The sequence below is a fragment of the Pelomonas aquatica genome, from assembly GCF_026712205.1.
In the GTDB taxonomy this organism is placed as follows: Bacteria; Pseudomonadota; Gammaproteobacteria; order Burkholderiales; family Burkholderiaceae_C; genus Pelomonas; species Pelomonas aquatica.
This window is the reverse complement of the sequence record NZ_JAPPUW010000004.1, coordinates 111809-166465: the sequence shown is the minus strand read 5'-3', so window position 1 is coordinate 166465 and position 54657 is coordinate 111809. Positions and strand designations below refer to the sequence as shown.

The 54657-nt window shown below is 70.9% G+C and carries 54 protein-coding genes and 1 tRNA gene (2 of these 55 only partly in view); 35 read left to right on the top strand and 20 right to left on the bottom strand.

From position 1 onward, the window contains the following. Positions 1–532: the beginning of a transcription-repair coupling factor gene (mfd, locus tag NYP07_RS05810; RefSeq protein ID WP_268148375.1), read on the bottom strand. The gene continues 2930 nt to the left of window position 1, outside the view; 532 of the gene's 3462 nt are visible here — the first part of the coding sequence; the start codon lies at positions 530–532; its stop codon lies off the left edge, out of view. A 124-nt stretch (positions 533–656) separates the two neighbouring features. Between mfd and NYP07_RS05805 the strand changes: the two genes are divergently transcribed. The 4 genes from NYP07_RS05805 (at position 657) to NYP07_RS05790 (ending at position 7325) form a co-directional block, all read left to right on the top strand. Further along, positions 657–2435: a DUF885 domain-containing protein gene (locus tag NYP07_RS05805; protein ID WP_268148373.1), complete on the top strand. Its 1779-nt coding sequence runs from the start codon at positions 657–659 to the stop codon at positions 2433–2435. 157 nt (positions 2436–2592) lie between these two features. Beyond that, on the top strand, positions 2593–3924 hold the full coding sequence (locus NYP07_RS05800) for an MFS transporter (RefSeq protein WP_268148371.1): 1332 nt from the start codon (positions 2593–2595) through the stop codon (positions 3922–3924). A gap of 220 nt (positions 3925–4144) precedes the next feature. Next, on the top strand, positions 4145–5953 hold the full coding sequence (locus NYP07_RS05795) for an ATP-binding protein (RefSeq protein WP_268148369.1): 1809 nt from the start codon (positions 4145–4147) through the stop codon (positions 5951–5953). Positions 5954–5963: 10 nt separating this feature from the next. Beyond that, positions 5964–7325 (top strand): sigma-54-dependent transcriptional regulator, encoded by a 1362-nt coding sequence (locus NYP07_RS05790; protein ID WP_268148367.1) that lies wholly within the window; start codon positions 5964–5966, stop codon positions 7323–7325. On the opposite strand, the gene NYP07_RS05785 is transcribed toward NYP07_RS05790, so the two are convergent. After that, complete coding sequence (locus NYP07_RS05785; RefSeq protein ID WP_268148365.1) at positions 7310–8359, bottom strand: RNA methyltransferase; 1050 nt, start codon at positions 8357–8359, stop codon at positions 7310–7312. The two genes, NYP07_RS05790 and NYP07_RS05785, sit on opposite strands and share 16 nt — an antisense overlap. A gap of 82 nt (positions 8360–8441) precedes the next feature. Between NYP07_RS05785 and NYP07_RS05780 the strand changes: the two genes are divergently transcribed. The 4 genes from NYP07_RS05780 to ispD are packed head-to-tail and all read left to right on the top strand — an operon-like array spanning position 8442 to position 11722. Then, positions 8442–9191, top strand: coding sequence for a class II aldolase/adducin family protein (locus NYP07_RS05780; protein ID WP_268148363.1), 750 nt, complete (start codon positions 8442–8444; stop codon positions 9189–9191). Next, a complete protein-coding gene (locus NYP07_RS05775; RefSeq protein ID WP_268148361.1) occupies positions 9188–10063 on the top strand; it encodes an alpha/beta fold hydrolase in 876 nt (291 codons plus the stop codon). The genes NYP07_RS05780 and NYP07_RS05775 overlap by 4 nt, the downstream gene beginning before the upstream one ends. Beyond that, a complete protein-coding gene (locus NYP07_RS05770) occupies positions 10060–11007 on the top strand; it encodes a bestrophin family protein (protein WP_268148359.1) in 948 nt (315 codons plus the stop codon). The genes NYP07_RS05775 and NYP07_RS05770 overlap by 4 nt, the downstream gene beginning before the upstream one ends. A gap of 7 nt (positions 11008–11014) precedes the next feature. Beyond that, the gene (gene ispD / locus NYP07_RS05765; protein ID WP_268148357.1) at positions 11015–11722 is read left to right on the top strand and encodes a 2-C-methyl-D-erythritol 4-phosphate cytidylyltransferase; all 708 of its coding nucleotides are present in this window, start codon (positions 11015–11017) and stop codon (positions 11720–11722) included. Between the two features lie 9 nt (positions 11723–11731). On the opposite strand, the gene NYP07_RS05760 is transcribed toward ispD, so the two are convergent. Continuing rightward, on the bottom strand, positions 11732–13936 hold the full coding sequence (locus NYP07_RS05760; protein ID WP_268148355.1) for a patatin-like phospholipase family protein: 2205 nt from the start codon (positions 13934–13936) through the stop codon (positions 11732–11734). A 185-nt stretch (positions 13937–14121) separates the two neighbouring features. On the opposite strand from NYP07_RS05760, the gene ispF reads away from it, so the two are divergent. After that, positions 14122–14607 (top strand): 2-C-methyl-D-erythritol 2,4-cyclodiphosphate synthase, encoded by a 486-nt coding sequence (gene ispF, locus NYP07_RS05755; protein ID WP_268148353.1) that lies wholly within the window; start codon positions 14122–14124, stop codon positions 14605–14607. Positions 14608–14641: 34 nt separating this feature from the next. Beyond that, a complete protein-coding gene (locus NYP07_RS05750) occupies positions 14642–15328 on the top strand; it encodes a hypothetical protein (protein ID WP_268148351.1) in 687 nt (228 codons plus the stop codon). Positions 15329–15338: 10 nt separating this feature from the next. Here NYP07_RS05750 and NYP07_RS05745 read toward each other — a convergent pair whose 3' ends face one another. Both NYP07_RS05745 and ompR read right to left on the bottom strand, forming a co-directional pair. After that, a complete protein-coding gene (locus NYP07_RS05745; protein WP_268148349.1) occupies positions 15339–16658 on the bottom strand; it encodes an ATP-binding protein in 1320 nt (439 codons plus the stop codon). A 15-nt stretch (positions 16659–16673) separates the two neighbouring features. After that, on the bottom strand, positions 16674–17408 hold the full coding sequence (gene ompR / locus NYP07_RS05740) for an osmolarity response regulator transcription factor OmpR (RefSeq protein WP_268148347.1): 735 nt from the start codon (positions 17406–17408) through the stop codon (positions 16674–16676). Between the two features lie 134 nt (positions 17409–17542). Here ompR and NYP07_RS05735 point away from each other — a divergent pair, with 134 nt between their 5' ends. Next, a complete protein-coding gene (locus tag NYP07_RS05735) occupies positions 17543–18250 on the top strand; it encodes an SIMPL domain-containing protein (protein WP_268148345.1) in 708 nt (235 codons plus the stop codon). A gap of 113 nt (positions 18251–18363) precedes the next feature. Here NYP07_RS05735 and NYP07_RS05730 read toward each other — a convergent pair whose 3' ends face one another. After that, positions 18364–19134: a 3-hydroxybutyrate dehydrogenase gene (locus NYP07_RS05730; protein ID WP_268148343.1), complete on the bottom strand. Its 771-nt coding sequence runs from the start codon at positions 19132–19134 to the stop codon at positions 18364–18366. 106 nt (positions 19135–19240) lie between these two features. Between NYP07_RS05730 and NYP07_RS05725 the strand changes: the two genes are divergently transcribed. From NYP07_RS05725 to NYP07_RS05680, 10 genes are all read left to right on the top strand, one after another. Beyond that, a complete protein-coding gene (locus tag NYP07_RS05725) occupies positions 19241–19402 on the top strand; it encodes a hypothetical protein (RefSeq protein WP_268148341.1) in 162 nt (53 codons plus the stop codon). Positions 19403–19419: 17 nt separating this feature from the next. Beyond that, a complete protein-coding gene (locus NYP07_RS05720) occupies positions 19420–20301 on the top strand; it encodes an alpha/beta fold hydrolase (RefSeq protein ID WP_268148339.1) in 882 nt (293 codons plus the stop codon). Then, entirely contained in the window at positions 20298–22580 is a 2283-nt protein-coding gene (locus NYP07_RS05715) for a RelA/SpoT family protein (protein WP_268148337.1), read from the top strand. Before NYP07_RS05720 ends, NYP07_RS05715 begins: the two co-directional genes overlap by 4 nt. A gap of 45 nt (positions 22581–22625) precedes the next feature. Further along, positions 22626–22702, top strand: a tRNA-Val gene (locus NYP07_RS05710). Between the two features lie 246 nt (positions 22703–22948). After that, positions 22949–23578, top strand: a complete 630-nt coding sequence (locus NYP07_RS05705) for an RNA polymerase sigma factor (protein ID WP_268148335.1) — start codon at positions 22949–22951, stop codon at positions 23576–23578. Continuing rightward, on the top strand, positions 23575–24186 hold the full coding sequence (locus tag NYP07_RS05700) for a zf-HC2 domain-containing protein (RefSeq protein WP_268148333.1): 612 nt from the start codon (positions 23575–23577) through the stop codon (positions 24184–24186). Before NYP07_RS05705 ends, NYP07_RS05700 begins: the two co-directional genes overlap by 4 nt. Next, entirely contained in the window at positions 24183–25388 is a 1206-nt protein-coding gene (locus tag NYP07_RS05695) for a S8 family peptidase (protein WP_268148331.1), read from the top strand. Before NYP07_RS05700 ends, NYP07_RS05695 begins: the two co-directional genes overlap by 4 nt. Next, entirely contained in the window at positions 25388–26092 is a 705-nt protein-coding gene (locus tag NYP07_RS05690; protein ID WP_268148329.1) for a TorF family putative porin, read from the top strand. The genes NYP07_RS05695 and NYP07_RS05690 overlap by 1 nt, the downstream gene beginning before the upstream one ends. A 68-nt stretch (positions 26093–26160) precedes the next feature. Further along, a complete protein-coding gene (locus NYP07_RS05685) occupies positions 26161–26598 on the top strand; it encodes a hypothetical protein (protein ID WP_268148327.1) in 438 nt (145 codons plus the stop codon). A 32-nt stretch (positions 26599–26630) separates the two neighbouring features. Then, positions 26631–27686 carry a hypothetical protein gene (locus tag NYP07_RS05680; protein ID WP_268148325.1) on the top strand — a complete coding sequence of 352 codons (1056 nt, stop codon included), beginning with the start codon at positions 26631–26633 and terminating at the stop codon, positions 27684–27686. A 495-nt stretch (positions 27687–28181) separates the two neighbouring features. Here the strand turns inward: NYP07_RS05680 and NYP07_RS05675 are convergent, their stop codons facing one another. The 4 genes from NYP07_RS05675 to NYP07_RS05660 are packed head-to-tail and all read right to left on the bottom strand — an operon-like array spanning position 28182 to position 31146. Further along, complete coding sequence (locus NYP07_RS05675; protein ID WP_338091299.1) at positions 28182–28952, bottom strand: GGDEF domain-containing protein; 771 nt, start codon at positions 28950–28952, stop codon at positions 28182–28184. Next, on the bottom strand, positions 28936–29325 hold the full coding sequence (locus NYP07_RS05670) for a DUF1987 domain-containing protein (protein WP_268148323.1): 390 nt from the start codon (positions 29323–29325) through the stop codon (positions 28936–28938). The genes NYP07_RS05675 and NYP07_RS05670 overlap by 17 nt, the downstream gene beginning before the upstream one ends. A 23-nt stretch (positions 29326–29348) precedes the next feature. Beyond that, positions 29349–29918 (bottom strand): SiaB family protein kinase, encoded by a 570-nt coding sequence (locus NYP07_RS05665; protein ID WP_268148321.1) that lies wholly within the window; start codon positions 29916–29918, stop codon positions 29349–29351. A 19-nt stretch (positions 29919–29937) separates the two neighbouring features. After that, complete coding sequence (locus NYP07_RS05660) at positions 29938–31146, bottom strand: SpoIIE family protein phosphatase (protein ID WP_268148319.1); 1209 nt, start codon at positions 31144–31146, stop codon at positions 29938–29940. A 251-nt stretch (positions 31147–31397) separates the two neighbouring features. Here NYP07_RS05660 and phaR point away from each other — a divergent pair, with 251 nt between their 5' ends. From phaR to NYP07_RS05645, 3 genes are read left to right on the top strand one after another with little or no spacing between them, the layout of a single operon-like run. Continuing rightward, positions 31398–31940, top strand: coding sequence for a polyhydroxyalkanoate synthesis repressor PhaR (gene phaR, locus NYP07_RS05655; protein ID WP_268148317.1), 543 nt, complete (start codon positions 31398–31400; stop codon positions 31938–31940). Positions 31941–31967: 27 nt separating this feature from the next. Further along, complete coding sequence (gene rimO, locus NYP07_RS05650; RefSeq protein WP_268148315.1) at positions 31968–33353, top strand: 30S ribosomal protein S12 methylthiotransferase RimO; 1386 nt, start codon at positions 31968–31970, stop codon at positions 33351–33353. Next, positions 33353–34540, top strand: coding sequence for a PLP-dependent transferase (locus NYP07_RS05645; RefSeq protein ID WP_268148313.1), 1188 nt, complete (start codon positions 33353–33355; stop codon positions 34538–34540). Before rimO ends, NYP07_RS05645 begins: the two co-directional genes overlap by 1 nt. Here the strand turns inward: NYP07_RS05645 and smpB are convergent. Further along, positions 34526–34984, bottom strand: a complete 459-nt coding sequence (gene smpB / locus NYP07_RS05640) for an SsrA-binding protein SmpB (RefSeq protein ID WP_268148311.1) — start codon at positions 34982–34984, stop codon at positions 34526–34528. The two genes, NYP07_RS05645 and smpB, sit on opposite strands and share 15 nt — an antisense overlap. 47 nt (positions 34985–35031) lie before the next feature. Here smpB and NYP07_RS05635 point away from each other — a divergent pair, with 47 nt between their 5' ends. Together NYP07_RS05635 and NYP07_RS05630 are read left to right on the top strand one after the other, a co-directional pair. Next, entirely contained in the window at positions 35032–35490 is a 459-nt protein-coding gene (locus tag NYP07_RS05635; RefSeq protein WP_268148309.1) for a type II toxin-antitoxin system RatA family toxin, read from the top strand. Continuing rightward, positions 35480–35785 carry an RnfH family protein gene (locus NYP07_RS05630; protein WP_268148307.1) on the top strand — a complete coding sequence of 102 codons (306 nt, stop codon included), beginning with the start codon at positions 35480–35482 and terminating at the stop codon, positions 35783–35785. The genes NYP07_RS05635 and NYP07_RS05630 overlap by 11 nt, the downstream gene beginning before the upstream one ends. Here NYP07_RS05630 and NYP07_RS05625 read toward each other — a convergent pair whose 3' ends face one another. Further along, entirely contained in the window at positions 35786–36289 is a 504-nt protein-coding gene (locus NYP07_RS05625; RefSeq protein WP_268148305.1) for a DUF4124 domain-containing protein, read from the bottom strand. 59 nt (positions 36290–36348) lie between these two features. Here NYP07_RS05625 and guaB point away from each other — a divergent pair, with 59 nt between their 5' ends. The 4 genes from guaB to NYP07_RS05605 all read left to right on the top strand — a co-directional run bounded on the left by guaB (position 36349) and on the right by NYP07_RS05605 (position 43686). Beyond that, positions 36349–37818: an IMP dehydrogenase gene (guaB, locus tag NYP07_RS05620; RefSeq protein WP_268148303.1), complete on the top strand. Its 1470-nt coding sequence runs from the start codon at positions 36349–36351 to the stop codon at positions 37816–37818. Positions 37819–37876: 58 nt separating this feature from the next. Next, on the top strand, positions 37877–39124 hold the full coding sequence (locus tag NYP07_RS05615) for an MFS transporter (protein ID WP_268148301.1): 1248 nt from the start codon (positions 37877–37879) through the stop codon (positions 39122–39124). Positions 39125–39144: 20 nt separating this feature from the next. Beyond that, on the top strand, positions 39145–40731 hold the full coding sequence (gene guaA / locus NYP07_RS05610; protein WP_268148299.1) for a glutamine-hydrolyzing GMP synthase: 1587 nt from the start codon (positions 39145–39147) through the stop codon (positions 40729–40731). A gap of 540 nt (positions 40732–41271) precedes the next feature. Continuing rightward, complete coding sequence (locus NYP07_RS05605; RefSeq protein ID WP_268148297.1) at positions 41272–43686, top strand: protease pro-enzyme activation domain-containing protein; 2415 nt, start codon at positions 41272–41274, stop codon at positions 43684–43686. A gap of 273 nt (positions 43687–43959) precedes the next feature. Here NYP07_RS05605 and NYP07_RS05600 read toward each other — a convergent pair whose 3' ends face one another. Beyond that, positions 43960–45858, bottom strand: a complete 1899-nt coding sequence (locus NYP07_RS05600) for a S53 family peptidase (protein ID WP_268148295.1) — start codon at positions 45856–45858, stop codon at positions 43960–43962. 282 nt (positions 45859–46140) lie between these two features. On the opposite strand from NYP07_RS05600, the gene NYP07_RS05595 reads away from it, so the two are divergent. Together NYP07_RS05595 and NYP07_RS05590 are read left to right on the top strand one after the other, a co-directional pair. Beyond that, positions 46141–46359, top strand: coding sequence for a hypothetical protein (locus NYP07_RS05595; RefSeq protein ID WP_268148293.1), 219 nt, complete (start codon positions 46141–46143; stop codon positions 46357–46359). 4 nt (positions 46360–46363) lie between these two features. Further along, positions 46364–46909, top strand: coding sequence for a 2'-5' RNA ligase family protein (locus NYP07_RS05590; protein ID WP_268148291.1), 546 nt, complete (start codon positions 46364–46366; stop codon positions 46907–46909). Here NYP07_RS05590 and NYP07_RS05585 read toward each other — a convergent pair whose 3' ends face one another. From NYP07_RS05585 to pxpB, 7 genes are all read right to left on the bottom strand, one after another. Next, the gene (locus tag NYP07_RS05585) at positions 46910–47893 is read right to left on the bottom strand and encodes a DUF72 domain-containing protein (protein WP_268148289.1); all 984 of its coding nucleotides are present in this window, start codon (positions 47891–47893) and stop codon (positions 46910–46912) included. After that, positions 47893–48546 (bottom strand): pyroglutamyl-peptidase I, encoded by a 654-nt coding sequence (gene pcp / locus NYP07_RS05580; protein ID WP_268148287.1) that lies wholly within the window; start codon positions 48544–48546, stop codon positions 47893–47895. The genes NYP07_RS05585 and pcp overlap by 1 nt, the downstream gene beginning before the upstream one ends. Next, positions 48546–49508, bottom strand: a complete 963-nt coding sequence (locus NYP07_RS05575) for a DUF979 domain-containing protein (RefSeq protein WP_268148285.1) — start codon at positions 49506–49508, stop codon at positions 48546–48548. The genes pcp and NYP07_RS05575 overlap by 1 nt, the downstream gene beginning before the upstream one ends. Further along, entirely contained in the window at positions 49505–50209 is a 705-nt protein-coding gene (locus NYP07_RS05570; RefSeq protein ID WP_268148283.1) for a DUF969 domain-containing protein, read from the bottom strand. Before NYP07_RS05570 ends, NYP07_RS05575 begins: the two co-directional genes overlap by 4 nt. Positions 50210–50218: 9 nt before the next feature. Next, a complete protein-coding gene (gene pxpA, locus NYP07_RS05565; RefSeq protein ID WP_268148548.1) occupies positions 50219–50953 on the bottom strand; it encodes a 5-oxoprolinase subunit PxpA in 735 nt (244 codons plus the stop codon). A 7-nt stretch (positions 50954–50960) separates the two neighbouring features. After that, positions 50961–51899: a 5-oxoprolinase subunit C family protein gene (locus NYP07_RS05560; RefSeq protein WP_268148281.1), complete on the bottom strand. Its 939-nt coding sequence runs from the start codon at positions 51897–51899 to the stop codon at positions 50961–50963. A gap of 80 nt (positions 51900–51979) precedes the next feature. After that, positions 51980–52630 carry a 5-oxoprolinase subunit PxpB gene (gene pxpB, locus NYP07_RS05555; RefSeq protein ID WP_268148279.1) on the bottom strand — a complete coding sequence of 217 codons (651 nt, stop codon included), beginning with the start codon at positions 52628–52630 and terminating at the stop codon, positions 51980–51982. A gap of 57 nt (positions 52631–52687) precedes the next feature. On the opposite strand from pxpB, the gene NYP07_RS05550 reads away from it, so the two are divergent. The 3 genes in view from NYP07_RS05550 to NYP07_RS05540 are tightly spaced (at most 12 nt apart) and all read left to right on the top strand, a layout consistent with a single transcriptional unit that may run on beyond the window. After that, a complete protein-coding gene (locus NYP07_RS05550) occupies positions 52688–53191 on the top strand; it encodes a winged helix DNA-binding protein (protein ID WP_268148277.1) in 504 nt (167 codons plus the stop codon). 12 nt (positions 53192–53203) lie between these two features. Beyond that, the gene (gene tadA / locus NYP07_RS05545) at positions 53204–53749 is read left to right on the top strand and encodes a tRNA adenosine(34) deaminase TadA (RefSeq protein ID WP_268148275.1); all 546 of its coding nucleotides are present in this window, start codon (positions 53204–53206) and stop codon (positions 53747–53749) included. Beyond that, positions 53749–54657, top strand: the 5' portion of a protein-coding gene (locus NYP07_RS05540) for an LD-carboxypeptidase (RefSeq protein WP_268148273.1). Its footprint extends 66 nt past the window's final position; only the first 909 of its 975 coding nucleotides appear in the window; it begins with the start codon at positions 53749–53751; its stop codon lies off the right edge, out of view. Before tadA ends, NYP07_RS05540 begins: the two co-directional genes overlap by 1 nt.

The following is a 54657-nucleotide window of genomic DNA, read 5'->3' as shown; positions in this document are numbered from 1 at the left end:
TCGGGAACAGGTCGATCAGGCCGCCGCGCACCGCGTACTCGCCGGGCTGCACGACCTGGCTGACGTGGGTGTAGCCGGCCAGCGTCAGCTGGGCGCGCAGCGAGGCCTCGTCGAGTCGCTGCTTCTGCTTGAAGTTGAAGGTGGTGGCCGCCAGGAAGCTGGGCGGCGCCAGCCGGGCCAGCGCCGTCGACGCGGGCATCAGCACGACGTCGATGCTCTTGGTCTTGCGCGACTGCAGCAGCTCCCACAGCGTGGCCAGGCGCTCGGAGATCAGGTCCTGGTGCGGGCTGAAGCTGTCGTAGGGCAGGGTCTCCCAGTCGGGGAAGACGGCGACCTTCAGCTCCGGCGCGAAGAACTTCAGCTCGTCCTCCAGGCGCTGCGTGTCGCCGGGCTCGGCCGTGAAGATGGCGGCCAGGCGCCCGGCGTCGCGCTGCTGCTGCACGAAGCGGGCGAGCAGCAGGGCGTCGGCCGAGCCGAGGGGGCGGGGGTGAGTGAACTTCTTGCCCGGTTGGACGAGCGGCAGCAGCGACATCGGAAACCTACAAACGACAACAGCCCCGCAAAGGCGGGGCTCGGCCAAATTGTAGGGAGGGCATGGCCTTTGGCTGCGGGGCAAGGGCATGGCTAGCATGCGCGCCTTCCCAACCGGAGACCCCATGCGCCGTCGTCACGCCCTCAGCCTGCTCGCCACCTCGATCACCCTGAGCCTGCCCGCCTGGTCCGCCCCCACCGAGAGCCAGCGCTTCCACCAATGGCTGGACGCCCAGTGGGAGCTGACGCTGAAGCGCCAGCCCATGCTGGCCACCACGCTGGGCGACCCGCGCTACAACGGCCGCTTCGTCGACACGACCACCGCGGCCTGGCGCACCCAGTCCAGGCGCGACACCCAGCAGCAGCTGAAGGGCCTGGCCGGCTTCAACAAGGCCAGGCTCGACGCCAAGGACCGCGTCTCCTACGGCATCCTCAAGCTCGACCTGGAGCAGGAGCTGGCCGGCGAGCGCTTCCCGGACTGGATGCAGCCGATCAGCCAGATCGGCGGCCTGCCCAGCTTCCTCGCGCAGCTGGGCACGGGCGAGTCCATCCAGCCCTTCAAGACGACCCGGGACTACGACGACTGGCTCAAGCGCCTGGCCCTGGCCGTGCCCAGCTTCGACGGCAGCATCGCCAATATGCGCGCTGGCCTGAAGGCCGGCGTGACCCAGCCCAAGGCCGTCATGGAGAAGGTGCTGCCCCAGCTGCAGGCCCTGGCCGTGACCGACCCCGAGAAGAGCCTGTTCTGGGGCCCGATCAAGAACTTCCCCGACGCCGTGCCCGCCGCGGACCGCGAGCGCATCGCGGCCGCGATGCGCAAGCTGCTCGCCGACAAGGTGCTGCCCGCCTACGGCCGCATGCTGGCCTTCGTGCGCGACGAGTACACGCCCAAGGCGCGTGCCGGCACGGCCTGGTCGGACCTGCCCGACGGCAAGGCCTGGTACGCCTTGCGCGTGCGCCAGTCCACGACGCTGGACCTGACGCCCGACCAGATCCACGAGATCGGCCTGAAGGAGGTCGCGCGCATCCTCGGCGAGATGGAGGCCGTGCGGAAGCAGGTCGGCTTCCAGGGCGACCTGAAGGCCTTCTTCAAATACCTGCAGGACGACCCGAAGTTCTATTTCACGAAGCCCGAAGACCTGCTGGCCGGCTACCGCGAGCTGCAGAAGAAGATCAACGGCCTGACGCCCAAGCTTTTCGACATCGCGCCCAAGGCCGACTACCAGGTCAAGGAGGTCGAGGCCTTCCGCGCCGAGAGCGCGCCCGGCGCGTCCTACGAGGAAGGCTCCGTCGATGGCACCCGCCCCGGCGTGTTCTATGTGAACACCTTCAACCTGAAGGCCCAGCCCAGCTACGGCATGGAGACCCTGTCCCTGCACGAGGCCTCGCCCGGCCACCACTTCCAGATCTCCATCGCGCAGGAGGACAGCTCGCTGCCGGCCTTCCGCCGCTTCGGCAGCCACTACACGGCCTATGTCGAAGGCTGGGCGCTGTACTCGGAAAGCCTCGGCAAGGAGCTCGGCATGTTCACCGACTCCTACCAGTGGTATGGCCGCCTGTCCGACGAGCAGTTGCGCGCGATGCGCCTGGTCGTCGACACAGGCCTGCACGCCAAGGGCTGGACGCGCGAGCAGGCCATCAAGTACATGCTGGACAACTCGTCCATGGTCGAGAGCGACGTGGTCTCCGAGGTCGAGCGCTACATCGTCTGGCCCGGCCAGGCCCTGGGCTACAAGATCGGCCAGCTGGAGATCACGAAGCTGCGCCGCGAGGCCGAGGCCGAGCTTGGTGCGAAGTTCGACGTGAAGGGCTTCCATCGCGTCGTGCTGACGGCCGGCCAGGTGCCGCTGCCGGTGCTGCGCGAGCTGGTGATGGACTGGGTGGCGCAGCGCAAGGCGGGTTGAGCCGGCTGTCGCCTTCTGACGGCGGAATCTCGCCGTCCGCTGCGGCGGGCTCTCGCCGATTCGCCGATGTTGCCCGCCGCGCCCGCCTGGGGTGCCGCCGCGCACCGGCTTGGCACGCAAGCTGCTCATGCTGGGGCACACAACCCCAGGAGACAGCATGTCCGCCATCTTCCCGCCGACCTCCGCGCGCCCCGCGCCGGCGTCGGACGCCATCGAGTTCAAGCGCGTCAAGGCCATCTTCGTCGGCTCCGTCGGCAACCTCGTCGAGTGGTACGACTTCTACTGCTACGCGGCCTTCTCGCTGTACTTCTCGGCGGCCTTCTTCCCGTCCGGCGACCCGGTGGCGCAGTCCATGTCCACCGCGGCCATCTTTGCGCTGGGCTTCTTCGTGCGCCCCATCGGCGGCCTGCTGTTCGGCTACATCGGCGACCGCCACGGCCGGCGCCTGGCGCTGATGGCCTCGGTGCTGCTGATGTGCGGCGGCTCGCTGCTGATCGCCTGCTCGCCCACCTATGCGTCGGCGGGCGTCTGGGCGCCGGCCATCCTGCTGATCGCGCGGCTGCTGCAGGGCCTGAGCCTGGGCGGCGAATACGGCTCCAGCGCCACCTATCTGTCCGAGATGGCCACGTCCAGGCACCGCGGCTTCTATTCCAGCTTCCAGTACGTGACGCTGATCGGCGGCCAGCTGACGGCTCTCGTCGTGCTGCTGGTGCTGCAGAACTATGTGCTCGACACGGCCGAGCTCAAGGCCTGGGGCTGGCGCATCCCCTTCTTCATCGGCGCACTGCTGGCCGTCGTGGCCCTCATCATGCGTTCCGACCTGCCCGAGACGCAGGCCTTCACGGCCCAGCGCAAGCAGGGCCGGGACCGCATGGGCGGCTTCAGGCTGCTGCTGCAGCACCCGCGCGAATGCCTCATCGTCATCGGCCTGACCATGGGCGGCACGCTGGCCTTCTACGTCTACACGACCTATATGCAGAAGTTCCTGAAGCTGTCGGTCGGCCTGACGGATGCGCAGACGACGGCCGTGTCCGCCGCAAGCCTCGTCTTCGCGGCGCTGCTGCAGCCCGTCTACGGCGCGCTGTCGGACCGCATCGGCCGCAAGCCGCTGCTGCTGGGCTTCGCCGTGCTGGGCACGCTGTTCACGGTGCCGCTGCTGACGGCGCTGCGCCACGCGCAGGGCCCTTACGAAGCCTTCGGCCTCATCGCCTGCGCCTGGCTCATCGTCAGCGGCTACACGTCGATCAACGCGGTCGTGAAGGCCGAGCTCTTCCCGGCCTCCATCCGCGCCACCGGCGTGGGCGTGCCCTATGCCATCGCGGTATCGGTCTTCGGCGGCAGCGCCGAATACATCGCGCTGTGGTTCAAGCAGCAGGGCATGGAGAGCGGCTTCTATTGGTACGCTAGCGCGGTGATCGCCTGCTCGCTGCTCGTCTACCTGTTGATGCGTGACACGCGCCGGCATTCGCGAATTGATGCGGAAACGTGAGCCCCTCGCCCAGTCTTGCGTCGCTGAACGCGAGCAAGTCTGGTCGGTCCCCCGAGGGGACGGCGATGCTTGCGGCATCGAGCCGCAAGCACATCGCCAGGCGGGCCGGCTTGGGAACTGGAGTCGGACACAAGCAGTCCCTGCGGACTGCTTGTGCCTACGGAAGGCCATTGGCCTCTGGCCAATGGCAGGCCCGGCGCTCGGCCCGAATACATAGTCCATGCACAAGAAACCGAAGCCTCCCCGCTGGCAACGCAGCCTCGTGCTGCTGCTGGCAGTGGTGCTGGGCGGTGCGGTCGTTGCCTACGCCGCGTGGCGCGTCTCTCTGGACCTGGCGCTGGCCCAGACCCAGGTCGACGCCCAGCGCCATCTGCGCTTCGTCGCCCACGAGCTGACCGGGGCGCTGGACAAGTACGAGGCGCTGTCGCAGGTGCTGGCCCGCCATCCGGCGCTGGCCGGCCTGCTGGCCGAGCCGGCGGCCAAGGTGCGCGTTGCCGACGTCAACACGCTGCTCGAAGGCGTGGCCCGCGACGCGGCCGCGGCGGCCATCTTCCTCATCGATGCCAAGGGCCTGACGCTGGCCTCCAGCAACTGGCGCGACGCGCAGAGTTTCGTCGGCCAGAACTATGCCTACCGGCCCTATTTCCGCGACGCGATGGCCAGTGGCGGCGGGCATTTCTACGCGCGCGGCTCCACCACCGGCACGCCGGGCTATTTCATCGCCCACCGGCTGAGCGGCCCGGCCGCCGGCGTCGTCGTGCTGAAGGTGTCGCTGGACGAGATGGAGGCCAACTGGGCGCGCAGCGCGGGCGAGCTGATGCTGGCCGATGCGCGCGGCGTGGTCTTCCTGGCCAGCCGGCCCGAGTGGAAGTACCGCACGCTGCAGCCTCTCAGCGCCGCCACACGCACGGAGCTGCACGACACCCAGCAGTACGGCGACCTGCCGCTCCAGCCCTTGCAGCGCGAGCCGCTGCGGTCCATGCCCGAGCTGCGCGTCGAACGCATCGCCACGGCGTCGTCCCGGCTGCGCGCCTTCGTCACCGAGCAGGCCGTCGCGGGCCGCGGCTGGACGCTGCTGTCCTTCACCGAGATCCGCGGCGCCGAGCAGATCGCCGCCGGCCGCGCCTGGGCCGCGGCGCTGGGCTGGGTGTCGCTGCTGCTGGGGCTGGCCTATCTGCAGCTGCGCCGCCGCCGCGCCCGCGAGCGCCTGGCCGCGCAGGGCGAGCTGCGTGCCGCCTACGGCAGCCTGGAGGCGCGCATCGCCGAGCGCACGCAGGAGCTGCAGGCGCGCGTGGACGAGCTGCACCGCACCGAGCGCACGCTGCGCGCGACGCAGGACGAGCTCGTGCAGGCCGGCAAGCTCGCCGTGCTCGGCCAGATGGCCGCCAGCATCACGCACGAGATCAACCAGCCGCTGGCCGCGCTGCGTGCGCTCAACGACAACGCCCGCGTGTTCCTGGAGCGCGGCATGCAGGCCGATGCCGAGGGCAACCTCGAAGCCATGGCCCAGCTCACGCAGCGCATCGCCGCCATCGTGGCCCAGCTCAAGGGCTTTGCGCGGCGCGACGAACTGCGCGTGCAGCCGGTGCCGGTGGCCGCGGCCTTCCAGGCGGCGGTGGCGCTGGTGAGCGCGGAGGCGCGCCGCCAGCGCGTCACGCTCGAATGCCCGCCCGTGCCCGAGGGCCTGGCCGCGCTGGGCCAGCAGGTGCGCATCGAGCAGGTGCTCGTCAACCTGCTGCGCAACGGCATCGACGCGAGCGCGGAGAAGGGCGGTGGCACGGTCACGCTGCGGGCCGAGGTCGATGCCGAGCAGGCGCTGCTGCGCGTGAGCGACAACGGCCCCGGCCTGAGCGAGGACGTGCAGGCCCGCCTGTTCGAACCCTTCTTCACGACCAAGCGCCGCGGCGACGGCCTGGGCCTGGGCCTGTCCATCTCGGCCTCCATCGCGAACGCGCTGGGCGGCTCGCTGCAGGGCGTGAACCGCGCGCAAGGCGGCGCCGAGTTCACGCTGCGCCTGCCCCTCGCCTGACAATCCGCCGATGGCCTGGACCGAACCCACCGATGTGCTGCTCGTCGAGGACGACGGGCATGTGCGCCTGGCCACGACGCAGAGCCTGGCGCTCGCCGGCCTGCGCACGCAGGGCGTCGAGTCGGCCGAGGCGGCGCAGGCCTGGCTGCAGCCGGGCTTTGCCGGCATCGTCGTCTGCGACGTGCAGCTGCCCGGCGCCAGCGGCCTGCAGCTGCTGCACACGCTGCGCGAGCAGGACCCGGAGCTGCCCGTCGTCCTCGTCACCGGCCACGGCGACATCGGCATGGCCGTGGAGGCCATGCGCGACGGCGCCTGGGACTTCATCGAGAAGCCGTTCTCGGCCGAGCACCTCGTCGAGGTCGTGCGCCGCGCACTGGCCCAGCGCCGCCTGGTGCTGGAGAACCGCCGCCTGAAGGCGCAGCTGGGCGGCGGCCCGGCCGACGGCCTGCTCGGCGCCAGCGCCGCGATGGAGCAGGTGCGCACGCTGATCGGCACGCTGGGCCCGGCGCGCGTGGACGTGCTCATCCACGGCGAGACCGGCGCCGGCAAGGAGGTCGTGGCCCGCGCGCTGCATGCGGCCAGCGGCGCGCGCGGCGCCTTCGTCGCGATCAACTGCGGCGCGCTGCCGGAGAGCGTGTTCGAGTCGGAGATCTTCGGTGCCGAGGCCGGCGCCTACACGGGGGCGACGAAGCGCCGCATCGGCAAGCTGGAGTTCGCGGGCGACGGCACCGTCTTCCTCGACGAGATCGAATCGATGCCGCTGGCGCTGCAGGTCAAGATGCTGCGCGTGCTGCAGGAGCGCAGCGTCGAGCGCCTGGGCGCCAACACGCCCGTGCCGCTGGCCTGCCGCATCGTCGCGGCGACCAAGGTGGACCTGCTGGACTTGGCGAGGGAAGGTCGCTTCCGCGAGGACCTGTTCTACCGCCTGGACGTGGCCAGCATCGCGCTGCCGCCGCTGCGCCGGCGCCGCGAGGACATCCCGCTGCTGCTGAGCCATTTCTGCACCCAGGCGGCAGAGCGGCTGCAGCGCGCGGTGCCGGCCTGGAGCGCCGCCCAGCTTGCCGCCTGGGCAGCGCGCGACTGGCCCGGCAATGTGCGCGAGCTGCGCAACTTCGCCGAGCGCTGGGTGCTGGGGCTGATCAACGAGACGACGGCACCCGGGCCGCCCGCGTCCAGCGAGCCGACGGCGCTGCCCCAGGCCCCGCTGGACGAGGCGCTGGCCGCCCTGGAACGGCAATGGATCGTGCAGGCCCTGCGGCAGAGCGGCGGCAATATCGCCAGGGCCGGCGAGCGCCTGGGCCTCGCGCGCAAGACGCTGCACGACCGCATCCGCCGCCTCGGCCTGGACGCCGATGCCTATCGCAGCGGCTGAGTCGTCGACCGCACGACGCGCACCGGCCGGCCCACCGCCTCGCGGGCGCGCAGCTGGCCGCAGCCGCCGTCCACGTCCTGGCCCGCCGAGTCGCGCAGTTTGGTCAGCACGCCGCGGCGGCTCAGCTCGGCCGCGATGGCGCGCGCACGCTCCCAGCTCGGGCGGCGGAAGGGCAGGCCCTCGGCGCTGTTGAAGGGGATCATGTTCAGCAGGCCGTAGCGGCCCTTGAGCAGGCGCACGATGCCGTCCAGCTCCTCGGGGCCGTCGTTGACGCCGTCCAGCAGCGTCCACTGGTACTGGATGGGATAGCCGCTGGTGCGGGCATAGGCGTCGGCGGCCTCCACCAGCGCGTCGGGCGCGAGGCGGGGGGCGCGCGGCAGCAGCTCGGCGCGCTTGGCGGCGTCCGTCGTGTGCAGCGACAGGGCCAGCGCCGGGCGGACTTCGGCCGCGTTCAGCGCCGCGAACGCGCGCTCGTCGCCGACGGTGGAGAACACCAGCTGCTTGTGCGCGAAGCCGCCCTCGCGGCCCAGCAGCGTGATCGCGTCCAGCACGGCGCCGAGGTTGTGCGAGGGCTCGCCCATGCCCATGAAGACGACCTTCTTCAGCTTGGCGTTCTTGCGCCGCGCCAGCACCACCTGGGCCACGATCTCGGCGCTGCCGACCTGGCGGATCAGGCCGTCCACGCCCGTCATGCAGAAACGGCAGCCCACCGCGCAGCCGACCTGGCTGGACACGCAGACGCCGTCGCGCGGCAGCAGCACGGTCTCGACCGTCTGGCCGTCGTTCAGGCCCAGCAGCAGGCGCGCGGACTGGCCGTCGCCGCCCGCGTGCTCGCTGCGCAGCGCGACCAGCCCGTCCAGCTCGGTCATCAGGCCGGGCAGGGCGCCCATGACCGCCCTGGGCAGCCAGCCCTGCAGCGGCTGCCGGCCGGCGTCCAGCGGCAGCGCGCGCACCCAGTGGCGCAGCACGCGGGATTCATGGGCGGGGTTGGCGCCGAGCGCGCGCAGGCGCTGGCGGAAGTCGGAGATCAGCATGGAGGCCTGGATTGTCCCCGACGTGATCCGGCGCTGCCCGGCCGAAGACTATGCTGGCCGTTCCATACCCCGAGGAGACGCCATGGCCCAGCCCGCCCACATCCAGCCCGAGGAATGGCAGGTCCGCTGCGACCTCGCGGCGCTCTACCGCCTCGCCGCGCTGCACGGCTGGGACGACCTGATCTTCACGCACATCTCGGCCCGCGTGCCCGGCCCGCAGCACCACTTCCTCATCAACCCCTACGGGATGATGTTCGACGAGATCACGGCCAGCAGCCTGGTCAAGGTCGACCCCGCCGGCGAGAAGGTCGAGCCCGGCGACTACGACGTGAACCCGGCCGGCTTCATCATCCACAGCGCGGTGCACGAGGCGCGCGAGGACGCGCAGTTCGTCATGCACCTGCACACCGTGGCCGGCGTCGCGGTCAGCGCGCAGCGCGAGGGCCTGCTGCCGCTGTCGCAGCACAGCCTGTTCCCGCTGGCCTCGCTCAGCTATCACGACTACGAAGGCGTGGCGCTGAACCCCGATGAGAAGGCCCGCCTCGTGGGCGACCTCGGCCACACGGCGCTGATGATCCTCCGCAACCACGGCCTGCTGACGCTGGGCCGCAGCGCGGCCGACGCCTTCCTGAAGATGTTCATGCTGCAGCGCGCCTGCGAGATCCAGATCGGCGCCCAGGCCGGCGGCGGCGAGCTGATCTGCATCCCCGCGCCCATCCTGGCCGGCATTCGTGCGCAGAGCGAGAAGGTCATGCGCGGCAGCGGCGCCGAACTGGCCTGGCCGGGCCTGCTGCGCCGGCTGGCGCGCCAGAACCCCGGGCACGACGCGTGACGCCGTCGCCCGAGAGCTGGCAGGCCGCGGGCCGGTATTTCGACTTCCGCGGCCGGCGCGTCTTCATCCGCACCGACGGGCCGGCCGGCGCGCCGGCCCTGCTGCTCATCCACGGCTTCCCGACGGCCAGCTGGGACTGGTGCAGGCTCTGGCCCGAACTCGCGGCGACGCACCGCCTGGTGGCGGCCGACATGCTGGGGCTGGGCTTCTCGGCCAAGCCGCGCGGGCACCGCTACACGGTGGCCGAGCAGGCCGACCTCTTTGTCGCGGCACTGGCCGAGGCCGGCATCGGCGAGGCCGCCGTGCTGGCCCACGACCTCGGCGACACGGTCGCCCAGGAGCTGATCGCGCGCGCCCTCGAGGGCCGGCTGCCGGTGAAGCTGCGCGGCGTCATCCTGCTCAACGGCGGCCTGTTCCCCGAGACGCACCGGCCGGTGCTGCTGCAGAGGCTGCTGCTGTCGCCGCTGGGGCCGCTGATCGCCCGCCTGTCCAGCCGCGCCAGGCTCGGCGCCAGCCTGACGCAGATCGCCGGCGACCTGAAGCCCACGGCCGCGGAGCTGGATGCGATGTGGCTGCTGATGAGCCGCGACGGCGGCCTGGCCGCGCTGCCACGGCTGATCCGCTACATGGTCGAGCGCCGCGACAACCGCGAGCGCTGGGTCGGCGCGCTGCAGCGCTGCCCCGTGCCGCTGGCCATCGTCAATGGCAGCGCCGACCCCATCTCCGGCGCCCACATGGTGGCGCGGCTGCGCGAGCTGGCCATCCCTGCCGACATCGCCGAGCTGCCCGGCGTGGGCCACTACCCGCAGATCGAGGCGCCGGCGGCCGTGCTGGCCGCGGTGCGCCGTGCGCTGGCGACAATGCCGGCATGATCCTTCGAGACCGGCCTTCGGGCCTGAAGCTCTTCTTCGTGCTGCGCGGCTCCATCCTGGCGCGCATCCGCGGCGCGCTGCTGGCCAATGTGCTGCTGGCCGTCATGGTGACGGCGGCGCACCGCTCGCTGGACGCCCACCGGGCCCTGCTCGTGTCCACCATCCCCTTCACGCTGATGGGCCTGCCGTTGGCCATCTTCCTGGGGTTCCGCAACAGCGCCTGCTACGACCGCTACTGGGAGGCGCGCAAGCTCTGGGGCGAACTGCTGCTGCGCTCGCGCAACCTCGCGCGGCAGATGCTGCATCTGGTCGACGCGCCCGCGCCGCCGGCCGACCCGCGCGACCTCGGCGATCTGCGCGTGCGGGTGCTGCTGCGGGCCGTGGCCTTCTGCGTCACGCTGAAGGCGCTGCTGCGCGACCGGCCCGCCGACGAGGCCGGCCTGGACGGCCTGCTGCAGCCGGCCGAACTCTCGGGCCTGGCCGCGGCGCGCAACCGCCCCGCCGCGCTGATGATGGCCATGGGCGCCGACCTGGCCCGCAGCCGCCGCGACGGCCAGCTCGACAGCCAGCGCGCCGTGCAGATCGACGCCACGCTGTCCGCACTGACGGCCGCCGCGGCGAGCTGCGAGCGCATCAAGAACACGCCGCTGCCGTTTTCCTACTCGCTGCTGCTGCACCGCACGGCCTACCTCTACTGCTTCCTGCTGCCCTTCGGGGTCGTCGACACGCTGGGCCCGGTGACGCCTCTCGTCGTCGCCATCGTGGCCTACACATTCTTCGGCCTGGACGCGCTGGGCGACGAGATCGAGGAGCCCTTCGGCACCCAGGCCAACGACCTGCCGCTGGACGCGCTGTGCCGCGGCATCGAGATCGACCTGCGCCAGGCCCTGGGCGACGCCCATCCGCCGCCCGCGCTGGAGCCGGTGGACTATCTGCTGCTTTGAATTTCCGATGAACCCAGTCCCGCGTAGCCCGCGCTGCTTCGCCCTCGTCCCCGCCGCCGGCATCGGCGAGCGCTCGGGTGCCGGCATGCCCAAGCAATACGTCGAGATCGCCGGCCGGCCGATGCTGGCCCACACGCTGGCGGCGCTGGCCGCCGTGCCCCGCCTCGTGCAGACCCTGGTCGTGCTGTCGCCGGCCGACGACCGCTTTGAATCGACGGTGCTGGCGGCGCTGCCGGGCTACGCCGGCTGGGTGGCCCGTGTCGGTGGCGCCAGCCGCGCTGAGAGCGTGCTCGGCGGCCTGGCCGAGCTGCGCCGGCGCGGCGCGGCCGACGAGGACTGGGTGCTGGTGCATGACGCCGCGCGCTGCCTGCTGCGGCCGGAGTGGGTCGACGCGCTGCTCGATGCCTGCCTGCCCGACGCGGTTGGCGGCCTGCTGGCCCAGCCCATCGCCGACACGCTGAAGGCCGGCGACGCTGCGGGCCGCGTGACGGCCACCATCGACCGCCGCGACAAATGGGCCGCGCAGACGCCGCAGATGTTCCGCCTCGGCCTGGTCGAGCGCGCGCTGCGGCAGATGGGCGCCGCCGCGACCGACGAGGCCAGCGCCGTCGAGGCCCTGGGCCTCGCGCCGCGGCTGGTGCGCGCGTCGATGGCCAACTTCAAGGTGACGTGGCCGGAGGACTTTGCGCTGGCTGCGAAGCTGCTGGCGGGCTGACGGGCCATCTCACCACGTCGGCCCCAGCAGCAGATATGCCGCCGTGTCGCCGCCCCGCGTCGTGCCGACGGCCAGGAAGAACGGCCCGAAGCGCGTGTCCACGCTGAGGAAGCCGCTGCCGGCCTGCTTCCAGCCGCTCTTGCCGAGTTCCTGCAGGCTGGACAACCTCAGCCCCGAGCCCGCGCCGACGGCGCCGGCCTCCAGCGAGAAGCCGATGCGCACCGCGCCGCCCAGGCCCACCGGCATCTCGCCGATGCGCCGCGCCATGACGACGCGCAGCAGGGCCATGTTCTCGCCCACCAGCGAGCCGTCCGGCGTGCCGGACAGGCGCAGATAGCCGCCCAGCGAGCGAGCCTGGCCATGCTCGGCGTGGGCGGCCTCGCCGTAGAGCTGGCCGGCCCATTCGCCGAGGCGGAAGGCGCCCAGGCCCAGCAGCGAGGCGTTGACGACCTGCGCGTCGCCGCGCGGCCTCAGCCATTCGATGCGCGCCGTCATCCACTGGCCGCGGCTGGGGAAGGCCAGCGAGTCCAGCGTGTCGGTGTGCAGTTCCAGGTATTGCTGGCCGTAGAAGCGCGATTCCCGGCCGCCCGTGGGCGGCGCGGGCAGGATGACCTCGTCGGCGGCGCGCAGCTTGCCGAGGCCGAAGCGCAGGTCGCCGAGGCCCGCGATGCGGTGGCCGAGTTCGATCTGGGCGCTGGTCAGGCTGCTGGACAGGCGCAACGCCCGCTGGCCCTGGTTGAAGACGTCGTTGCTGCCGGCCTCGTAGCCCAGCTTGGCGCTGGCGAACCAGCGCGAGCCGGGGCCGAGGGGCTGGTAGAACTCGGTGTCGAGGCCGCGCGTGGAGCCGATGCGGGCAATGGAGCGCAGTTCGGCACCCCAGGGGTTGAGCCAGTCCGCGACATGCATCGCGACGAGGGAGAAGCGGTTGGCGTCGGCGAAGTTGCTGTAGAGCTCCAGGCCGAAGCGCAGCTTGCTGGCGGCCCAGTCGGCTTCGGTGAGCTTGAAGTTGACGCTGCGCCGGCCGTCGCGGTCGTCTAGCTCCAGCTCGATGCGTTCGAGATCGCCGGTGCCGTCCAGCCGCTCGACGGCGCGGTTCAGCTCGGTGCGGCCGACCGGGTCGCCGGGCTGCAGGGCGAGTTCGGCCTTCAGCGCCTCGGGGTTGAGGCGGCGCGTGCCTTCGATCTTCAGCGCCGCCAGCGGCAGGGCCTGCAGGGCGGATTCGGGCGGCGCCAGGCGGCGGGCCTGCAGGGCGGCCTGCGCCGCGGGCGCGGCCAGGGCCTGCAGCCGGCCGACCGCGGCGAGGGCTGCGCGGCGGCCGGTGGCCATGGCCTCGTCGGCGCGCGAGAAGTCCATGAAGCCCATGCCGGCCAGGTCGGGGTCGATGACGATGTCCTGCGGCCGCAGCTCGCGCAGCGAGCGCTGCACGTTCTGCTCGGTCAGGATCTGCAGCATCTGGTTGGCCACCATGACGGCGCTGGTGATCTCGCGGTCTTCGAGCAGCGGCGTGCCGACGTTGACGGCGATGATGACGTCGGCGCCCAGGGCCCGAGCCAGGTCGATGGGCAGGTTGCGCACCAGGCCGCCGTCCACCAGCGGCCGGCCGTTGACGCGCAGCGGCGCGAACACGCCCGGCACGGCCATCGACGCGCGCAGGGCCTGGAAGAGCGGCGTGTCGGCCTGATCCAGCATCGCGCCGGACAGCAGGTCGGTGGCGACCGCGCGGAAGGGGATGGGCAGCTTGCGCAGCGGCTCCTCGGCGCGCAGCGCCGGCAGCAGGGACGACAGCGTCGCTTCCAGCTGGCCGTTGGCCGCGGCGCCGCTGGGCAGCATCGCGCCGCGCTGCAGGTTGAAGCCGAACTCGATGCGCGAGGGCAGGCGCTCGTCGTCCTCGCGGCGGCGGATGGACAGGCGCTCGCGCGCCGGGCGGTCGGACAGGATGGCGCTCCAGTTCGCACGCTTCACGAGGGCTTCGAGCTCGTCGACGCTGCGCCCCGACGCGTAGGCCCCGCCGACGACGGCGCCCATGCTGGTGCCGACGATGAGGTCCACCGGCACCTTGAGCTCCTCCAGCACGCGCAGCACGCCGATATGGGCCAGCCCGCGCGCGCCACCACCGGACAGCACGAGGCCGATCCTGGGGCGGGGCGGCGGCAGGGGTTCGTCGGCCAGCGCGGAGCCGGCGATCAGCAGACAAAGGAGAAGCAGGCGTCTCATGGCGGCCGCACCATATCAGTTACTCCATCGTGCTTCTTGCGGGCCGAGCGCCGGGCCGCTCCCAAGCCGGCCCGCCCGGGCGTCTGCTTGCCGGTCGATCCGGCAAGCGTCGCCGTCCCCTCGGGGGACCGACCAAGGCGCGTCCTTGGGCGAGGGGCACCATTTCAGGCGGCGAGAATGCGGGCATGAGTCTTCCTCCGCTACGAATCGGCGAGGGCTGGGACACCCACCAGCTCGTGACCGGCCGGCCGCTGATCCTCGGCGGCATCACCATCCCGCACACGCACGGCCTGCTGGGCCATTCGGACGCCGACGCGCTGGCCCATGCCGTCACCGACGCCCTGCTCGGCGCCGCGGCCCTGGGCGACATCGGCAAGCTCTTCCCCGACACGGCGGCCGAGTTCAAGGGTGCCGATTCGATGGTGCTGCTGGCCGAGGCCTACCGGCGTGTGCAGGCGCAGGGCTGGCAGCTGGTCAATCTCGACGCCACCATCGTCGCCCAGGCGCCCAAGATGGCGCCCCACATCCCGGCCATGCGCGCCCGCCTGGCCGAGGTGCTGGGCGTGGACGTGAGCCAAGTGAACGTGAAGGCCAAGACGGCCGAGAAGATGGGACCGGTGGGCGAGGGGCTGGCCATCGAGGCGCGCGCGGTCTGCTTGCTGGCTCGTTAACATCGCGCGCCGCCGACCACCGAGCCTTGTCACCATGCACGTCGAACCGCCCTCGCATGCGCCTTCCAGCTTGAAGGAGCTGGGCATCCACTATCTGATGATCGTGCTGGGCATCCTGACGGCGCTGGGCCTGGAGGCGGGCTTCGAGACCCTGCACCACCGCCGGCTGGCCCAGCACACGGTCGAGCAGCTGGAGACGGAGCTGCGCGCCAACCTCGCCGAGGTGCGCTCGGCCGCGCAGAAGAACCAGGCCAATGCCGACGAACTGGCTGCGCTCTATGGCGACGTCAAGGCTCTGGCAAAGCAGGGCAAGGTCAAGCCCGAAGCGCTCTACGAGATGCTGCGCCAGCGGCTCAAAATCGCCGTGCAGACACCGGCCCTGCGCCGCGACGCGTGGGAGGCGGCCGTGGCCGACCAGGCCTTGATCCATATGCCGCGCGATGCGCTGAGGCGTTTCTCCGAGGCCTACACCGCGCAGCGCGAAACGCAGTTGGCGGTGCAGGCTACTTTCAACGCGGTGGGCTCGATTTCGCGCCTGACCGATGCGGCAGTGGATGCCGAGTTCGGCCGTGCAGACCCGATCGAAGTGCTGAAGGCCCTGAATGGCTACCGGTTGACTCTGCGGTCGGTGCTGTCGACCCAGGAGGAGCTGGCCAGTCAGCTCGGCGAGTCTCTCGGCGAGCCGGGCCCTGCTGCACCGGCCTCCGCGCCAGCGCATTGACGGGGCTTTCTCAGGCCGCCTGCAACTTCAGCAGCGTGACAAGGCCGCCGCCCTGGGCGTTGCTGATGGACAGCTGCCCGCCCAAGCGCTGCACCGATTTCTCGACAATGGCCAGGCCCAGGCCGGCACCGCTGGCCGCGGTGCGCGCAGCGTCGCCGCGGTAGAAGGGCGTCGTCAGCCGCGCCAGGCGGTCGGCCGGCACGCCGGGGCCGTGGTCGCGCACGCGCAGCTCGACCCAACTGCCCTGGCTCGTCGCGCTGACCTCCACGCGCGCCGGCTCGCCGGGCTCGTGGCCGTAGCGGCGCGCGTTCTCGAACAGGTTGAGCAGCACGCGGCCCAGCTCGGTGTCGTCGACCAGCACCTTGAGCGACTCGCCGACCTGCACGCGGAAGCGGATCTGGTCGGGATCGCGGAAGCCCTGCACCTCGCGCTCGACGATGTCGCTCAGCCGGGTCTCGCGCAGCTGCGTCTCGTTGGGCCGCGCGTAGTCCATGAACTTGCTGATGATGGCGTCGAGCTGGTCGATGTCCTGGGCCATGAAGTGGCGGGCCTGCTCGTCGCCGACGCTCATCTCGGTCTCCAGCCGCAGCCGCGCCAGCGGTGTGCGCAGGTCGTGCGAGATGCCGGCCAGCATGACGGCGCGATCCTCCTCCAGCTTGGCCAGCTCGCGGGCCATGCGGTTGAAGCCCATGTTGACCTCGCGGATCTCGCTGGTCATCGTCGTCTCGTCCAGCCGCGAGTCGTATTCGCCGTCGCGGATGCGGCCGGCGGCCTCGGCCAGTTCGCGCAGCGGCTGGTTGATGAGCCGGGCGATCAGCGCCGAGCCGACGACGGTGGCCAGCAGCGCGATCAGCACCCACCACCAGTTGCCGGACAGCGCGATGGACAGCGGCGCCGCGCTGGTCTTGAGCCAGAAGGCGTCCTCGCCGACGACATAGCGCACCCACAGCCCCGACCCGTCGTTGACGCTGCGGGCGATGATGGTGTCGGGCCCCAGCGTGCGGCGCAGCTCGGCGGCCAGTTGCTTGCCGAAGGGGCTGGTGTCGTAGGGCAGCCAGCGGTCGCTGGTCTCGGCCACGCGCACCTGCACGGTGTCGCCGCGCGCCATCGACGTGACGACGGCCACGCGGTTGATCGGGTCGGTGTGCTCCAGCGCGATACGGCTGAGCTTGACGAGGCCGGCCAGCTGCTCGGCGGCCTCCAGCGCACGGGGCTCGGCCTCCAGCGCCTTGAAGGTCTGCTGCCAGGCCAGCACGGCGCCCAGCAGCAGCAGGGCCAGCCAGGCGAAGGTGCGCCAGAAGAGATTGAGTGCGAGGTGGGGGCGGGCCATTCCCTAGGTCGCCGCCTAGGTGTTCTCGTCGGGGACGAACACGTAGCCGACGCCCCAGACGGTCTGGATGTAGCGCGGCTGGGCCGGGTCGGCTTCCAGCATCTTGCGCAGCCGCGAGATCTGCACGTCCAGGCTGCGGTCGAAGGGCTCGAACTCGCGGCCGCGGGCGAGCTGGGCCAGCTTGTCGCGCGACAGCGGCTGGCGCGGGTGGCGCACCAGGGTCTTGAGCATCGAGAACTCGCCCGTCGTCAGCGGCAGTTGCTCGCCGTTCTTGGTCAGCCGGCGCAGCGCGAGGTCGAACTCGAAGGGGCCGAAGCTGACCGTCATCGGCTCCTTGCTCGGCGCGCCCGGGGCCTCGGGCGGCGGGCGGCGACGCAGCACGGCGTTGATGCGGGCCAGCAGCTCGCGCGGGTTGAAGGGCTTGGCGAGATAGTCGTCGGCGCCGACCTCCAGGCCGACGATGCGGTCCACGTCCTCGACCTTGGCCGTCAGCATGATGATGGGCGTGCTGTCGTTGGCGGCGCGCAGGCGGCGGCAGATCGTCAGGCCGTCCTCGCCGGGCAGCATCAGGTCCAGCACGATGAGGTCGACGGTCTCGCGGGTCAGCTGCTTGTTCAGCGCGCGGCTGTCTTCGGCCAGCAGCACCTCGAAGCCTTCCTGCGTCAGATAGCGGCGCAGCAGGTCGCGGATGCGGGCGTCGTCGTCGACGACGAGGATGCGATTGGTGCGGGGGTTCGCGCTGCTGTTCATCGCGGCTCCTGAATTTGTAACAGCGGCATTGTGAGCAGGTTTGGCGGGCCTGCATGTAGGACGGCAGGCCGGCGTTACAGCTCGTTTCCATGTCGCAGCGATAAGCTGGTGTTTTCGCCTTGCAAGGAAGTTCCATGCGTGCACTGGTTGCCGTTTCCGCTCTTGTCATTGCCGCCGCTGCCCATGCCGGCACCGAGCCCCCGCGCGAGCGGCTGAGCCTGTCGGCCAGCGCCAGCACCGAGGTCACGCGCGACGTGCTCGGCATCGCGTTCTCGACGACCAAGGAGGGCAGCGACCCGGCCGCCGTGCAGACGGCGCTGAAGCAGGCGCTGGACGCGGCGCTGACCGAGGCCCGCAAGATCGCCAGGCCCGGCCAGGTCGACGTACAGACGGGCGGCTTCTCGCTGTCGCCGCGCTATGCGCCCAAGACCGGCCAGATCAGCGGCTGGCAGGGCAGCGCCGAGCTGCTGGTGGAGGGCAAGGACACCGGATCAATCGCCCAGCTGGCCGGCCGCATCACGACGCTGAGCGTGCAGCGCGTGGGCTACAGCCTGTCCAGGGAGGCGCGCGAGAAGGTGGAGGGCGAAGTCACGGCCCAGGCCATCGCGCGCTACCGAGCGAAGGCGGCCGACTACTCGCGCCAGTTCGGCTACGGCGGCTTCGTCATCGGCGAGATCAACGTCAATGCCGACGAGTCCGGGCCGCGGCCGGTGTACAAGGCCATGCGCACGATGGCCGCGCCGATGGCCGACGAGGCGCTGCCGACCGAGGCCGGCAAGGCCACGGTCAGCGCGACGGTCAGCGGCAGCGTGCAGCTGACGCGGGAGGCGATGCCGCGTTGATTGCGTAAGGCTTCTACTGCGGGGCGGCGGCGGGCCGCTCCCAAGCCGGCCCCGCAGCGGGCGTCGGCGCGGTGTCACCCCCGCGACGGTCCGCACCCCCTCGGGGGCTCACTTCAGACCGCGGTCCAGCCGCCATCCATCGCCCAGGCCTGGCCGCGGACGTTGATGGCGGCGTCGGAGCACAGGAAGACCGCCAGCGCGCCCAGTTCCTCGGGCGTCGTGAACTGCAGCGAGGGCTGCTTCTCGGACAGCAGGCGGCGCGTCGCCTCGGCGTTGTCGACCTTGTCGCGCTCGGCGATCGCGTCGACCTGCTTCTGCACGATGGCGGTCAGCACCCAGCCCGGGCAGATCGCGTTAACGGTGACGGGCGCGGTCGCCGTCTCCAGCGCGATGCTCTTCGTGAAGCCGACCAGGCCATGCTTGGCGGCCACATAGGCCGATTTCTGCGCCGATGCGACCAGGCCGTGGGTGGACGCGATGTTGATGATGCGGCCCCAGCCCTTCTTGAGCATGCCGGGCAGGGCCAGGCGGGTCGTGTGAAAGGCCGAGCTCAGGTTGATCGCGATGATCGCGTCCCACTTCTCGACCGGGAAATCCTGCACCGGCGCGACGTGCTGGATGCCGGCGTTGTTGACGAGCACGTCGATGCCGCCGAACTCGGCGTCGGCATAGGCCTGCATCGCGGCGATGTCGGCTGGCTTGCTCATGTCGGCGCCGTGGTAGCCCACCCTGACGCCCAGCGCCGCGACCTCGGCCCGCGGGCCTTCGACGTCGCCGAAGCCGTTCAGGATGATGTTGGCGCCTTCGCGGGCCAGCGCGAGCGCGACGCCGAGGCCGATGCCGCTGGTGGAGCCGGTGACGAGGGCGGTCTTGCCTTTCAGCATGGAGGGGTCCTTTCGGGTTGCTACGATGGATAGAACCTAGAAACGGCAGTTGACCGCTTGCTACTCATCGAAAGTCTCAGTGCATCAACACCTTGCTTACGGCGCCATGTTCACCACTTCGGTGAGCAGCGCTGCAGGCCCGCTGGCCCGCCGCTTCGGACTGCTGGCTGCGTTGCTTCTCCTCGTGGGCATGAGCCCACTTCGTCGTCGCGCCTTGCCAGCCGCCCGCCTCGGCGTGCCCTCGGGCCTGCCCAACCGCCGTTTCTAGGTCGAAAGGATTGCACCATGACCCAGCCCCGACTGCGCTTCGTCAATTGCCTGGACGGCACCGGCCTGCACCGCATGGCCTACTGGGAGTGGGCCGGCCCCGGCGCCGACGCGCCGGTGCTGGTCTGCGTGCACGGCCTGGCGCGCCAGGGGCGGGACTTCGACACGCTGGCCCGCGTGATGAGCGAGCGCTACCGCGTCGTCTGCCCCGACGTCGTCGGCCGCGGCCGCTCCGACCGGCTGCGCCAGCCGGCCGGCTACCAGATCCCGGCCTATGTGTCCGACATGGTCGCGCTGCTGGCGCGGCTGGATGTCGAGCAGGTGGACTGGGTCGGCACGTCGATGGGCGGGCTGATCGGCCTGGGCCTGGCCGCGCTGCCGCGGCCCGAGGGCGCGCCCGGCCCGGTCCGCCGGCTGGTTCTGAACGATGTCGGCCCGGCCATCCGCTTCGAGGCGCTGCAGCGCATCGGGAGCTATCTCGGCAAGCCTGCGCGCTTCGGGTCGCTGGCCGAGGGGGCGGCCTATCTGCGCAGCATCTCCGAGGGCTTCGGCCCGCATGGCGACGTCGAGTGGCTGGCGCTGTCGGCGCCGATGTTCCGCGAGGACGGCGGGCAGTGGACGCTGCACTACGACCCGGCCATCGCGCTGCCCCTCGCGGCCGTGACGCCCGAGCTCGCCGCGGCGGGCGAGGCCGCGCTGTGGGCCGCCTATGACACCCTGCGCTGCCCGACGCTGCTGATCCGCGGCGCCGAGTCCGACCTGCTCGGCGCCGACACGGCCCGCCGGATGACCGAGCGCGGCCCCCGCGCCCGCCTCGTCGAGCTGCCCGGCATCGGCCATGCGCCCACCTTGATCCACGCCGACCAGATCGCCATCGTGAGGGACTTCCTCAGTCCATGAAGACGGGCCTGATGCAGGAGGGGGCCGGCACCGCCCCCATCGTCGCGCTGCTGGATGCGGGCGCAGTCCATTCCAATGCCGAGGTGGTGCGTGCCCGCGCCGTCGCCGAGCCGCTGCTGGCCGCCGAGGCGCTGGACACGGGCGAGAACGCGCTCACGCACGCCGACGGCGTGGCCGCCATCCTGAGCGCCATCGGCGCCGCGCCCGAGCTGCAGGCGGCGGCCTATCTCGTCTATGCCGGCGACTTTCTGAACAAGCCCGAGGAGGTCGTCGCCAAGGCCTTCGGCGACAGCTATGCCAGCCTCGTCACGCACACGCGCCGGCTGGTGCAGCTGCAGCGCGCCGCGCGCGACGCCAACAAGGCCCAGGCCGACAAGAAGGCCGACCAGCGCGCCGAGCAGACCGAGCGCGTGCGCAAGATGCTGCTGGCCTTCTCGCGCGACCTGCGCGTCGTGCTGCTGCGCCTGGCCTCGCGGCTGCAGACGCTGCGCTGGTACGCGGCAGCCAGGCAGCCCTGCCCGCCGGAGCTGGCCGCCGAGTCCCAGGCCGTGTTCGCGCCGCTGGCCAACCGCCTGGGCATCTGGCAGATCAAGTGGGAGCTGGAGGACCTGGCCTTCCGCTTCCGCGAGCCCGAGACCTACAAGGCGCTGGCCAAGGGCCTGCAGGAGACCCGCGTCGAGCGCGAGCAGCGCGTCGAAGCCGCGCGCGCGGCGCTGCAGGCCGACCTTTACGGCCAGGGCATCGTCGCCGAGGTGCAGGGGCGGCCCAAGCACCTCTACAGCATCCACAGGAAGATGCAGGGCAAGGGCCTGGCGCTGGACCGCGTGTTCGACCTGCGCGCGCTGCGCGTCATCGTCGCCAGCGTGGCCGACTGCTACGCGGCACTGGCCCGCCTGCACGAGGTCTACACGCCGGTGCCGGGCGAGTTCGACGACTACATCGCCAAGCCCAAGCCCAATGGCTACCAGTCGCTGCACACCGTCGTCATCGGCGCCGACGGCCAGGCCATGGAGGTGCAGATCCGCACCCGCGAGATGCACGACCACGCCGAGCACGGCGTCGCCGCGCACTGGGCCTACAAGGAGGCCGGCGCGCGCGGCTATGCCGGCGTCAGTGCGGCGGGCGAGTTCGAGGAGCAGGTGGCGCGGGCCCGCAAGGCCGTGCTGAACCAGCTGCTGGCCTGGGAGCGCGATGCGGTGCAGAGCGATGGCGGCCCGGCCTTTGACGACCGCATCTACGTCTTCACGCCGCAGGCCACCATCGTCGAACTGGCGGCCGGCGCGACGCCGGTGGACTTCGCCTACACGGTGCACACCGACCTCGGCCACCGCTGCCGCGGCGCGCGCATCGACGGCCAGATGCTGCCGCTGAACACGCCGCTGCAAAGCGGCCAGACGGTCGAGATCATCGTGGCCAAGGAGGGCGGCCCGTCGCTGGACTGGCTGAACCCGGAGCTCGGCTATCTGCAGGGCCAGCGCTCTCGCGCCAAGGTGCGGGCCTGGTTCAACGCGCTGCAGCTCGCGCAGACCGTGGCCAAGGGCCGCGACCTCGTCGAGAAGCTGCTGCAGCGCGAGGGCAGGACGGCGCTCAAGCTCGACGAGCTGGCCGCGCGCCTGGGCTTCAAGGGTGCGGACGCGCTGTTCGAGGTCGTCGGCAAGGACGAATACTCGCTGCGCAATATCGAGCTGCTGCTGCGCCCGCCCGAGCCCGTGGCCGACGAGGACGAGCTGCTCGCGCAGAGGCACACGCGCAGCGCCAGCAGCCCGGGTGCTGCAGGAGGGCGCGGCGGCGTGCTGGTGGTGGGCATCGACTCGCTGCTGACGACGCTGTCGCGCTGCTGCCGGCCCGCGCCGCCGGACGCCATTTCAGGTTTCGTCACACGCGGCAAGGGCGTGGCCATCCACCGCAGCGACTGCAGCAACCTTGCCGAGATGAAGCGGCGCTCGCCGGAGCGCGTCATCGCCGTGGCCTGGGCCGGCGGCGAGGCCGCGGCCGGTTCGGGCAAGGGCGCGCCGGTCTATCCGGTCGACGTGCTCGTCGAGGCCGGCGACCGGCAGGGCCTGCTGCGCGACGTGCTCGAAGTCTTCGCGAAGGAGAAGATGAACGTCGTCGCCGTGAACACCCAGTCCCTCAAGCCCGGCGCGGCGAAACCGCGCACCGGCGGCGGCGACACGGCCTGGATGAGCTTCACGCTGGAGCTGTCCGACGCGTCCAAGCTGGCCAAGGTGCTGCGCGAGCTCTGTGCGATTTCGGGCGTGCGCTCGGCGCGCCGCAAGTGAATCTGGACGGCGTCCAGAAATCCATGCTATAGTGCGCAGCTCTTCAGGCGCGTAGCTCAGTTGGTTAGAGCACCACCTTGACATGGTGGGGGTCGTTGGTTCGAATCCAATCGCGCCTACCAAATTCTGAAGATGTGAAGATGTGATGAGGGGTTAGCGGAGACGCTAACCCCTTTTCCTATTGCGCGATTCGTTGGTGCGGTTCACGTGGGCGCAGCGTCCAGGCAGTTCGCCGAACGGCCCGCGCATCCGTCCAGCAAGGGCGCCGGCCTTCGTGGCCTGGGACTGTTGCGACGCCTTGAACCTTTTACCGCCGGCTCGGGACTCACGCGCAACCCAACCCTTGGCTGAACCGGATCGTGTCGAGCATGTTGAACTGGCTCAGCCTCAGCAGAACGCGTGACGGCGGCCCGGCCGAAGGCCGGAGCGGGGGGGCAGGCGAAGCCGTGGAGCTGGCGCTGCTGGCCGGCATCAGGCGCGGCCGGCGCGCCGAGTTCGATGCGCTCTACCGCCTCTACCACCCGCGGCTGTGGCGCTTCCTGGTGCACATGCTGCGCCAGGGCGAGCAGGTCGAGGAGGCGCTGAACGACACCATGCTGGTCGTCTGGCAGCGCGCCGACAGCTTCGACGGCCGCAGCAAGCTGTCGACCTGGGTCTTCGGCATCGCCTACCGCAAGGCCCTGAAGGCGCTGAGCCGGCTGGACCTGCCAGTTGGCGCCGACGATATCGACGAGCCGGCCGACCCCGGCCCCGGCCCCGAGCAGCAGCTGGGCCTGGCGCAGCTGCGCGGCCGCCTGGCCGCGGCACTGGCCGAGCTGTCGCCCGAACATCGCGCGGTTGTCGAGCTCTGCTATTTCCACGACATGGCCTACGGCGAGATCGCCGATGTCGTGGGCTGCCCGCCGGAAACCGTGAAGACGCGCATGTTCTACGCGCGCCGCCGGCTGCGCCTGCTGCTGGATGACCTGGCCGCGCCGGCCCAAGGGGAATCGTCATGAGTGTGGTCGTCCCGATGGAGCATGACGAGCATGTGGCCGTGCAGGCCTTGCTGCCCTGGTATGCCCGCGGCCAGCTCGACCCGGCCGAGCTGCGGCAGGTGCAGCAGCATCTGCCGCGCTGTGCCGCCTGCCGCGCCGAGCTGGCCGCCGAACGGCCGATGCAGACCCTGCTGGACGTGGCCGGCGCACTGCCGGAGCAGGGCGACGTGCAGGCCGGCCTGGCCAGGCTGCACGCCCGCATGCAGCCCGAGCGCCAGGCGCAGCCGCGCACGCCGCGCTGGATGCCCTGGGCCCTGGGCCTGCAGGGCGTGGCCGTCGCCGCGCTGCTGGCACTGTGGCTGCAGGCCCGCGTCGACGCGCCCGACTACCAGGGCCTGTCGGCTGCCGGCAGCGCACCCGTCGTGGCCGATGCCCTGGTCATGTTCAAGCCCGGCGCCAGCGAGCAGCAGCTGCGCGAGCTGTTGCGGGCGCAGGGCGCCGGCATCGTCGCAGGCCCGACCGAGACCGGCGCCTGGCTGCTGCGCGTGGACGCGCGCGGGCTGGCGGCGCTGCGCTCGGCGCCGATCGTCCAGCTGGCCGAGCCGCTGCAACCGGGGCCGCCGCGATGAGGCCGTGGCTGCATCTGCTGGTGCTGCTGGCCTGCAGCCTGTGCGGCGGCCGCGCCATGGCCCAGGCCGAGGAGGCGCAGCGCCAGGTCCTCGTGATGCTGCAACTGCCCAAGGCGCATTACCGGCCCGACGGCAGCTATGCCGGCACCTACGGCGAGGGCGTGGGCCGGCAGTCGCGCGAGCAGACCGCCCGGAGCCTGGCGCGCGCGCACGGGCTGCAGATGAGCGGCGAATGGGCCATGCCCCTGGCCGGCGTGGACTGCTTCGTCATGCGCCTGCCAGAGGGCGACACGCGCACGTCGGCCCAGGCGGCGCGGGCCGTGACCGGGGACAGGCGCGTGGCCTGGGCCCAGCCGGTCGGCCTCTACCAGGCCCAGGGCGCGCAGCAGGAGCCGCTCTACGCGGCCCAGCCGGCGGCCCGGCAATGGCATCTGGCCGAACTGCACCGGCTCGCCACCGGCCGCGGCGTGCGCGTGGCCGTCGTCGACAGCGGCGTGGAGGCCGGCCACCCGGACCTGGCCGGCCAGGTCGCGCTGAACGAGAACTTCGTCGACGACCGTCCGCCGCCCGCCGAGGGCCATGGCACGGCCGTGGCCGGCATCATCGCGGCGCGCGCCGACAACGGCCTGGGCATCGCCGGCGTCGCGCCGCAGGCCCGGCTGCTCGCATTGCGCGCCTGCTGGCAGGCGGCCGGCGCGCAGACGCTGTGCACCAGCCTCGGCCTGGCCAGGGCCTTGTACGCGGCCATCCAGCAGCGTGCCGACATCATCAACATGAGCCTGGGCGGGCCGGACGACCGCCTGCTCGGCCTGCTGCTGGACCAGGCCCAGGCGCGCGGCGCCACCATCGTCGCCGCCTTGCCGAGCGCGGGCGGGCCCTTCCCGGCCAACCACCCGGGCGTCCTGGTCGTCGGCAGCGCGCCGCCCCTGCCCGAAGGTGCCGTGACCGCGCCGGGGCTCGACGTGCCCAGCACCGTGCCCGGCGGCGGCTGGGCATTGGTGTCGGGCTCCTCCTTCGCGGCCGCCCACGCGGCCGGCCTGCTGGCCCTGGTCTGCGAGTTGGACGGCGGGCGCAAAGGCCCGCTGCAGAGGACGGCGCTGGTCACCGGTCCCCGCGGCGGCATCGACAGCTGCGCGACGCTGGCCCGCCATGCCGGCACACGCGGCCCGGCCTGCACGGCATTGCGGCAAACTGTCGATTGATGCCGCACGCGCGCCTGGCCTGCCTGACCGCCCTGACCGCCTCGCTGCTGGCCGGCGCGGCGCGCGCGGATGCGGGCGCGACGCTGTCGCTGCAAAGCGATGCCCGCGAGCGCGGCATCTCCTACAGCGGCAACCGCCCGAGCTTCCAGCTCGGCCTGGCCTGGGACGGCGAGGCGGGCTGGTATGGCGGCGCGCTGCTGGCATGGGCCCGCTTCGACGACGAGCACCATGGCGCCTGGCTGCGCGCCTATGGGGGTCGTGTCTTCGCCCTGCTGCCCGGTCTGGACGGCGAGGCCGGCCTGCTGCTGAACCGCTTCGAGAACGTCTCGCGCTACGACTTCGCCGAGGCCTATGCCGGCCTGCTCGGCGAGCGCTGGAACCTGCGCCTGCACCACTCGCCGGACTACTACGGTAGTGGCCAGCGCAGCATCTATGGCGAGTTCAACCTGCGCTGGCCCCTTGGCCAGGACGTCTCGGCCTTCGGGCATGTCGGCGTGCTGCACGGGCACGGCGCTGCGCTGCAGGCCTATGTCGAGGCGCAGGGCGCGGTGCGCGTCGACCAGCGCATGGGCGCCTCCTGGCAGATGGGGCGCGGCTGCGAGCTGCAGCTCGCCTGGGTCGCGGCCGGCCGTGGCGGGCCCTACACCTGGACCGACCCGACACGGCGGCGGGCGCTGGTGCTGAGCCTCAGTGCGGCGTTCTAACTTCGCCTTCCGATGAACTCTCGCGGCCTGGCGAGGCACACACCGATGTGTGTCACGAAAGGACGGCCATGAAGACTTCGGCAATGCGACTCGGCACCCTCGGTGCCGTGCTGGTGGGGATGGCGGGCTGCGGCGGCGGCGGCGGTTACGGCGGGCCGGGCGGCATGCCGGGCGGCGACCCGAACATGCCGATGACGGCGACCTTCAGTTCCATCCAGACCCATGTGTTCACGCCGATCTGCTCGGCCTGCCATGCCGGCGCCGCGGCGCCGCAGGGCCTGAAGCTGGACGCGGCCAACAGCTACATGATGCTGGTCAACGTCGCGAGCGCCGAAGTGCCGTCGATCAAGCGCGTGGCGCCGGGTGATTCGGCCAACAGCTACATCGTGCAGAAGATCGAAGGCCACGCCGCCGTCGGCGCGCGCATGCCTTTCGGGGGGCCCTATCTCGATGCGACGACGATCGGCCTGATCCGCCAGTGGATCGACAACGGGGCTCCACGGTGAGGGCGGCGGCACGGCTGTCGTGCTGCCTTGCCTTGCTGTTGTCGCTGCTGCCGGCGCCGGCCCGCGCCGAGCCCTATCTCGCGGTTCGCATGGGCCTGAAGTGCGTGGCCTGCCATGTGAACCCGAGCGGCGGCGGCCTTCGCAACGCGCTGGGCAACGCGTTCGCGCAGGGCTCGATCGCGGCCAATGCCCTGCCTGAAGCCATGCAGGGCTGGAACGGCGCGCTGCTGGACGAGCGCCTGCGCCTGGGCGGCGACTTCCGCACGGCCACGACGCGCACGGCCATCCCTGGCCAGCCGATCAGCCGCGTCGGCGGCACCGAGCAGACGCGGCTCTACGCCGACGTGCAGCTCGTCAAGGGCTGGCTGGGCGCCTACGTCGACCAGCAACTCGCGCCGGGCAGGGCCGAACGCCAGGAAGCCTATGTGCGTCTGTCGACGCCGGGCCTGGGCTGGTATGCCAAGGCGGGCCAGTTCTACCTGCCCTTCGGCTGGCGCCTGCAGGACAACCTGGCCTTCGTGCGCCAGCTCAGCGGCATCAGCATGACCGTGCCCGACAAGGGCCTGGAGCTCGGGCATGAGAGCGGGGCCTGGTCCATCCAGCTCGTGCGCAGCGACGGCCCCGGCAACAGGGGCGGCGCGAGCGGCCACCAGACCACGGCCCAGGCGATCTGGATGCAGCCCTGGGGCCGCCTCGGCGCGGCGGCGGCCCGGGTCAGGTCCACGGCCGGCGACCGCCAGGCCTATGGCTTCTTCGCCGGCATGACGACCGGGCCGGTGGTCTGGCTGGGCGAGGTCGATTTCGTCGGCGATGCCGGCTACCCCGAGGGCCGGCGCCGCCAGCTGGCCACGCTGCTGGAGGCCGACTGGCTGGTGCGCCAGGGGCACAACCTCAAGCTGACCAGCGAATACCTCGACCCCGACCGACGCGTGCCCGGCGACAACAAGCTGCGCTACAGCCTGGTCTACGAGTACATGCCCTTCGCCTTCGCGCAGCTGCGCGTGGGCTACCGGCGCTTCGGCGGCGTGCCGCCGAACGCGTTCGACAACCGCCGGCAGGGCTTCGTCGAGTTGCACGGGTTTTTCTGAGCCTCGTCCGGCGAGCATGATGATGGAGCCGGGCAGCTCGCGGCGCGGGGTGCGCGGTCCACGCCGCCGATGAGCAGCGTCTCGGCGCTGCGGCCGTGCGACGGGAACGGCGCCATGCCGATGGAGACGCTCAGGTCCAGCGCCCGGCCCCGCCACTGGTGGGTGTTGACGGCCTTGAGCTGGTCCACGTCCCGGCGCAGCCGGGGTGGCCGGATGTTTCTCCGTGGCGGCCGTGAAGCGGCTGCGCAACGCCGGGCCGGTCAGCGCGTCGGTGTGGGCCATCGCCAGCGTGCCCGCGTTGGCACGCTCCAGCGGCCCCAGCACGCTGCGCACCGCGAGCATGGTCAGCAGCGCGCTGCCGGCAAAGGCCGCGCGGGGCCCCAGCCGCCATCGGCCGGCAGCCTTGCCTGCACGGCGCCGGCCAGCAGCAGCCCGAAGAAGGCCCACAGGCGCTGGGCGACGCTCAGCCGGGGCAGGCCTGCATCGGCGTGCGGATCACGGCACGGCCCGGGCGGCGCGCACCTGGTTGCGCCCGCCGCGCTTGGCTTCGAAAAGGGCCTCGTCGGCGCGCGCATAGGCGTCGCCGAAGGCACCGTGGCGGGCCGTGTCGCTGACGCCGAAGCTGGCCGTCACGATGCGGCCGGGCAGGCAGTCGAAGGGCTGGCCGGCGATGGCGTGGCGCACGGCCTCGGCGCGCAGCAGGGCCTCGGCCAGCGGCATCTCCGGCAGCAGGATGGAGAACTCCTCGCCGCCGACGCGGCCGATCTCGGCCCGCTCGGGAACGGCGCCGCGCAGCCGCTCCACGACCTCGCAGATGACGGCGTCGCCGGCCGGGTGGCCGTAGGCGTCGTTGATGCTCTTGAAGAAATCGATGTCCAGCACGACGAGGGCCAGCGCGCCGCCTTCGAGCAGCCGGCCGGCGCGCTCGAAGATGGCGCCGCGGTTCAGCGCGCCGGTGAGCGAGTCGTGGCGGGCCTTGTATTCGAGCTGGGACGCGAGGCGGTGCAGCTCGCCGTTCAGCACGTTGAGCTCGCGCTCCTCGCGGTCGCTGCGGCGGATCAGTCGACGGCTCTCGCGCATCAGGCGCTCGAAGTGGCCCACCAGGTCGGCCAGGGCGGCGCGGTAGTCGGCGGCCGGCAGCGTCGCGTCGTCGCGCGTGAGCAGCGCACGCTCGAGCGCGGCGGCCTCCTGCTCGAACAGGTCGGGCGCCAGCGCGGCGGGCGCCTGCGGCGGCGCGTCGGAGCGCGAATCAGGCGTCGACAGCACGGAGCTTGATCTCGAGGTGGGTGAAGTCCGCCGTCAGCTCCTCGCCGAACTCGCGGATGGTGTCGTCCTCGCTGTCGTGCAGCCAGTCCAGGCGCACGCGCCGGCCGGCCGACGCGGCCTTGTCCAGCAGGTCGAGGAGGGTGAACAGCATCTTGGTGCTGGAGCTGTTGAAGTAGGTCAGCGCGACTTTGACGACCAGCGTGCGGTCGGCGTCGGGCAGGGCCAGGAACTCGCGCAGCGCGGCGATGACGGGGCCGTAGAAGGCGGCGGCGTTCTCGGGGAAGGATTCGCCACGCAGCAGCAGTTCGTGGGCGTCGAAGCGGAAGTCCACTTCGGGCGAACTGGCCGTGGCGGGGATGTGGAGGGGGTTCATGACAGGGGCTCTTCGGGTTGTTCTCAGATGGTGGTCTTCAGGAAGAACATCGCGGTGGCGGCGTCCCCGGTGTTCTGGAACTCGAACTCCAGCGGCTCGCTGGCGTCGCGCGCCATCGTCAGGAAGCCCATGCCGGCGCCCTTGCTGTCTTCCGGCGAGTCGCTGCGCAGCGACTCGCGGTAGCTGGCCTTGATCTCGTCCAGTGTCATCGTGCGCAGGGTCTCCAGGCGCTGGCGCAGCGTCTCGGCCTGGTCGATGGCGATGGGGTTGGCGCACAGCAGGAAGTGCCGGCCCTCGGCGTCCACGCCGATGCAGACCGAGCCGTGGCGCAGTTCCTTGTCGAGCTGCTGCGGCGGCGACAGCGCGTCGGACGAGTAGTGGATGATGTTCTGCGCCATCTCGACGAAGGACGAGAACAGCCGCCGGCGCGTCGGGCCGGCGGTGCCGGACTGCTCCAGCCGCAGCTTCACCGCCTCGGCCATGGCCGTGATGATGTTCTGCGAGAAGTAGCCGACGTAGTAGAAGATGACTTGCTTCTGCCGCGCGAGTTCGCAGAACTCGCGGTATTGGTCGTAGGTGTGGCGGGGTTCCATGGCGTTTCAAGAGACGGGTTCAATGCAGGCGGAAGCCGAAGAGGGTCAGGTCGTCGCGGCGCAGCTGCGCGCCCTGGTAGGCGGCCAGGTCGCGCATCAGCGCCTCGCCCAGGTCGCGCATGGGCAGGTCGCGGTGGCGCACCATGGCCTCGCGCAGCCGGCGCTTGCCGAAGGCGATGGACTTGGCGCCGCCGATCTGGTCGATGAGGCCGTCGGTGCAGGCCAGCAGCACGGTGCCGGGGCGCAGCTCCACCTGCTTGCAGGTCCAGGTCGCGTCGGCGGGGGTGTCGGCATAGCCCAGGCCCAGGCGGTCGGCGTCGATGACCTCCACGCCGGTCTGGCCGGGCTCCTGCAGCAGCAGCGGCGTGCGCGCGCCGGCATAGCTGAGGCGGCCGCTGGCGGCGTCGAACCACAGGAAGGCGGCGTCCAGGCCGTCGTTGGAGGCGGTGTTGGCGCCGTCGAGCTGGCCGAGCGAGGCCTTCACGGTGACGCTGACCTCGGCCATCAGCCGCGCCGGGTCGCGCGGGCCATGGCGGTCCAGCGCCTGCCGCAGCGCCGACTGCGCGATCAGCGTCAGGAAGGCGCCGGGCACGCCGTGGCCGGTGCAGTCGGCCACGGCCGCGAACCAGCCGTCCTCATAGTCCTGGAACTGGTAGAAGTCGCCGCCCACGGTGTCGCGCGGCTCCCAGACGAGGCAGGCGTCGGCCAGGCGCCGCTCCAGCGCAGCGGCCGACACGCTGAGCGTGGAGCGCTGGATGACGCTCGCGTAGTCGATGCTCTGCATGATGTGGCGGTTGCGCTCGGCCTGCTGCTCGGCGATGACGCGCATCAGCTCCAGCCCATAGCCCAGGCCCTTGAAGACGCCGTCGGCGGTGACCATGAAGCCGTCGGCCAGCGCCTTCTCGCCGGACTCCACCGTCATCAGCGCGAGCTGCTCGATGGGCGTCAGCGCATCGACGACCAGGGGCTCCTTGTCCATGAAGGCGATGCAGCTCTTCTTGTCGAACAGCTCCTTGTGGAAGGGCTTGGAGATCTGCGACAGGAACAGCGTGCGGTTGATGAGGCCGATGGGCCGGCCCTGTTCCAGCACCGGCAGGCTGTTGAGCTCGCGGTGGCGGCCGAAGATCTCGAAGACGTGGGCGTTGGTGTGCTCGGGCGAGACCGAGATGCAGGACACGGCCAGGTCGCCGGCGACCGGCTGGGCGAAGCGGGACTGGGGCCGCAGCATGGCAGTCGCGGCTGGGGCTTCGGTGAGGGGCACTGCGGGCTCCTGTGCGGGGGATCACGGGCGCTGCAGGTTAGGAAGGTCAAATGCAACGTTTGTGACAGTTCCCTAACACCTTCCGTCCGACCCGCCTGGCCGTGGTGGACATCACGGAATCCCGGCCGGGCCGGTCTGCGCCTGGCTCCAGGTAAACCCGTCCGAAGAGGGCGCCGGCGACTGCCTAGAATTTGCTGCACTGCACAGGAGACTTCCGCATGGCGACAGCCCGCAAGAAGGCGGCGACGACGAACGAGCCAACCGGCGAAGCCCGGCCCGGCCTGCGCATCCTCAAGAAATACCCCAACCGCCGCCTCTACGACACCCAGACCAGCAGCTACATCACGCTGGCCGACGTGAAGCGCATGGTGCTGGACGGCATCGACTTCGAGGTGCACGACGCCAAGACCCAGGAGGACTTGACCCGCTCCATCCTGCTGCAGATCATCCTGGAAGAGGAAACCGGCGGCGTGCCGATGTTCTCCACCAACTCGCTGGCCCAGATCATCCGCTTCTACGGCCACGCCATGCAGGGCGTCATGGGCGGGCTGCTGGAGCGCCAGATGCAGGCCTTCACCGACATGCAACAGCGCTTCACGGAGCAGACGCCGGGCATGCCCTTCACGCCCGAGGCCTGGACGGGCCTGATGGGCGGCTATGCCGAGCAGTCCAAGACGCTGATGAACCAGTGGCAGGAGCAGCTGAAGAACGCCGGCGCGATGTTCCCCTTCGGCGTGCCGCCGACCGGCAAAAAGCCCTGAACCTCGTTCATCGCCGAAAATACGGCGATGAACGAAACGACGACCTCCTCCGTGCCGAAGATCGGCTTCGTATCGCTCGGGTGCCCGAAGGCCCTGACCGACAGCGAGCTGATCCTGACCCAGCTCCGCGCCGAGGGCTACGAGACCTCCAAGACCTTCGCCGGCGCCGACCTGGTCATCGTCAACACCTGCGGCTTCATCGACGACGCCGTCAAGGAGAGCCTGGACACCATCGGCGAGGCCCTGGCCGAGAACGGCAAGGTCATCGTGACCGGCTGCCTTGGCGCCAAGGCCGGCCATGCCAGCAGCGACGCGGGCAGCCTGGTGCGCGAGATCCACCCCAGCGTGCTGGCCGTGACCGGCCCGCATGCGACGCAGGAGGTCATGGACGCGGTGCACACCCATGTGCCCAAGCCCCACGACCCCTTCGTCGACCTGGTGCCCAGCTATGGCATCAAGCTGACGCCCAAGCACTATGCCTACCTGAAGATCAGCGAGGGCTGCAACCATCGCTGCTCCTTCTGCATCATCCCGAGCATGCGCGGCGACCTGGTGTCCCGCCCCATCGGCGACGTGCTGAACGAGGCCCGCGCGCTGTTCGAGAGCGGCGTCAAGGAGCTGCTGGTCATCAGCCAGGACACCTCGGCCTATGGCGTGGACGTGAGGTACCGCACCGGCTTCTGGGACGGCAAGCCGGTCAAGACCCGCATGCTGGACCTCGTCGCCCAGCTCGGCGAGATCGCCAGGCCCTATGGCGCCTGGGTGCGCCTGCACTACGTCTACCCCTACCCGCATGTGGACGAGGTGCTGCCGCTGATGGCCGAGGGGCTGGTGCTGCCCTATCTGGACGTGCCCTTCCAGCATTCCCACCCCGACGTGCTCAAGCGCATGAAGCGCCCGGCCAACGGCGAGAAGAACATGGAGCGAATCCTGCGCTGGCGCGAGGCCTGCCCGGAACTGGTCATCCGCTCGACCTTCATCGCCGGCTTCCCTGGCGAGACCGAGGCCGAGTTCCAGCATCTGCTGGACTTCATGCAGGAGGCCAGGATCGACCGCGCCGGCTGCTTCGCCTATTCGCCCGTCGAGGGCGCCAGCGCCAACGACATTCCCGGCGCGCTGCCCGACGAGGTCCGCGAGGAACGCCGTGCGCGCTTCATGACCGTGGCGGAGGCCGTCTCGGCCGGCAAGCTGCAGGCGCGCGTCGGCCAGACACTGCAGGTGCTGGTCGACTCGGCGCCGGCCTTGGGCCGCAAGGGCGGCGTCGGCCGCTCCTATGCCGATGCGCCCGAGATCGACGGCAGCGTGAAGCTGCTGCCGCCCGAGAAGGCCAGCAAGACGATGAAGGTCGGCGACTTCGTGCGTGCCCGCATCGTCGCGGCCGATGGCCACGACTTGGTGGCGAGCCTGGTCTGATGGCAAAGCAGGCGCCCAGCACCCAGCTCATTCACCACCCCTACCGCGCCCCGGAAGGCTGGGACGCGGTGCCGGTGCCCGTGGCCAAGGCCTCGACCGTGCTGTTCAAGGACACGGCCGACCTGCACAAGCCGCGGCCGCGCGACGGCCTGAGCTACCGCTACGGCCTGCACGGCACGCCCACCAGCTACACGCTGGCCGCGCGTCTGGCCACGCTGGAGCATGCCGAGCACTGCCTGCTCGTGCCCAGCGGCCTGGCCGCGGTGACGCTGCCCTCGCTGGCCATCTTGCGCCCGGGCGACGAGGTGCTGGTGCCCGACAACGTCTACGGCCAGAACCGCTACCTGACCGAATCCTGGCTGCCGCAATGGGGCGTCACGCACCGTTTCTACGACCCGCTGAAGGTGCCGGATCTGCGCGCCAACACGAAACTCGTCTGGCTGGAAGCCGCGGGCTCGATCACGCTGGAGTTCCCGGACCTGCTGGGCACGCTGGCGGCCTGCCGCGCGCGTGGCGTCGTCACGGCGCTGGACAACACCTGGGGCGCGGGCCTGGCCTTCAACGGCTTCGAGCCGGCGCCCAAGACCCACCCGGGCCTGGGTGCCGACATCGTCATGCAGGCGCTGACCAAATACCCGAGCGGCGGCGCCGACGTGTTGATGGGCTCGGTCTGCACGCGCGACCGCAAGCTGCACGACCGGCTCAACCATGCGCACGAGCACCTGGGCTATGGCCTGGGCCAGAACGACGTGGAGCTGGTGCTGCGCGGCCTGCCGACGATGCCCTTGCGCTACGCGGCCCAGGACCGCGTCACGCGCGAGCTGGCGAGCTGGATGGCCGGCCGTGCGGAGGTCGCGCAGGTCTTCCACCCGGCGCTGCCCGGCTCGCCGGGGCACGAAAACTGGCTCGCGGTCGGCGGCGCCGCTGCGGCCTGCCTGTTCTCGGCCGTGTTCAAGCCCGAGTTCAGCCCGGCGCAGGTGGATGCCTTCGTTGATGCGCTGCAGCTCTTCGGCATCGGCTACTCGTGGGCGGGGCCGATGAGCCTGGCCGTGCCCTACGACATGAGCCGCAGCCGCAACCTGCCGCTGCCTTTCAACGGCGGCACGCTGGTGCGGTTCGCGATTGGCCTTGAAGACGGCAACGACCTCAAGGCCGATATCACACAGGCGCTGTCAGCCCTTCGCTGACACCTTGTGCCGCATCAGCTGACCCTTCTGGCGCTCCCAGTCCCGCTTCTTCTCGGTCTCGCGCTTGTCGTGCTGGGCCTTGCCCTTGGCGAGCGCGATGTCGGCCTTCACGCGGCCGCCCTTGTAGTGCAGGTTCAGCGGCACGAGAGTGAAGCCGCGCTGCTCGACCTTGCCGACCAGGCGCTTGATCTCCGCCTTGTGCATCAGCAGCTTCTTCGTGCGGTCGGCCTCGGGGCTGACGTGGGTGGAGGCGCTGCGCAGCGCGTTGATGCGGCAGCCGATCAGGAAGAGCTCGCCGTCCTTGATCATCACGTAGCCATCGGTCAACTGGACCTGGCCCGCGCGGATGGCCTTGATCTCCCAGCCCGACAGCACGACACCGGCCTCGAACTGTTCCTCGATGTGGTAGTCGTAGCGGGCGCGGCGGTTCTCGGCGATGGACATGGAAAGGGATGTGGGGCTTGAGGCCCTTCTTACAATCCCGTCATTCTATGAAGCAGGTCAAAAAGTCCGTTCTGCTCTGGTACACGCCGCGCGAGATGTACGAGCTGGTCACCCAGGTGGAGCGCTATCCCGAGTTCCTGCCCTGGTGCAACAAGGTCGAGATGCTGGCCCAGGAGCCCGACAGCGTCACGGCGCGCCTGCACCTCGCCTATGCGGGCGTGCGGCACGCGTTCACGACGCGCAACCGCAACGAGGACGGCCGCAGCGTGCGCATGGAGCTGGTCGACGGGCCGTTCTCGCATCTCGACGGCCTGTGGCAGTTCATGCCGCTGAACAAGCCTGGCGCCGGTGGCGAGGCGACGGCCTGCAAGGTCGGCTTCGAGCTGAGCTATGCCTTCAGCAGCGGCGCGCTGGAGGCCGTCGTCAGCCCCGTGTTCGACCGCATCGCCAACACCTTCGTCGACAGCTTCGTGCAGCGCGCGGAAAGCCTCTACGGTGCGCGTTGAACTGGTCTGGAGCCCGGCGGCCGGCGATGTGCAGCAGCGCTGGCTGGACGTGGAGGAGGGCGCCACCATCGAGTCCGCGCTGCGCGGCTGCGCGGGCTTCAGCCCGCCGCCGGGCGAACTGCGCGTCGGCATCTGGGGCCGCCTGCGGCCGCTGGACACGCAGCTGCGCGAGCGCGACCGCATCGAGGTCTACCGGCCGCTGACCGTCGACCCCAAGGAGGCGCGCCGGCAGCGCCATGCCAAGCGGGGCGAGCGCATCGTGTCGCGCCACCGGCCCAAGGCCGGCAGCGGCTGATCAGCGGCACTCGCTGGTGATCAGGCCGCGCGTGCGGTCGACCTCGGCCTGGCGCTGGGCATCGTCCATGTAGACGCGTTCGCCCTGCTCGTTGGTGCGCGTGATGCGGGCGCCGTTCTGCAGGTCGCGCAGATTGGCCTGGGCGCGGGAGCAGTTCTCGCGGCGCTGGTCGGCGGCGCGGCGTTCCTCTTCCTTCTGCTTGGCGGCCTGGCTGTCCTGCTCCTGCTTCTGGCGCGCGGCGGCTTCCAGCTCGGCCTTGGTCGGCGCGCTGGCCGCCGGCTTGGGCGCGGGCGCGCTGGCCGCCTGGCCGACCGGGCCGACGATGATGGTCGGCCGTGCCGGCGCGTTCGGGCGCTGCAGGATGTCCTTGTCCGCGACGCCGGCGGGCGGCGGCATGTCGCTGTACTGCACATTGCCCTTGGCGTCGCGCCACTTCCATTGAGCCTGGGCGGAGGCGGCCAGGGTCAGGCCGATCAGGGCGACGAACAGGGGTTTGTGGCGCATCCGGGCAGTGTAGCCCGGCACCCTCCGTATAATGCCGCTTTGCGTCTGGAGCTTTCCTCATGCGCCTTCTTGGCAAAGCGCTCACCTTCGACGATGTTCTGTTGGTGCCGGCGTTCTCCCAGGTGTTGCCCCGCGACACCAGCCTTGCGACCCGTCTGTCGCGCAACATCCCCCTGAACCTGCCGCTGGTGTCCGCCGCGATGGACACGGTGACCGAGGCCCGCCTCGCGATTGCCATCGCCCAGGAAGGCGGCATCGGCATCGTGCACAAGAACCTCAGCGCCGAGGCCCAGGCGCGCGAGGTGGCGCGGGTCAAGCGCTACGAGAGCGGCGTCGTCCGCGAGCCGCTGACCATTGCCCCCGACGCCAGCGTGCGCGAGGTCGTCGAGCTGACCCGCATGCACGGCTTCTCGGGCTTCCCGGTCGTCGAGGGCAAGCGTGTCGTCGGCATCGTCACCGGCCGCGACCTGCGCTTCGAGACGCGCATGGACGCCAAGGTCCGCGAGATCATGACGCCGGCCGAGAAGCTCGTCACCGTCAAGGAAGGTGCCTCGCTGGAGCAGGCCAAGGCGCTGATGCACACGCACAAGCTGGAGCGCGTCGTCGTCGTCAATGACGCCTTCGAGCTGCGCGGGCTGATGACGGTCAAGGACATCACCAAGCAGACCAGCTTCCCCAACGCGGCACGCGATGCCCACGGCGGCCTGCGCGTCGGCGCGGCGGTCGGCTTCGGCGACGACACCGAGCAGCGCGTCGAGCTGCTGGTGCGCGCCGGCGTCGACGCCATCATCGTCGACACGGCCCATGGCCACAGCGCCGGCGTGCTGGAGCGCGTGCGCTGGGTCAAGCGCGCCTATCCCAACGTCGACGTCATCGGCGGCAACATCGCCACCGGCGCCGCGGCGCTGGCGCTGGTCGAGGCCGGCGCCGACGGCGTCAAGGTCGGCATCGGTCCCGGCTCCATCTGCACGACCCGCATCGTCGCGGGCGTGGGCGTGCCGCAGATCACCGCCATCGACAGCGTCGTGACGGCGCTCAGAGGCACCGGCGTGCCGGTCATCGCCGACGGCGGCATCCGCTACTCGGGCGACGTGGCCAAGGCCATCGCGGCCGGCGCGGACACGGTCATGATGGGCGGCGCCTTCGCCGGCACCGAGGAAGCCCCGGGCGAAACCATCCTCTACCAGGGCCGCACCTTCAAGAGCTACCGCGGCATGGGCTCGATGGGCGCGATGGCCAAGGGCAGCGCCGACCGCTACTTCCAGGCTGAGACGGGCAACAACCCCAACACGTCCAAGCTGGTGCCCGAGGGCATCGAGGGCCAGGTGCCCTACAAGGGCTCGGTCGTGCAGGTCATCTTCCAGATGGCCGGCGGCCTGAAGGCCTCGATGCACTACTGCGGCTGCGGCAGCATCGCCGACATGCAGAGCAAGGCCGAGTTCGTCGAGATCACGACGGCGGGCATGCGCGAGAGCCATGTCCACGACGTGCAGATCACGAAGGAAGCGCCGAACTACCGGAGCGAATGAGCTGAACCGGCTCGAACGGGGCGACCAGATCGCCCCGTTTTTGTTTTCGTCACCCCGCATGAACTCCCGCCCCACCTCCCGCTCCCCGGCCATGGGCTTCATCATGGCCACGGTGCTGATCGACATGATCTCGGTCGGCCTCATCATCCCGGTGCTGCCGCAGCTGGTGGGCGGCTTCGCGCAGTCGCCGGGCGAGCAGATCGCCGCCTACGGCACGGTGGCGACGGCCTTCGCGATCGCGAACTTCCTCAGCTCGCCGGTGCTCGGCGCGCTGTCGGACCGCTTCGGCCGCCGGCCCGTGCTGCTGATGGGCTTCACCGGCCTGGCCTGCTCCTTCTTCATCACGGCCATCGCGACCCAGCTGTGGATGCTGGTGGTGGTGCGCTTGTTCAGCGGCGCGATGAACGCCAACGCGGCCGTCGCCAACGCCTACGTCGCCGACATCACGCCGCCCGAGCAGCGCGGCAGGCGCTACGGGCTGCTGGGCGCGATGTTCGGCCTGGGCTTCATCCTCGGGCCGGTGATCGGCGGCATCCTCGGCGGCCGCTACGGGCTGCGCGCGCCCTTCTTCGCGGCCGGTGCACTGGCCGTCTGCAACGGCCTCTACGGCTTCTTCGTGCTGCCCGAGTCGCTGCCCAGCGACCGCCGCCGCGCCTTCAGCTGGGCGCGCGTGAACCCGGTCGCCTCGCTGATGCATCTGTTCGAGCTCAAGGGCATCGGTGCGCTGCTCATCGTCATCGCGCTGGGCAGCCTCGCGCAGTTCATGCTGCACACGACCTGGGCCCTCTACACCGGCCACAAGTTCGGCTGGAACCCGGAGCAGATCGGCTATTCGCTGCTCGCGGTCGGCGTGATGTCGGTGCTGGGCCAGGGCCTGCTGGCCGGGCCGTTCACGAAATGGCTGGGCGCGCCGCGGCTGATGGTGGCCGGCATGCTGTCCTCGGGCCTGTGCTACCTCGCCTGGGGCCTGGCGTCCCAGGGCTGGGAGATGTATGCGGCCATCTTCGCCAACGTCGTCGGCTTCGCGGCCGGCGCCGCCGGCCAGACCGTCATCGCCAATGCCGCCGATCCCAAGTCCCAGGGCCAGACCATGGGCGCCGTCACCGGCCTGTCCAGCCTGATGATGGTCATCGCGCCCATCCTCGGCCCGCGCCTGCTGCAGCCCTTCGCTGACCTGCCGCCGACCGACTGGCGCGTCGGCATGCCCTACTACCTCGGCGGCGCGCTGCTGCTGGCCGCCGCGGCACTCGCCTCCGTGCATTTCGCGCGCCTGCGCCGCGCTCCCGCGGCCGCCGCCGCGTCCTGAATCCCATCCTCGAGATCGCCATGCAACACGACAAGGTCCTCATCCTCGACTTCGGCTCCCAGGTCACCCAGCTCATCGCGCGGCGCGTGCGCGACGCGTCGGTCTACTGCGAGATCCATCCGAACGACGTGTCGGACGACTTCATCAAGAGCTACGCACCCAAGGCCATCATCCTCAGCGGCAGCCACGCCTCCACCTACGAGGACCACGAGCTGCGCGCGCCGCAGGCCGTCTGGGACGCCGGCGTGCCGGTGCTGGGCATCTGCTACGGCATGCAGACCATGGCCGTGCAGCTGGGCGGCAGCGTCGAGTGGAGCGACCACCGCGAGTTCGGCTACGCCGAGGTCAGGGCGCATGGCCACACCCAGCTGCTCGACGGCATCCAGGACTTCGAGACGCCCGAGAAGCACGGCATGCTCAAGGTCTGGATGAGCCATGGCGACAAGGTCGCGGCGCTGCCGCCGGGCTTCAAGCTGATGGCCTCCACGCCCAACTGCCCCATCGCCGGCATGGCCGACGAGGCGCGTGGCTTCTATGCGGTGCAGTTCCACCCCGAGGTTACGCACACGCCGCAGGGCGAGGCGCTGCTGCGCCGCTTCGTGCGCGACATCGCCGGCTGCAAGGGCGACTGGCAGATGGGCAGCTATATCGACGAGGCGGTCGCCCGGATCCGCGAGCAGGTCGGCGACGAGGAAGTCATCCTCGGCCTGTCCGGCGGCGTCGACTCGTCGGTGGCCGCGGCGCTGATCCACCGCGCCATCGGCGACCAGCTGACCTGCGTCTTCGTCGACCACGGCCTGCTGCGGCTGAACGAGGGCCGCATGGTCATGGAGATGTTTGCCGGCCGCCTGCACGCCAAGGTCGTGCACGTGGACGCGAGCGAACAGTTCCTGGGCAAGCTGGCCGGCGTGACCGACCCCGAGCGCAAGCGCAAGATCATCGGCGCCGAGTTCGTCGAGGTCTTCCAGGCCGAGGCCAGGAAACTGACGAACGCCAAGTGGCTGGCCCAGGGCACCATCTACCCCGACGTGGTGGAGAGCGGCGGCACCAAGACCAAGAAGGCCACGACGATCAAGAGCCACCACAACGTCGGCGGCCTGCCCGAGACGCTGGGCCTGAAGCTGCTGGAGCCGCTGCGCGAGCTGTTCAAGGACGAGGTGAGGGCGCTCGGCGTGGCCCTGGGCCTGCCGCCCGACATGGTCTACCGCCATCCCTTCCCCGGCCCGGGCCTGGGCGTGCGCATCCTCGGCGAGATCAGGAAGGACTTCGCCGACCTGCTGCGCCGCGCCGACGCGATCTTCATCGAGGAGCTGCGCAACACCATCGACCCGGGCACCGGCAAGAGCTGGTATGCGCTGACCTCGCAGGCCTTCGCCGTCTTCCTGCCGGTGAAGAGCGTGGGCGTCATGGGCGACGGCCGCACCTATGACTACGTGGTCGCGCTGCGCGCCGTGCAGACCAGCGACTTCATGACCGCCGACTGGGCCGAGCTCCCCTACAGCCTGCTGAAGAAGACCTCGGGCCGCATCATCAACGAGGTGCGCGGCATCAACCGCGTGACCTACGACGTATCGAGCAAGCCGCCCGCGACCATCGAGTGGGAGTGAGCCGGCAACTGGCCGGCCGGGCACGGCACCGCTTCCGACGCGGCGCCGGCGGCGCCGTGCCGGTCGCCGAAACCGTCGGTGCCGGCAGAGGGCTCGACGGGCTGCCGAGGTTCTCTCGGCACGGCGAGCGGGCTGTCAAGCCCTGAACGTCGCAAGCTTGCGTCAAGCTGTCGACCTGCGCGCAAAACGGTGCCCCATCGTGTGCCGGGGCGGTGAGCCGGGAGGCTCTGCCGCCACACAAAAAGCCAGGCTCTTCATAGAGGGCTGACGGCTCCCGGCCCTGGCTCAGGCGTTGCTGCCGGGCCTCTTGGCACGTCGTTGAGGCTGAAAACACCGACGGGATCACCCGCATGGCTCCAGGGGTTGCACGCCACAAGAATCCGCCCCCGCGTCGCCGGTCGCGTCCCAAAAGGGTTGCAGCGCGAAGGGCGGCGGCACGTTGGGTCGGTGGAGCCTCGACATGATCGAAGCGCCGCCGTGATGTCAAAGCGTCCCCGTGCCTCATCGGCACGAAACGCTCAACCTTTGAGGCTTCATCTCATGAAACTGTTAAGGCATACCTTGAACCTGGTCGTCGCTGCGGCGCTGGGCGCCGCTGCGTTCAGCACCGCGGCCGGCAGCTACGCGACGGCGTCCGCCCCGGTGCCCGGCGCCTGGGTCGCGACGCACACCAAGGCGCACGCGCTCGCCTACGTCGACGCGACCGATGCCGGCGCCATGGCCGACAACGCGATGGTGCATATCGCGGTCTCTCTCAAGCTGCGCAACAAGGACGCCCTGGACGCGCTGACGCAGCGCCTGGCGTCGGGGCAGTCCAGGCAGCATCTGACGCAGGCCCAGTTCCTCGAGAACCATGCGCCGACGCGCGAGCAGGCCGTGAAGGTCGTGAACTATCTGCGTTCGCACGGCTTCAGCAACGTTGAACTGGCGGCCAACCGCCTGCTGGTCACCGCCGACGGCACGCCGGGCCAGATCCAGGCCGCCTTCCAGGCCCAGATGCGGCATTTCAAGGTCAAGGGCCGGCTGGCGCATGCCAATGTGACCGACGTCAACGTGCCCGCCACGCTGGCAGACAGCGTGCTCGCCGTCACCGGCCTGCAGACGGTGCACATGGCGCACACCACGATGCGCCTCGCCCGCACCCAGGCTGCGGCGCCGCAGGCCATCGTCGGCATCAACCCGACGCTGTTCCCGAGCATCTACGGCGCCAGCGGCATGCCGTCCGCGTCGACGGCCACCATCGGCATCATCACCCAGGGCAGCATGACGCAGACCGTCGCCGACCTGAAGACCTTCGCGGCCAACGCCGGCTATCCGGTGCCGCCCGTCAGCGTCGTGACCGTGGGCTCCGCCAGCACGGACACCTCGGGCGTGGACGAATGGAACATGGACTCCCAGAGTTCGCTCGCGGCGGCCGGCGGCACGATCAAGTCGATGCTGCTCTACACCGCCACCACGCTGAGCGATGCAGACCTCACCACGACCTACAACAAGGCGGTGAGCGACAACCTCGCCAAGGTCATCAACGTGTCGCTGGGCGAGTGCGAGACCGCGGCCAAGAGCTCCGGCATCACGGCCTCCAACGACCAGATCTTCCAGACGGCGGTGGCGCAGGGCCAGACCTTCTCGGTGTCTTCGGGTGACTCCGGCTCCTACGAGTGCGGCGGCAGCACCAGCCAGCAGAGCTACCCCGCCGTGTCGCCTTATGTGATGGCCATTGGCGGCACGACGCTGTCGACCAGCGGCGGCACCTGGGTGGGCGAAACGGCCTGGAGCTGCAGCGGCCCGACCACCTGCCCGCAAAGCGCCTCTGGTGGCACCGGCGGCGGCGTCAGCAGCACCGAGGCTGCCCCCAGCTGGCAGACCTCGGCCGGCGTGCTGACGACCGCGGGCAAGCGAGGCGTTCCGGACATCGCCTTCGACGCGGCGCCGAGCAGCGGGGCGCTCATCCTGGTCAACGGCGCGAACGTGCAGATTGGCGGCACCAGTCTGGCCGCGCCCCTGTTCACCGGCTTCTACAGCCGCATCCAGGCGGCCCACGGCAACACGCTGGGTTTTCCGGCGTCGACGCTTTACGCCGGTGCGGCGGCCAATCCGTCGTGGTTCCATGACGTGACTTCCGGCAGCAACGGCGGCTACAGCGCCGGTGTGGGCTGGGACTACGTCACCGGCTACGGCAGCCTGCAGGTGCAGAACTTCTCGAGCGCCTTCGGCAGCGGTGGCTCCACGCTGACGGCCAACTTCAGCTGCAGCACGTCCGGCCTGGTCGCGACATGCACCGACAGCTCGACCGACAGCGGCGGCACCATCAGCGGGCACTCGTGGACCTTCGGCGACGGCGGCACGTCCACCGCCACCAGCCCCAGCCACAGCTACGCCGCTGCGGGAACCTACACGGTGACCGAGACGGTGACCGAGTCCGGCACCGGCAAGACCGCCAGCAAGACGTCCACGGTGACCGTGAGCTCGGGCAGCACATCGTCGCAGCTCTTGCTCAACACCGGCTTTGAAAACGGCATGACCTCCTGGACCGCCACGTCCGGCGTGGGCTGCACCAACGCCAGCTGCGCGGGCGAGACGGCCCATGGCGGCACCGGCTTCGCGTGGCTGGACGGTTATGGCAGCATCCACACGGACTCCGTCAGCCAGAGCGTGGCCATCCCGGCCGGCAAGAGCAGCGCCACGCTGTCCTTCTACCTGCACATCGACACCCGGGAGACCACCACCTCCACGGCTTACGACACCCTCAAGGTGCAGGTGCTGAACAGTTCGGGCGCGGTGCTTGCCACGCTGGCGACCTACTCCAACCTCAACGCCGCGACGGGCTATGTGCTCAGGAGCCTGGACATGAGCGCCTACATCGGGCAGACCGTGACGATCAAGTTCGTGGGCACCGAGGACTCGTCGCTGGCGACGTCCTTCGTGCTGGACGACGTCACGCTGACCGTGCAGTAAGCATCCTTCGCGCTCTGGACCTGGGGCGGCCCATCGGGCCGCCCTTTTTCTTGGTTCATCGCCGAACTACTCCGGGGCAGGCGAGGGCGCGAGCGGCATGGGTGCCCGCGAAGGAGCTTCTTCGTCGCGGCGGCGCTCGTCTGCGACTGTCCGGCGGCGGGATCTGCACGTCGGGAACCGCCTCGGCCCCATGCAAAAGAGCCAGGGCCCTTGCGGACCCTGGCTCCTCGCGATGTCGGCTCGCGTGGCCCGCAGGCCGCGCGACGGCGGGCTTCAGCGGATGGCCTGTACCAGTGCCGCCGCGTTGATGGTGCCCAGGCCGGCGCCGGGCTCATAGCCCGTCACGCCGCCGTAGAACCAGTTGTCGCCGGCGGTGATGTCCACCGTGCCGGGCTGGGGCTGGCGGCGCCAGCCTTCGCCACGGCTGCCGTAGAGCATCGGGTGCAGCAGGCCCAGGCGCGAGGACTTGGCCTGCGAGACCAGCGCGAAGATGCCGTTGAGCTGCGGCGACGCGAAGCTCGTGCCGCCGTAGCCGGCGATCCAGCCGCCGTCCGTCGTCGAATAGACGAGGTAGCCGGTGTAGGGGTCGGAGTTCAGCGAGATGTCGGGCAGGTTGCGGCCCTTCACGTTGGCCGGCACCGTGTACAGATAGCTCTGCACGCCGGTGCGCGGGTCGGTGTAGGTCCAGACCTGGTTGGGCTCGCTGCGGCGGATGCCCTTGGTGTGCTTCTGGTAGTCGGGCTGCGGCCAGAACACGCTGACGCCGCCGCCGCCGCCGACCGAGAAGTAGTAGTCCTTGAAGGCGTTGCCGTAGTTGGCGATCAGGTAGGGGTTGAAGTAGTCCCAGCCCCAGACCTGCTCGGTCGGCACGTGGACGACGCCGTATTTGCGCTGGATGTCGGCCGCGATCGTCGTGCCGCCGGCCGCGATGACATAGGGGTCGGACGCGGGCGAGTCCACCGTCAGGATCTTGGAGAAGGCGGGGTAGGGCGCCACCGAGTTGGTGTCGTAGGCGCCGTCGTCGCCGGCCGACGCGAAGGTCGAGATGCCCTGGGCCGCCGCCTCGGCGAAGACCTGGTGGTAGGCCACCAGCACGCCCAGGCTTTCGCTGGAGACGCCGGGGATCTCGTAGTTCAGGAGCTCCGGCGAACCCCAGCTGACCGACAGCGTGTCCACGGTGTTGTCGGCCACGGCCTTGTAGAAGACGTCGATGAAGCCGGCCTCGGTGTTCGGCGCGTCGTAGACGACCATCTTGGCATCGGGGGCCAGTCCGCCGGACTGCTGCACGTCCAGCGTCGTCTCGCCCGAGCCCGCGTTGGCCGACAGGTCGCCGCCGCCGTCCACGTGCACCTGCGTGATCCGCGTCGGCGACACGTTCAGGCCGATGGCGTTCCAGTAGGCGTAGGCGTCGGACGGGTAGAAGTTGGCCAGCGTCGCGATGCCGATGGTCCGGCCCTGGCCGGTGATGCCCCTGGCATAGAGCGGGTTCACGCCGTACAGATTGGCCACGTCGCCGGTCGTGAAGCTGCCCGGCACGCCGGTGGCGGTGCTGTTGCCGGCCGGCAGGACCACGGCGGGCCGTGCCTCGCCCAGGCCGGCGGCCTTGGCCCTGGCCTGGGTGGAGTGGGGCTTGAACTGTGCCGACTGCGTGTTCAGCCCGGCCACGTAGAGGATCACGTCGTCCAGATCCCTCGGCACCTTGTGGCCACGGGCCGGCCGGCGGAAGGCCTTGCCGTCGCTGTCGCGGTAGTCGTGCAGGATGGCCTGGAAGGCCTGCGTGAACTGGGCCGCCGTGCCGGTGGCCTTGATGATGAGGCCGTTGGGGTAGACCTCGTTGACGGCGATGCCGTTGGCGGCGAGGAAGTCGGTCACGCGGCGGATCTCGCCGCGGCTGGGCGCGAAAGCGGCGCGGAACTGCTCGACGCTGAGGAAGCGGTGGTAGAGCGGGCTGTCGGGGTCGACGGTGGCCGCGATATAGGCGTCCAGCTCGTCGGCGTGGCGCAGCTTCAGCACGATGGAGACGGTCTGCGTCGCGTCGGCCGCGGTGGCGCCCAGGTCCTGGGGCGCAGCGCCGGAGCGGCCGGCCAGGGCGGCGGGCGCGGCGGTCGCCACGATCAGGGCGCACGCGGCGGCCTGCATCAGGTCATGGAGTCTGTGCTTGCGGATTGGCATGGGATTCCTTGTGTGGAAGTGAGGCCCCGGTCGGGCCAGGCCCGCGGGTTCTACGGGGCGTGCCGGCGAGCGTCAACCGGGCAAGCCTGTCCCCTGAACGGGTGGGGCGCTGTCACATGGCGTCGCCCTGCATCGGGCCTGTCGCGGGCCGAACCGGTGCGTCGGAGCCTGGGCGGCGGTTCGATCGCTGCAGGCGGCTTGACCAAACTTTACGCAGCCTGCGCCGGCCGACGCCGGGCCGCCACAATGCAGAGCCCACCACCCAGCGACGAGGATTCCATCGTGCGTGCCGCCTTCAGCCTTCTCGCCCTCGTCATCGTCGCGGCCATCGTGCTGTCGCTGGCCAAGAAGCAGGCCACGGCGCTGAAGCCGCCGGCCGGCGCCGCCTCCGCCGCGAGCGCGGCCCTGCCCGTGCCCCAGGCCGTGGGCCAGCAGGTGCAGGGCAGCCTCGATGACGCGGCAAGGCGCGCGGCCGAGGCGGCGTCCGCCGCGACGAACTGAGGCCGTGCCCGGCCACAAGCTCTTCTTCGCGCTGCGGCCCGACGCGGAGACGGCCGAGCGCATCGCGCGCGTCGCCACCGCCGAGCATGCGGCGTGCGGCCTGGCGCCGCGGCTGCGGCCCAGCCGCATCTTCCACATCACGCTGCACTACTTCGGCTATGCCGACGGCGAGCCGGATGCCCAGCTCTTGGCCCTGGCCTCGCGGGCGGCGGCCGAGGTGGTGCGGCCGGCCTTCGACCTGGGCTTCGAGTGCTTCAGGAGCTGGGGCGAGGCCGGTGCGAGCAAGCACCCCTTCGTGCTGACCGGCGGCCAGGGCCTGGAGGCCGTGCGCGAACTGCGCGATGCCCTCGTCGAACGCCTCGTGGCGCACGGCCTGGCCGCGCCGGCGCGCGACTACGAGCCCCATCTGACGCTGCGTTACGACAAGCGCCCGGCGCCGGCCTGGCAGGTCGACCTTCCGGGCTGGACGGCCAGCGAGTTCGTGCTCGTCAAGAGCCCGCAGGGCGAGACGCGGCACGAGGTCATCGGCCGCTGGCCCTTGCAGCCCTGATCAGCCGTCGACGATGGCCTGGGCCAGTGCCCGCACGCTCAGCGGTGCCGAGCCCTCGGCCTTGTTGCTGATCGTGACGAAGACGTCCAGCCCGGCGCCGGCCGTGCCGCGGATGACGCGGACCAGTTCGGCGCGCGTGTCGGGGTCGGGGTCCAGCATCTCGCCGAACTCGCCGTAGCGCTTCTCGGCGGCCGCGTAGCCGAAGGGGCCGTGCAGGCGGTTCAGGTTCCAGCGCACGACCAGCGGGCCCGGCCACAGTGCGCGCAGCAGCGGCAGCTGCTCGGCCAGCGGCGGCAGCTTGGGATGCAGGCCGACGCAGTAGCGCGCACCGGCATCGCGCAGCAGTGCGACGAGGTCGGGGCAGAGCCACTCGGGGTTGCGCACCTCGACGGCGATGACGCCGGCCGGCGGTTTGGGCAGGGCGAGCAGCAGCGCGTGCAGGCGGTCCAGTGGCTCGTTCATGTGGGCCAGCAGCGCCGGCGTCAGCGGGCTGAGCTGGAAGACCAGGGCGCCGATCCTGGCCCCCAGGCCCTCGTAGGCCGGCACGATGAAATCCCGCAGCGCCGTCTCCGCGTCGAGGAACAGCGGGTTGGGCTCCTGGCCACGGCCATCCTCGCTGCGCAGCAGCGCGTCCGTCACGAGGCTGGGCGCCTTCACCGTGAAGCGGAAATCCGGCGGCACCTGCTGGGCATGACGCTCGAACTCGCTGGCCGCGAGCGGCCGGTAGAAGCCGCGGTCGATGCCGACGGCGCGCAGCAGCGGGTGGACAGCGTAGGCCGTGAGGCCGGTTTTGGAGAGCGTCGCTTCGCCATGCCGCCCGGCCCAGACCAGCCCCTGCCAACCGGGGTAGCTCCAGGTCGAGGTACCGAGGTGGATATGGGGTGACAGCGCCGCGGCCAAGGCCTCGTCCGCCGGCCCGGGCGGGCAGGGCTGCACGCCGCGGGCGCGCGCCTTGGCGGCCGTGCCGAAGAAGTCCTCCTGCATCAGTCGATCTGGCCGCCGCCCTCGCGCAGGTCGGCTTCCGTGCCCAGGCTTTGCTGCGCGGCGATCTGCAGCGCCTGCACGACGAGGTCCAGCGCCAGGCTGGGCGCGCCATCGTGGCGGGCCGCCTGCTCGGGCAGGTAGGGGATGTGGATGAAGCCGGCGCGCAGGCTGCCACCGCGCCGTGCCGCCGCGTGCATGGCTGCGTAGAAGACGTGGTTGCAGACGAAGGTGCCGGCCGTCTGCGACACGGCGGCCGGGATGCCGGCGGCGCGCAGGCCGTGCACGATGGCCTTGATCGGCAGCGTCGCGAAATAGGCGGCCGGCCCGCCGGGCATGACCGGCTCGTCGATGGGCTGGCGGCCGGCGTTGTCGGGGATGCGCGCGTCGTCGACATTGATGGCGATGCGCTCGACGCTGATCTCGGCGCGCTTGCCGGCCTGGCCGACGGCGATCAGGCATTGCGGGCGGTGGCGCTCGATCAGCGCCTCCAGCGCGGAACGTGCGGCGCCGAACTCGCAGGGCAGCAGGCCGGCAACGACGCGCAGGCCGGGGGCGGTCCAGCCGTCGAGGCGGCGCACCGCCTCCCAGGACGGGTTGATGGTTTCGCCCCCGAAGGGGTCGAAGCCGGTCAGCAGGATGGTGGCGGTCTTCATCAGCGGAACATCAGCAGCTTGAGCAGCACGATGTTGACGGCCAGCAGCAGCAGCGCCGTCGGCCACTGCGCGCGGATGACGGCGTTCTTGTCCTTCAGTTCGAGCAGGGCGGCGGGGATGATGTTGAAGTTGGCGGCCATGGGCGTCATCAGTGTGCCGCAGTAGCCGCAGAACATGCCGATGGCGGCCATGACGGCAGCGTCGCCATGGTGCATGCCGAGCAGGATGGGAATGCCGATGCCGGCCGTCATGACGGGGAAGGCGGCGAAGGCATTGCCCATGACCATCGTGAACAGCGCCATGCCGAGGGCGTAGGCCGCGGCCGCGAACAATGGGTTGTCGACCGGGATGGCGCTGGTCGCGATCTGGGCGACGGCCTTGCCGACGCCGGCGTCGGCGAACAGCAGGCCCAGCGTGGCCAGCATCTGCGGCAGGATGACGGCGGGGCCCATGGTCTCCAGCAGGCGGCGCGCCTCGCGCACGGCCTGCATCGGGCGCTCGCGCGTCATCCACAGCGCGGCGGCCAGGCCGACCAGCGCGCCGATGCCGACGCTGACCAGGGTCAGGTTCTTGGTCTCGACGAGGGTCCAGCCGGCCAGGCCCACGTCCTTCAGCGTCAGGCTGCCGACCAGGGCCAGCACGGTGATGGCGAGGATGGGCAGGAAGAGCCGGTTGCCGAGGCGCGCGGCGCTGGCCTGGCGCTCGGCGGGTTCGCGTTGGCCATGCTTGCCGATGGACACGCCGCCCAGGCCGCCGAGCGCGGCGAGCATGATGACGATCAAGCCGGAGACGACCGGCGGCAGGCTGTCGCCGACCAGGTAGATGACGGCCCACAGGGCCCAGAACAGGCCGCTGCTCCAGCGCCGCGGGTTGCTGCGGTCACGGCAGGTCAGCACCGCGACGATCAGCAGCGTGAGGCCGGTCAGCAGGAAGAGGTGGTCCAGCTTGAGCAGGGCGGTCATGCGGCCTCCCGGGCGCGGGCGATGTCGTGGGGCAGGCGGCGATCGAGGCGGATCAGCCGTGCCGAGTGGATGAGGAAGGCCGCGATGGCCGTCGGGATGCCCCAGAGCGCGATGTGCAGCGGGTCGGTGACGATGCCGTTCTCGGCCAGGAAGGTCTGCATCAGCACGATGGAGCCGAAGGCGACGAAGATGTCCTCGCCGAAGAACAGGCCCACGTTGTCGGTCGCTGAGGCCATGGCCCGCCATTTGTCGCGCACGGCCAGGGGCAGCGGGCCGTGGGTCTTCTCGGCGGCGGCCTCGGTCATCGGCGCCACCAGCGGGCGCACCATCGGGGCATGGCCGCCGAGCGAGGTCAGGCCCATGGCCGCGGCGATCTCGCGGATGCCGAGGTAGACGATGAGCAGGCGCCCGGCCGTCGCCGAGCGGATGCCGGCGATCCAGGCCTGGGCACGTTCGCGCAGGCCGTGGCGCTCCAGCAGGCCGATGATGGGCAGGGGCAGCAGCAGCGTTAGCGGCAGGTTGCGCGTCTTCACGAAGCCGGTGCCCAGCTTGGCGAGGATGAGGTCCGGCGGCAGCTTGGCCGCAAGGCCCGTCGCGATGCCGGCCGCGGTGACGACGAGGACCGGGTTGAAGCGGAGCACGAAGCCGACGATGACGACGGCGACGCCGATCAGCGGCCACAGGGAGACGGTCTCTTGCATGGTGGGCTTTCAGGCGTGCAGTGACACGCCGGCGGTGGTGAGCGCGCCATGGATGGCGCGGGCGAATGCGAGGGCCTGCGGGCCGTCGCCGTGCAGGCAGATGGTCTGGGCCTGCAGCGGTACGGTTTCGCCGGTGACGGCCTGCACCACGCCTTCGCGCACCATGCGCAGCGTGCGTGCGACGGCCTCGCCGACGTCGTGGACGAGGGCGCCGGGCTGGCTGCGCGGCACGAGGCTGCCGTCGGCGCGGTAGCCGCGGTCGGCAAAGACCTCGGCGACGGCGCGCAGGCCGGCGCGCTCGGCGGCGCGCAGCAGCTCGCTGCCGGCCAGGCCGTAGAGGGCCAGCGAGGGATTCACGTCGAGCACGGCCGTCGCGATGGCGTCGGCCAGGGCCGGGTCGCGCGCGGCCTGGTTGTAGAGGGCGCCGTGGGGCTTGACGTGGTGCAGCCGCCCACCGGCCGCGCGCACCAGGGCGTCCAGCGCGCCGATCTGGTAGATCAGGTCGGCGCGCACGTCGGCGGGCGAGAGCTGCATCTCGCTGCGGCCGAAGTTCTCGCGGTCGGGGTAGCTGGGGTGGGCGCCGATGGCCACGCCGCGTTGCAGCGCGGCGTCCACGGTGGCCTGCATCAGCCGCGCATCGCCGGCATGCCAGCCGCAGGCGATGTTGGCGGAGCTGACCAGGGCGAGCAGTTCGGCGTCGTGGGGGGCGCCTTCGCCGAGGTCGGCGTTGAGGTCGACGGACAGAGGAAGGTCAGCGGTCACGGAGGGCGCTCCTGAGTTGGTCGAGTTGTGCCTGCCGCTGGCGCAGAGCATCGCGCGCTTCGTCGAGGCCGCAGGGGATGAAGCGCAGCGCGGCGCCGAGGCGCAGCTGAGCGAGCTTCCACAGGTCGGCGCGGATGACGACGCCGATCTTGGGGTAGCCGCCGGTGGTCTGCGCATCGGCCAGCAACACGATGGGCTGGCCCGAGGGCGGCACCTGGACGACGCCGGGCAGCACGCCGTGCGAGGCCAGCTCGCCGCCGCGTTCGCGTTGCAGCCCGGGGCCGGCGAAGCGGTAGCCCATGCGGTTGCTCTGCGGCGTCAGCGTCCAGCCGGCGCTCCAGAAGGCCTCGCGAGCGGCGGCCGAGAACTCGTCGTGCTCGGGGCCGGGCAGCACGCGCACGCTCGCGTCCCAGTCCGGCGCATGGAGGCCGATGGCGCGCGCGGGCGGGGCGGTGGGCGGGTCAATCAAGGTCAGGGGCAGGCGGTCGCCGTCGCGCAGCGCGCGGCCGTCGAGGCCGCCGAAGCCGGCCTTCAGGTCGGTGCTCAGCGAGCCGAGCGCGGGCGGCAGCGCCAGGCCGCCGCCGATGGCGAGGTAGCTGCGCATGCGTTCGCGCGGCGCGGCGAGCCTGAGCGTCTGGCCGGCGCGCACGGCGGCCCGCCACCAGGGGCGCAGCGGGCGGCCGTCGAGGCTGGCGTCGGCATCGGTGCCGGTCAGCGCGATGCAGGCGTCGGCATGGAAGCGCAGCGTGGCCGGGCCGAGCGTGAACTCCAGGCCGGCGGTGCCGGGCGCGTTGCCGACGAGCAGGTTGCCGCGCTGCAGGGCCAGGTCGTCCAGCGCGCCGCACAGGCTCAGGCCGCGGTCGCGCCAGCCCATGCGGCCGAGGTCCTGCACGGTGGTCAGCGGGCCGGCGCGCAGCAGTTCGATCATGCCGAGCTCCCGCAGGGCCGCCCCAAGGGAGCGAGAGCCCCCTCGGGGGGCAGCATGCGCAGCGTGCGTGGGGGCTTCATTCAGGGCTCCGCGACGAAGCGCAGGCGGTCGCCGGGCGCGAGCAGCGTGGGCGGCTCGGCCTGCGGGTCGAACAGGGGCAGGGCGGTGCGGCCGATGAGCTGCCAGCCGCCCGGCGTGGCCAGCGGGTAGATGCCTGTCTGCGCGCCGCCGATGCCGACGCTGCCGGCCGGCACGGCCGTGCGTGGTTCGGCGCGGCGCGGCGTCTGCAGCGATTCGTCCAGCCCGCCGAGGTAGGCGAAGCCGGGCTGGAAGCCGATGAAGTAGACGATGTATTCGGCCGCGGCGTGGCGGCGCACGACCTCGTCGGGCGTCAGGCCGCAGTGGGCGGCGACGTCGGCGAGGTCGGGGCCGTCGTAGCGCACCGGGATCTCGACGAGGCGGCCGGCCTGCTGGCGCCGCAGCGGCTTGCTCCACAGCGCGCGCGCGGACTCGGCCAGCGCGTCGCCGTCGGTGTGCAGCGGGTCGAAGCTCAGCGTCAGGTTGTTCATGCCCGGCGTCAGGCCCAGCACGCCCTCGGTCTGCGCCAGGCCGGCGCCGAGCTGCCAGATGCGCTGCTGGTGCTCCAGCGCGATGGGCGCGTCGACCGCGCAGCACAGCGCCGCCTCGCCCAGCGGGCGGATGACGAGGTCGGGTGGCGGCGAAGTGCTCATTTACATTAATGTAAAACGTATACGATTTGTATTCGAACCGTCTTTATGATGTCAATCATGGTTCGCAGCATCGTGTCGTCCTCGCATCTGGTGTCAGACAAGAGCGCCGAGTTGTCGGAGTTCGAGTTCGGCCTCATCGTCGTCGGCAACGCCTTCAACCGCTGGATGGTGCGCTGCATGGCGGCGGCCGGCATGAAGGACCTGGCGGCGATGGACGTCTCGCTGTTGCACCACGTCAACCACCGTGATCGGCAGAAGAAGCTGGCCGACATCTGCTTCGTGCTGAACGTGGAGGACACCCACGTTGTCGCCTACTCGCTGCGCAAGCTCGCGGGCCTGGGCCTGGTGCAGAGCGAGAAGGTCGGCAAGGAGGCCTTCTATTCGACGACCGAGCAGGGCCAGGCCCTGTGCGAGGCCTATCGCCAGGTGCGCGAGCAATGCCTGATGGCGGCGCTGGCCGACGGCGGCCAGCAGAACCAGGACATCGGCGACTGCGCGCAGCTGATGCGGCTGCTGTCCGGCCTCTACGACCAGGCCTCGCGCTCCGCGGCGTCGCTCTAAACTGCCGGCCCGATGAGCGAGCCGACCTCCTTCTCCCCCGCCGACGAATATGCGATGCGGCTCGCGCTGGACCAGGCGCACAACGCCTGGCTGGTGGGCGAGGTGCCGGTGGGCGCCGTCATCACGCGCGGCGGCCAGGTCATCGCGACGGGCTACAACCGCCCGATCACGACGCACGACCCCACGGCCCATGCCGAGATCGTGGCCCTGCGCCATGCGGCCACGCTGCTGGAGAACTACCGCCTGCCGGAGTGCGAGCTCTTCGTCACGCTGGAGCCCTGCGCGATGTGCGCGATGGCGCTGATGCATGCGCGCTTCAAGCGCGTCGTCTTCGCGGCGGCCGACCCCAAGACCGGCGTGGCGGGGTCGGTCATCGACCTGTTCGGCCAGCCCCAGCTCAACCACCACACGCGCATCGAGGGCGGGCTGATGGCCGAGCCTGCAGCCCAGCTGCTGCGAGACTTCTTCGCTGAACGCCGCGAGGCGGCCCGCGCACGCCGTGCCGAGCGTCAGGGGATCATCCCCACCGGCGAAGCCACCGAACTGGACGAATCCTGATGACCACGTTGACCCTGTTCACGCCCTCGGGCGCGCTGGCCAAGGCCGAGAACCTGAAGCGCGCGGCCAGGCGCCTGACGCAACTCGGCTTCGAGGTTGCCATCGATGCCGACGCGCTGGCCAGGCACCAGCGCTTTGGCGGCGACGACGCGACGCGGCTGACGGCCCTGCATCGCATCGCCGATGCGGCACCTTCCATTGCGCTGGCCACGCGCGGCGGCTATGGGCTGACGCGCCTGCTCGACCGGATCGACTGGGGCCGCATCGCGCACAGCGTCGAGCACGGCACGCGCTGGGTCGGCTACAGCGACCTGACCGCGCTGCAGAACGGGCTGATCGCCCGCCACAAAGGGCTCTCGATGTGGGCAGGTCCGCTGGCCTGCGACGACTTCGGCCGCAGCGAGGCCGAGGGCGGCGTCGACGAGGTCACGCGCGACTGCTTCCTCGAAGCGATGAGCGGTGCGCTGGAGGCCGTGGGCTTCCGCGAGACTTCACGCGACATTCCTGGCGGCTTCGACGGCCTGGAGGCGCGTGGGCGCCTGTGGGGCGGCAACCTGACCGTGCTGTGCTCGCTGCTGGGCACGCCGCACTGGCCCAAGGTCAAGGGCGGCATCCTGTTCCTGGAAGACGTCAACGAGCACCCCTACCGCGTCGAGCGCATGCTGCTGCAGTTGCAGCAGGCCGGCGTCATCGACGCGCAGGCAGCCGTGCTGCTGGGCGACTTCAGCGGGGCGACCAAGTCGCCGCTGGACCGCGGTTACGGCATCAAGGACGCGGTCGCGGCGCTGCGCGCCCGCACGAAGACGCCGGTGCTGACGGGCTTGCCCTTCGGCCATGTGCGCACCAAGGTCTGCCTGCCGGTCGGCGGCACCGTGGAGCTCTATGTGCAGGGGCGCGAGACCATCCTC

Excerpts from the sequence above, each read along its gene's own strand:
- NYP07_RS05805 (WP_268148373.1), top strand. The coding sequence starts at position 657 with ATGCGCCGTCGTCACGCCCTCAGCCTGCTCGCCACCTCGATCACCCTG.
- NYP07_RS05800 (WP_268148371.1), top strand. The coding sequence starts at position 2,593 with ATGTCCGCCATCTTCCCGCCGACCTCCGCGCGCCCCGCGCCGGCGTCG.
- NYP07_RS05795 (WP_268148369.1), top strand. The coding sequence starts at position 4,145 with ATGCACAAGAAACCGAAGCCTCCCCGCTGGCAACGCAGCCTCGTGCTG.
- NYP07_RS05790 (WP_268148367.1), top strand. The coding sequence starts at position 5,964 with ATGGCCTGGACCGAACCCACCGATGTGCTGCTCGTCGAGGACGACGGG.
- NYP07_RS05785 (WP_268148365.1), bottom strand. The coding sequence starts at position 8,359 with ATGCTGATCTCCGACTTCCGCCAGCGCCTGCGCGCGCTCGGCGCCAAC.
- NYP07_RS05780 (WP_268148363.1), top strand. The coding sequence starts at position 8,442 with ATGGCCCAGCCCGCCCACATCCAGCCCGAGGAATGGCAGGTCCGCTGC.
- NYP07_RS05770 (WP_268148359.1), top strand. The coding sequence starts at position 10,060 with ATGATCCTTCGAGACCGGCCTTCGGGCCTGAAGCTCTTCTTCGTGCTG.
- ispD (WP_268148357.1), top strand. The coding sequence starts at position 11,015 with ATGAACCCAGTCCCGCGTAGCCCGCGCTGCTTCGCCCTCGTCCCCGCC.
- NYP07_RS05760 (WP_268148355.1), bottom strand. The coding sequence starts at position 13,936 with ATGAGACGCCTGCTTCTCCTTTGTCTGCTGATCGCCGGCTCCGCGCTG.
- ispF (WP_268148353.1), top strand. The coding sequence starts at position 14,122 with ATGAGTCTTCCTCCGCTACGAATCGGCGAGGGCTGGGACACCCACCAG.
- NYP07_RS05750 (WP_268148351.1), top strand. The coding sequence starts at position 14,642 with ATGCACGTCGAACCGCCCTCGCATGCGCCTTCCAGCTTGAAGGAGCTG.
- NYP07_RS05745 (WP_268148349.1), bottom strand. The coding sequence starts at position 16,658 with ATGGCCCGCCCCCACCTCGCACTCAATCTCTTCTGGCGCACCTTCGCC.
- ompR (WP_268148347.1), bottom strand. The coding sequence starts at position 17,408 with ATGAACAGCAGCGCGAACCCCCGCACCAATCGCATCCTCGTCGTCGAC.
- NYP07_RS05735 (WP_268148345.1), top strand. The coding sequence starts at position 17,543 with ATGCGTGCACTGGTTGCCGTTTCCGCTCTTGTCATTGCCGCCGCTGCC.
- NYP07_RS05730 (WP_268148343.1), bottom strand. The coding sequence starts at position 19,134 with ATGCTGAAAGGCAAGACCGCCCTCGTCACCGGCTCCACCAGCGGCATC.
- NYP07_RS05725 (WP_268148341.1), top strand. The coding sequence starts at position 19,241 with ATGTTCACCACTTCGGTGAGCAGCGCTGCAGGCCCGCTGGCCCGCCGC.
- NYP07_RS05720 (WP_268148339.1), top strand. The coding sequence starts at position 19,420 with ATGACCCAGCCCCGACTGCGCTTCGTCAATTGCCTGGACGGCACCGGC.
- NYP07_RS05715 (WP_268148337.1), top strand. The coding sequence starts at position 20,298 with ATGAAGACGGGCCTGATGCAGGAGGGGGCCGGCACCGCCCCCATCGTC.
- NYP07_RS05705 (WP_268148335.1), top strand. The coding sequence starts at position 22,949 with ATGTTGAACTGGCTCAGCCTCAGCAGAACGCGTGACGGCGGCCCGGCC.
- NYP07_RS05700 (WP_268148333.1), top strand. The coding sequence starts at position 23,575 with ATGAGTGTGGTCGTCCCGATGGAGCATGACGAGCATGTGGCCGTGCAG.
- NYP07_RS05695 (WP_268148331.1), top strand. The coding sequence starts at position 24,183 with ATGAGGCCGTGGCTGCATCTGCTGGTGCTGCTGGCCTGCAGCCTGTGC.
- NYP07_RS05690 (WP_268148329.1), top strand. The coding sequence starts at position 25,388 with ATGCCGCACGCGCGCCTGGCCTGCCTGACCGCCCTGACCGCCTCGCTG.
- NYP07_RS05685 (WP_268148327.1), top strand. The coding sequence starts at position 26,161 with ATGAAGACTTCGGCAATGCGACTCGGCACCCTCGGTGCCGTGCTGGTG.
- NYP07_RS05670 (WP_268148323.1), bottom strand. The coding sequence starts at position 29,325 with ATGAACCCCCTCCACATCCCCGCCACGGCCAGTTCGCCCGAAGTGGAC.
- NYP07_RS05665 (WP_268148321.1), bottom strand. The coding sequence starts at position 29,918 with ATGGAACCCCGCCACACCTACGACCAATACCGCGAGTTCTGCGAACTC.
- NYP07_RS05660 (WP_268148319.1), bottom strand. The coding sequence starts at position 31,146 with ATGCTGCGGCCCCAGTCCCGCTTCGCCCAGCCGGTCGCCGGCGACCTG.
- phaR (WP_268148317.1), top strand. The coding sequence starts at position 31,398 with ATGGCGACAGCCCGCAAGAAGGCGGCGACGACGAACGAGCCAACCGGC.
- rimO (WP_268148315.1), top strand. The coding sequence starts at position 31,968 with ATGAACGAAACGACGACCTCCTCCGTGCCGAAGATCGGCTTCGTATCG.
- NYP07_RS05645 (WP_268148313.1), top strand. The coding sequence starts at position 33,353 with ATGGCAAAGCAGGCGCCCAGCACCCAGCTCATTCACCACCCCTACCGC.
- smpB (WP_268148311.1), bottom strand. The coding sequence starts at position 34,984 with ATGTCCATCGCCGAGAACCGCCGCGCCCGCTACGACTACCACATCGAG.
- NYP07_RS05635 (WP_268148309.1), top strand. The coding sequence starts at position 35,032 with ATGAAGCAGGTCAAAAAGTCCGTTCTGCTCTGGTACACGCCGCGCGAG.
- NYP07_RS05625 (WP_268148305.1), bottom strand. The coding sequence starts at position 36,289 with ATGCGCCACAAACCCCTGTTCGTCGCCCTGATCGGCCTGACCCTGGCC.
- guaB (WP_268148303.1), top strand. The coding sequence starts at position 36,349 with ATGCGCCTTCTTGGCAAAGCGCTCACCTTCGACGATGTTCTGTTGGTG.
- NYP07_RS05615 (WP_268148301.1), top strand. The coding sequence starts at position 37,877 with ATGAACTCCCGCCCCACCTCCCGCTCCCCGGCCATGGGCTTCATCATG.
- guaA (WP_268148299.1), top strand. The coding sequence starts at position 39,145 with ATGCAACACGACAAGGTCCTCATCCTCGACTTCGGCTCCCAGGTCACC.
- NYP07_RS05605 (WP_268148297.1), top strand. The coding sequence starts at position 41,272 with ATGAAACTGTTAAGGCATACCTTGAACCTGGTCGTCGCTGCGGCGCTG.
- NYP07_RS05600 (WP_268148295.1), bottom strand. The coding sequence starts at position 45,858 with ATGCCAATCCGCAAGCACAGACTCCATGACCTGATGCAGGCCGCCGCG.
- NYP07_RS05585 (WP_268148289.1), bottom strand. The coding sequence starts at position 47,893 with ATGCAGGAGGACTTCTTCGGCACGGCCGCCAAGGCGCGCGCCCGCGGC.
- pcp (WP_268148287.1), bottom strand. The coding sequence starts at position 48,546 with ATGAAGACCGCCACCATCCTGCTGACCGGCTTCGACCCCTTCGGGGGC.
- NYP07_RS05575 (WP_268148285.1), bottom strand. The coding sequence starts at position 49,508 with ATGACCGCCCTGCTCAAGCTGGACCACCTCTTCCTGCTGACCGGCCTC.
- NYP07_RS05570 (WP_268148283.1), bottom strand. The coding sequence starts at position 50,209 with ATGCAAGAGACCGTCTCCCTGTGGCCGCTGATCGGCGTCGCCGTCGTC.
- NYP07_RS05560 (WP_268148281.1), bottom strand. The coding sequence starts at position 51,899 with ATGATCGAACTGCTGCGCGCCGGCCCGCTGACCACCGTGCAGGACCTC.
- pxpB (WP_268148279.1), bottom strand. The coding sequence starts at position 52,630 with ATGAGCACTTCGCCGCCACCCGACCTCGTCATCCGCCCGCTGGGCGAG.
- NYP07_RS05550 (WP_268148277.1), top strand. The coding sequence starts at position 52,688 with ATGGTTCGCAGCATCGTGTCGTCCTCGCATCTGGTGTCAGACAAGAGC.
- tadA (WP_268148275.1), top strand. The coding sequence starts at position 53,204 with ATGAGCGAGCCGACCTCCTTCTCCCCCGCCGACGAATATGCGATGCGG.